Source organism: Thermophagus sp. OGC60D27, assembly GCF_052400625.1.
GTDB lineage: Bacteria > Bacteroidota > Bacteroidia > Bacteroidales > Marinilabiliaceae > Thermophagus.
The window spans coordinates 173,015-222,741 of the sequence record NZ_JBQTGH010000002.1; the positions used below are offsets into that span (position 1 = coordinate 173,015).

The 49,727-nt window shown below is 41.2% G+C and carries 43 protein-coding genes; 15 read left to right on the top strand and 28 right to left on the bottom strand.

Annotated features, from left to right (window positions below):
• Positions 1–242: 242 nt before the first annotated feature.
• A complete protein-coding gene (locus tag ACT29H_RS02890) occupies positions 243–467 on the top strand; it encodes a hypothetical protein (protein ID WP_444820089.1) in 225 nt (74 codons plus the stop codon).
• 267 nt (positions 468–734) lie between these two features.
• On the opposite strand, the gene ACT29H_RS02895 is transcribed toward ACT29H_RS02890, so the two are convergent.
• The 4 genes from ACT29H_RS02895 to ACT29H_RS02910 all read right to left on the bottom strand — a co-directional run bounded on the left by ACT29H_RS02895 (position 735) and on the right by ACT29H_RS02910 (position 7,244).
• Entirely contained in the window at positions 735–3,581 is a 2,847-nt protein-coding gene (locus tag ACT29H_RS02895) for an outer membrane beta-barrel protein (protein WP_444820090.1), read from the bottom strand.
• A gap of 571 nt (positions 3,582–4,152) precedes the next feature.
• Positions 4,153–4,878 carry a LytR/AlgR family response regulator transcription factor gene (locus tag ACT29H_RS02900; protein ID WP_444820091.1) on the bottom strand — a complete coding sequence of 242 codons (726 nt, stop codon included), beginning with the start codon at positions 4,876–4,878 and terminating at the stop codon, positions 4,153–4,155.
• On the bottom strand, positions 4,878–6,053 hold the full coding sequence (locus ACT29H_RS02905; protein WP_444820092.1) for a sensor histidine kinase: 1,176 nt from the start codon (positions 6,051–6,053) through the stop codon (positions 4,878–4,880). The genes ACT29H_RS02900 and ACT29H_RS02905 overlap by 1 nt, the downstream gene beginning before the upstream one ends.
• A gap of 138 nt (positions 6,054–6,191) precedes the next feature.
• On the bottom strand, positions 6,192–7,244 hold the full coding sequence (locus ACT29H_RS02910; RefSeq protein ID WP_444820093.1) for a Kelch repeat-containing protein: 1,053 nt from the start codon (positions 7,242–7,244) through the stop codon (positions 6,192–6,194).
• A 302-nt stretch (positions 7,245–7,546) separates the two neighbouring features.
• Between ACT29H_RS02910 and ACT29H_RS02915 the strand changes: the two genes are divergently transcribed.
• Together ACT29H_RS02915 and ACT29H_RS02920 are read left to right on the top strand one after the other, a co-directional pair.
• Positions 7,547–8,896, top strand: a complete 1,350-nt coding sequence (locus ACT29H_RS02915) for a DUF4270 family protein (protein ID WP_444820094.1) — start codon at positions 7,547–7,549, stop codon at positions 8,894–8,896.
• A gap of 143 nt (positions 8,897–9,039) precedes the next feature.
• Positions 9,040–10,284: a hypothetical protein gene (locus ACT29H_RS02920; RefSeq protein ID WP_444820095.1), complete on the top strand. Its 1,245-nt coding sequence runs from the start codon at positions 9,040–9,042 to the stop codon at positions 10,282–10,284.
• A gap of 175 nt (positions 10,285–10,459) precedes the next feature.
• Here the strand turns inward: ACT29H_RS02920 and ACT29H_RS02925 are convergent, their stop codons facing one another.
• The 11 genes from ACT29H_RS02925 to ACT29H_RS02975 form a co-directional block, all read right to left on the bottom strand.
• Positions 10,460–11,314: an AAC(3) family N-acetyltransferase gene (locus ACT29H_RS02925; RefSeq protein ID WP_444820096.1), complete on the bottom strand. Its 855-nt coding sequence runs from the start codon at positions 11,312–11,314 to the stop codon at positions 10,460–10,462.
• An 88-nt stretch (positions 11,315–11,402) separates the two neighbouring features.
• Positions 11,403–12,320, bottom strand: a complete 918-nt coding sequence (locus ACT29H_RS02930; RefSeq protein ID WP_444820097.1) for an HpcH/HpaI aldolase/citrate lyase family protein — start codon at positions 12,318–12,320, stop codon at positions 11,403–11,405.
• A 3-nt stretch (positions 12,321–12,323) separates the two neighbouring features.
• Positions 12,324–12,797: a MaoC family dehydratase gene (locus ACT29H_RS02935; protein WP_444820098.1), complete on the bottom strand. Its 474-nt coding sequence runs from the start codon at positions 12,795–12,797 to the stop codon at positions 12,324–12,326.
• Between the two features lie 230 nt (positions 12,798–13,027).
• Entirely contained in the window at positions 13,028–14,035 is a 1,008-nt protein-coding gene (locus ACT29H_RS02940; protein ID WP_444820099.1) for a beta-ketoacyl-ACP synthase III, read from the bottom strand.
• Positions 14,036–14,332: 297 nt separating this feature from the next.
• Positions 14,333–14,518, bottom strand: a complete 186-nt coding sequence (rpmF, locus tag ACT29H_RS02945; protein WP_444820100.1) for a 50S ribosomal protein L32 — start codon at positions 14,516–14,518, stop codon at positions 14,333–14,335.
• A 12-nt stretch (positions 14,519–14,530) separates the two neighbouring features.
• A complete protein-coding gene (locus ACT29H_RS02950) occupies positions 14,531–15,106 on the bottom strand; it encodes a YceD family protein (protein ID WP_444820101.1) in 576 nt (191 codons plus the stop codon).
• Between the two features lie 93 nt (positions 15,107–15,199).
• On the bottom strand, positions 15,200–16,375 hold the full coding sequence (locus ACT29H_RS02955; protein ID WP_444820102.1) for an ATP-binding protein: 1,176 nt from the start codon (positions 16,373–16,375) through the stop codon (positions 15,200–15,202).
• A 103-nt stretch (positions 16,376–16,478) separates the two neighbouring features.
• Complete coding sequence (gene rsgA, locus ACT29H_RS02960) at positions 16,479–17,405, bottom strand: ribosome small subunit-dependent GTPase A (protein ID WP_444820103.1); 927 nt, start codon at positions 17,403–17,405, stop codon at positions 16,479–16,481.
• Positions 17,406–17,543: 138 nt separating this feature from the next.
• Positions 17,544–18,221: a class I SAM-dependent methyltransferase gene (locus ACT29H_RS02965; RefSeq protein ID WP_444820104.1), complete on the bottom strand. Its 678-nt coding sequence runs from the start codon at positions 18,219–18,221 to the stop codon at positions 17,544–17,546.
• Between the two features lie 3 nt (positions 18,222–18,224).
• Positions 18,225–18,680 carry a DUF4268 domain-containing protein gene (locus ACT29H_RS02970; RefSeq protein WP_444820105.1) on the bottom strand — a complete coding sequence of 152 codons (456 nt, stop codon included), beginning with the start codon at positions 18,678–18,680 and terminating at the stop codon, positions 18,225–18,227.
• Positions 18,681–18,818: 138 nt separating this feature from the next.
• Positions 18,819–18,995, bottom strand: a complete 177-nt coding sequence (locus ACT29H_RS02975) for a hypothetical protein (RefSeq protein ID WP_444820106.1) — start codon at positions 18,993–18,995, stop codon at positions 18,819–18,821.
• 250 nt (positions 18,996–19,245) lie between these two features.
• Between ACT29H_RS02975 and ccsA the strand changes: the two genes are divergently transcribed.
• Both ccsA and amrS read left to right on the top strand, forming a co-directional pair.
• Positions 19,246–21,969, top strand: coding sequence for a cytochrome c biogenesis protein CcsA (gene ccsA / locus ACT29H_RS02980; protein WP_444820107.1), 2,724 nt, complete (start codon positions 19,246–19,248; stop codon positions 21,967–21,969).
• A gap of 173 nt (positions 21,970–22,142) precedes the next feature.
• On the top strand, positions 22,143–23,153 hold the full coding sequence (amrS, locus tag ACT29H_RS02985; protein WP_444820108.1) for an AmmeMemoRadiSam system radical SAM enzyme: 1,011 nt from the start codon (positions 22,143–22,145) through the stop codon (positions 23,151–23,153).
• Between the two features lie 31 nt (positions 23,154–23,184).
• Here amrS and ACT29H_RS02990 read toward each other — a convergent pair whose 3' ends face one another.
• Positions 23,185–26,034 (bottom strand): lamin tail domain-containing protein, encoded by a 2,850-nt coding sequence (locus tag ACT29H_RS02990; protein ID WP_444820109.1) that lies wholly within the window; start codon positions 26,032–26,034, stop codon positions 23,185–23,187.
• A gap of 363 nt (positions 26,035–26,397) precedes the next feature.
• On the opposite strand from ACT29H_RS02990, the gene ACT29H_RS02995 reads away from it, so the two are divergent.
• Both ACT29H_RS02995 and ACT29H_RS03000 read left to right on the top strand, forming a co-directional pair.
• Positions 26,398–27,408: an aspartate-semialdehyde dehydrogenase gene (locus ACT29H_RS02995; protein WP_444820110.1), complete on the top strand. Its 1,011-nt coding sequence runs from the start codon at positions 26,398–26,400 to the stop codon at positions 27,406–27,408.
• 22 nt (positions 27,409–27,430) lie between these two features.
• Positions 27,431–27,628 (top strand): hypothetical protein, encoded by a 198-nt coding sequence (locus ACT29H_RS03000; RefSeq protein WP_444820111.1) that lies wholly within the window; start codon positions 27,431–27,433, stop codon positions 27,626–27,628.
• Here ACT29H_RS03000 and ACT29H_RS03005 read toward each other — a convergent pair.
• From ACT29H_RS03005 to ACT29H_RS03015, 3 genes are all read right to left on the bottom strand, one after another.
• Entirely contained in the window at positions 27,622–28,341 is a 720-nt protein-coding gene (locus ACT29H_RS03005; protein ID WP_444820112.1) for a response regulator transcription factor, read from the bottom strand. The genes ACT29H_RS03000 and ACT29H_RS03005 overlap by 7 nt on opposite strands.
• Positions 28,342–28,556: 215 nt before the next feature.
• Positions 28,557–29,264, bottom strand: a complete 708-nt coding sequence (tsaB, locus tag ACT29H_RS03010) for a tRNA (adenosine(37)-N6)-threonylcarbamoyltransferase complex dimerization subunit type 1 TsaB (RefSeq protein ID WP_444820113.1) — start codon at positions 29,262–29,264, stop codon at positions 28,557–28,559.
• Positions 29,265–29,546: 282 nt separating this feature from the next.
• Entirely contained in the window at positions 29,547–31,505 is a 1,959-nt protein-coding gene (locus ACT29H_RS03015; protein WP_444820114.1) for an ATP-binding protein, read from the bottom strand.
• A gap of 250 nt (positions 31,506–31,755) precedes the next feature.
• Between ACT29H_RS03015 and ACT29H_RS03020 the strand changes: the two genes are divergently transcribed.
• Together ACT29H_RS03020 and trpS are read left to right on the top strand one after the other, a co-directional pair.
• Positions 31,756–32,466 (top strand): hypothetical protein, encoded by a 711-nt coding sequence (locus ACT29H_RS03020; protein WP_444820115.1) that lies wholly within the window; start codon positions 31,756–31,758, stop codon positions 32,464–32,466.
• 241 nt (positions 32,467–32,707) lie between these two features.
• Positions 32,708–33,697 carry a tryptophan--tRNA ligase gene (trpS, locus tag ACT29H_RS03025; RefSeq protein WP_444820116.1) on the top strand — a complete coding sequence of 330 codons (990 nt, stop codon included), beginning with the start codon at positions 32,708–32,710 and terminating at the stop codon, positions 33,695–33,697.
• Positions 33,698–33,785: 88 nt separating this feature from the next.
• Here trpS and ACT29H_RS03030 read toward each other — a convergent pair whose 3' ends face one another.
• Together ACT29H_RS03030 and ACT29H_RS03035 are read right to left on the bottom strand one after the other, a co-directional pair.
• A complete protein-coding gene (locus ACT29H_RS03030; protein WP_444820117.1) occupies positions 33,786–34,535 on the bottom strand; it encodes a LytR/AlgR family response regulator transcription factor in 750 nt (249 codons plus the stop codon).
• A 22-nt stretch (positions 34,536–34,557) separates the two neighbouring features.
• Positions 34,558–36,558 carry a tetratricopeptide repeat-containing sensor histidine kinase gene (locus tag ACT29H_RS03035; RefSeq protein WP_444820118.1) on the bottom strand — a complete coding sequence of 667 codons (2,001 nt, stop codon included), beginning with the start codon at positions 36,556–36,558 and terminating at the stop codon, positions 34,558–34,560.
• Positions 36,559–36,802: 244 nt separating this feature from the next.
• On the opposite strand from ACT29H_RS03035, the gene dusB reads away from it, so the two are divergent.
• Positions 36,803–37,819, top strand: a complete 1,017-nt coding sequence (gene dusB, locus ACT29H_RS03040) for a tRNA dihydrouridine synthase DusB (RefSeq protein ID WP_444820119.1) — start codon at positions 36,803–36,805, stop codon at positions 37,817–37,819.
• On the opposite strand, the gene ACT29H_RS03045 is transcribed toward dusB, so the two are convergent.
• The 7 genes from ACT29H_RS03045 to ACT29H_RS03075 form a co-directional block, all read right to left on the bottom strand.
• Positions 37,795–39,033: an ABC transporter permease gene (locus ACT29H_RS03045; RefSeq protein ID WP_444820120.1), complete on the bottom strand. Its 1,239-nt coding sequence runs from the start codon at positions 39,031–39,033 to the stop codon at positions 37,795–37,797. The two genes, dusB and ACT29H_RS03045, sit on opposite strands and share 25 nt — an antisense overlap.
• Positions 39,030–39,860 (bottom strand): class I SAM-dependent methyltransferase, encoded by an 831-nt coding sequence (locus ACT29H_RS03050; RefSeq protein ID WP_444820121.1) that lies wholly within the window; start codon positions 39,858–39,860, stop codon positions 39,030–39,032. The genes ACT29H_RS03045 and ACT29H_RS03050 overlap by 4 nt, the downstream gene beginning before the upstream one ends.
• Before the next feature lie 32 nt (positions 39,861–39,892).
• Positions 39,893–40,231, bottom strand: a complete 339-nt coding sequence (gene rbfA / locus ACT29H_RS03055; protein ID WP_444820122.1) for a 30S ribosome-binding factor RbfA — start codon at positions 40,229–40,231, stop codon at positions 39,893–39,895.
• Between the two features lie 29 nt (positions 40,232–40,260).
• Positions 40,261–41,310, bottom strand: a complete 1,050-nt coding sequence (locus tag ACT29H_RS03060; protein ID WP_444820123.1) for a glycosyltransferase — start codon at positions 41,308–41,310, stop codon at positions 40,261–40,263.
• A 178-nt stretch (positions 41,311–41,488) separates the two neighbouring features.
• Positions 41,489–42,205 carry a DUF6261 family protein gene (locus ACT29H_RS03065; RefSeq protein ID WP_444820124.1) on the bottom strand — a complete coding sequence of 239 codons (717 nt, stop codon included), beginning with the start codon at positions 42,203–42,205 and terminating at the stop codon, positions 41,489–41,491.
• 115 nt (positions 42,206–42,320) lie between these two features.
• The gene (gene dgt, locus ACT29H_RS03070; protein ID WP_444820125.1) at positions 42,321–43,649 is read right to left on the bottom strand and encodes a dGTP triphosphohydrolase; all 1,329 of its coding nucleotides are present in this window, start codon (positions 43,647–43,649) and stop codon (positions 42,321–42,323) included.
• A 10-nt stretch (positions 43,650–43,659) separates the two neighbouring features.
• Positions 43,660–44,388, bottom strand: coding sequence for a M48 family metallopeptidase (locus tag ACT29H_RS03075; protein WP_444820126.1), 729 nt, complete (start codon positions 44,386–44,388; stop codon positions 43,660–43,662).
• 319 nt (positions 44,389–44,707) lie between these two features.
• Between ACT29H_RS03075 and ACT29H_RS03080 the strand changes: the two genes are divergently transcribed.
• From ACT29H_RS03080 to ACT29H_RS03100, 5 genes are all read left to right on the top strand, one after another.
• Positions 44,708–45,436, top strand: coding sequence for an ABC transporter ATP-binding protein (locus ACT29H_RS03080; RefSeq protein ID WP_444820127.1), 729 nt, complete (start codon positions 44,708–44,710; stop codon positions 45,434–45,436).
• A gap of 67 nt (positions 45,437–45,503) precedes the next feature.
• Entirely contained in the window at positions 45,504–46,754 is a 1,251-nt protein-coding gene (locus tag ACT29H_RS03085; protein WP_444820128.1) for an ABC transporter permease, read from the top strand.
• 58 nt (positions 46,755–46,812) lie between these two features.
• Positions 46,813–48,093 carry an ABC transporter permease gene (locus ACT29H_RS03090; protein ID WP_444820129.1) on the top strand — a complete coding sequence of 427 codons (1,281 nt, stop codon included), beginning with the start codon at positions 46,813–46,815 and terminating at the stop codon, positions 48,091–48,093.
• A gap of 88 nt (positions 48,094–48,181) precedes the next feature.
• On the top strand, positions 48,182–49,261 hold the full coding sequence (locus tag ACT29H_RS03095; RefSeq protein WP_444820130.1) for an efflux RND transporter periplasmic adaptor subunit: 1,080 nt from the start codon (positions 48,182–48,184) through the stop codon (positions 49,259–49,261).
• Between the two features lie 116 nt (positions 49,262–49,377).
• Positions 49,378–49,727, top strand: a 350-nt coding sequence (locus ACT29H_RS03100; RefSeq protein WP_444820131.1) for a TolC family protein, incomplete at its 3' end; no start/stop codon positions are given.

Here is a 49,727-nt window from a genome sequence, read left to right on the forward strand (position 1 = left end):
TATAATTTGAATGCTAAACTACATCTCCCCTCCACCAATCCACCCCTTTTTCATCAAACGGCAGCATACCTCCTACCAACCGGGCTTTTCTATCTATATTCCAGATCTCTAAAAGGGCCCCCATTACCCCACATTAACATCTCATTAACATAGAATGAAATTTCAATAACCTATCTTTGTTAAGAATCATTCTAAACATGTTTGGAGCTTGAAAAATTTATTAACCTAAAAACAATAGTACTATGAAACGTAAATTGGCACTATCCTTTCTTTTGGTATTTACATTGGCTATTGCAGCACCTGTAATGTCTGACGCAGCCATTCAGGAACCCGAAAAAACTGAAAAGAAAGCTTGCGATAAGAAAAAAACCTGCTGCGACAAAGAGCAAAAAGCTTGTGATAAAAAAGCAGAGAAAAAAGAATGTTCCAAAGAGTGTAAAAAAGAAGCCAAAGACGAAAAGAAATAAACATCTGATCGCTCTGAAATCTAAAAAGGGCTGTCCAGAGTTTACGGACAGCCCTTTTTATTTGCACCCCAATTCAAAGCTCAAATCATCGACACATTAGTGATCTATCCAACCTGTTAAAGCAGCCTTTTCCCTTTCTAATAAAGAGACTTCACAGATCCTAAAAAAATAAATAATTGAGCATCCCCCGCAATCCCGACGATGGACATATCCGCTTCACGATATTGATTGAAGAATTCCACCCAACTTCAGGAAAGGCCCTGTTACTTAAAATCTTTCTCCGGGAAATGATCGGTCACCGGGTGGCCCATCCATTAGGTCGTGGCGTCGGGGGCGCTCGGGGCGTCCCATCCTTTGACCGAAAAAGTCTCTGAAACTCCATGTAAAAGTGACCATCGCATATCGCTGCACAATAAGAGAACGGCTCTGTTCTTCATAGGTCTCGGTTATACTTCGGGAAATGCTTTGATTTTCATCCAACACGTCGTAAACGCCTATCTTTAATTCGCCCGACCGGTCCTTGAAAATTTTCTTGCCAAAAGAGGCATTTAAAAGGGTGTAGTTGGGATCAATCGATTCGGACAGCCCCACATACCACAAATGATTTAATGTTGAATTAATGACCCATTCGTCGCCAAACACCCAGTTGAGTTTACATCCGGAGGTCTGCGTATAGTATTCGGCTTCCTGCGATTCCAATGAGGAATTAATCTTATCCCATCCCCCATTCCAAAACATTGTAAAATCTATGTTTTCGCTAATATTGCTGGACAACTGAACCCCTTGCTTAAACGACCAGGTCTCTTTTTCTGTAGTTACAGTATTTACCATTCCCGGCAGTTTATTATAGCCAATATCCGTATTCAATGACAAATTACTACTTAACCACTGGATGGGTAATCCCAAATTAGCAATCACCTTCAGGTCCCAGTATCCATCCATGTTTTCAGGGATGGTTAACTGAGCTCCCTCGGCCAGGCGATATTGATCAGGTACCGCTTCCGGATCGGTATAAGTATGATTAATAATATAGTCATTGCCGTTTTCCACAAAGAAGATTAAGGCCCAGTTTCGGCCGGAGGCAGCATCTACATTGGTGTATCGCACCATTCCGTTGTGAATGGTTTGTTGTAATAAATCGGGATTCCCGGTGGAGAGGAATAAAGGCTCACTGTCATCGACCACATCCTGAAGCTGATTGGCCGTAGGTTCCTTTGTGTTGGCGCTATACATCAACATAAGGTTTTTTCCTTCGGCGGGTTTCCAGTTAAGCCGCACCCTGGGACGAAGACTCGTAAACGACTTCTCCAGGTCGTAAACATCCGGATATTCACCGGTGGATTTCAGATTGGATGTTTCTCCGGCCAGAGACACCACAAAGTTGAGCAACCGATTCCCATATCGGTAACCTACTTCTGAAGAGTAGGTTTCAAAAGTATTGTTGAAAACGTTAGAAAGTTCGGGATCAAGCGACGAGCGATACTGACCATTTGAAAACACCCACTTCTCATTTTCCGAATCAGAAAGTGAGCCGCGAAAGGATAGCATTAACTGGCTGTTTTCCCCCAGCGGTTCGGTGTAAACAACCCTGCTATTGATGCTATTGGTGGTATTGTCGGTTTTTCGGTCCAAATCAGAAACAGTTAAACCATCCAGGCCGGTTTGGTTGGTAAGTTGATTTTGTTCCCCCTCCTGCTTATTATAACTGTTGTTTACAGATAAAGATATGGTACGTCCGTCCCGATTAAATTTATGCCGATAGATGAGCGCACTTCCAAATCTAAAACCATCACTCTCCTGGTCCAAATCAGTTTCCAATGAGTTCACCAAGTCACCGGCATTTAAGGTTGTACTGGCGCTTGAACTGTAACTATCATTGTTTTGAATGCTAACCTGTGGCAGGAAAATCAATGAATTTCTATCGTCGAACTCATAAATGAGCCGCATATTCAGCCGGTTATTATAATTTTTAAAGCCTGACCGGCTATTCTCGGTATAATACTTCAATGAATCGGCCCCATATAAAAAATCACGCCATGTATCGGTTTCATTCTCATTGTCAATATAATTAAAAAAATAGCTGGCACTAACGGTTAATTTTTCTCCTATTTTGTCTTGATAGTTAACCCCCAAGGCGTTGGTATGATTGATTCCACCGCCCGAACCCAGGTGAATAGACTGATCGAGAGGTCCCCTCAAACCACCGATGGAAGGTCCCCCGTTGCCACGGCCGCGGCCACCTCCACCGCCGGACATGGCTCCTAGCATGTCTTCTCTGGTGAAACTCTGTCGATTTACGTTATTAAACGAAGCCAAAACAGAAACGCGTTGATCGCCGTTAAACTTATTATACATTCCACCGGCTTCATAATAACCATCGGTTCCGTATCCGGCAAAAGTCTTCCCAAATTTGCCATTCCGTCGCGAGGGTTTGGTAATCACATTCATCGTCTTTTCACTGTTGCCATCGTCAAAGCCGGAAAATTCAGCCTGATCGCTTAATTTGTCAAACACCTGAATTTTCTCAATAATTTCGGCCGGCAAGTTTTTCAGAGCAATAGTGGGGTCACTTCCAAAAAACTCGTTGCCGTCGACCAACACCTTTTTAATCTCTTCACCATGCGCCTTGACGGTTCCATCCTCTACGACAATTCCCGGCATCTTGGTCACCAAATCCTCGATACTGGCATCCTGATGAGTTTTAAAAGATTCCGCCCTGAATTCAACAGTATCGCCACTAACCTTCACGGGAGGTGCCCATTCTTTAACCATCACTTCCTTTAGGTTATAAGCCTCAGGCACCATATGAATGGTAGCTTGCTGATGGGAAGAGGATATATTAAAAATTCCCCCTTCGGTTTTATACCCTATAAAAGAAATGCGGTACTGATAACTTCCCGGTTCGGATAGAACCGCCTTATAAATTCCCTTGCTGTCGGTGATGCCCAAAAACCGATGGGTGGGATTATCGCTTTTCTGGATAATCACATTGGCTTGAGACAGAGCCTTTCCACTAACAGAATCCACGACCTGAACCTCTGCCATATATCCTTTATTTTGTGACATTGCTTCCATCCCAATAAAGAGCAAAGCAATAATTAACAACTGTTTCATCCGTATAAAATTTACTTAAGTTATTGGTTGGATGGAACTCGCAAGAGCCGGAGTTGATAGTTTTTCGTTGCCTCTTCGGCCCATAGGCCTAATCGTCTAACTGCTTCATGGCTATAATCCGTTCCACGGCACTTTATATATTCCACAAAACAAACCTATTAAACCCTTTATGGGAATAGAATTATTTTCATCCATCACCTCAATTCCTTCAACATTCGAGGCGTTTCATTCTATATTGTTTAGGAAGGCCTGATGTGGAGAATAATGGCGTTCAGGTGCAATAACGCCATTTGACGATATGGTCTTAAATATTATTGGTCGAATGAGGATGGATAATTGAGTCAAATCGTTTAAATGCCTTTAAGCATTGAATTCAAATCCCATCAGGCTTTGAATCCTTATGCCTCTTAGCATTAAATCCAAATCCCTTAAGGCATTGAAATTGGCAGAACTTGATCTATCCGATAAAAATGATCTGGTACAACGGACCAACGTATGGAATAAGCTTAACGCTTATAATTAGATAAGAGCGCATTCATTCTATGATGCGGGAAGAAGAAAGTGCTTGGGGTCAAAGGTTGAAGAGACTTTTTCTGACTTCGTCGCGATAGGACTGTCCGATGGGGACCACTTTATCGGTATGATGCATTTGGAGTTGATTTCCATACAAAGCCTTCACCTGTCGGCGATTAACAATATAGGATTTATGCACCCGAATAAACTCATCGGTTGGCAGCGTTTCGATCAGATTTTTCAGCGAATCGAGCGACACCAGTTTTTGATCAATGCAATGATAGGCCACATACTCCCGAAGGCTTTCGATGAACAAGATATGGGAAACATCCACCCGGTAAGATTTATGGTCAGCTTTTACAATAATGTATTCCGGCTCGGCGCTTTTTGCTTGCGCAGAGGCATTGTCACCGGCAGGTTTCGAAAGCAAACGGTCACCGGCCTTCTGCACCGATTGCACAAATCGCTCAAAAGAGAACGGCTTCAACAGATAATCGATCACATCCAGCTCATAACCTTCCAGCGCATATTGGGGATAAGCAGAAGTGATAACAACAAGGATATTTTTTAAATGAAACGCTTTGAGGAAATCCATTCCTGATATTTCAGGCATTTGGATATCCAGGAAGGCCAGATCTATTGGCCCACTCTGAAGTAAAGGTAACGCTTCGAGGGGTGATTTAAAGGTTCCAGCCAGCTCCAGATGCGGAAATTTTGAAATATAATCTTTCAAAAGTGATCGGGCAGGAAATTCATCATCAATAATAACACATCGGATCGTCATCAGGTATCTATTTCCAGTTGAACTTCAAAAACATCCGGTTTGTCGGCAATATTTAACCGGTATTTTCCTTTATATAGGAAAGAAAGTCGCTTTTTCACATTTTCTATTCCAATGCCTTTGGATTGATCTTTGGATACATGCCCTCTCGGTTTCGTATTTAAAATGAAAAAAGAGAGACAACCATCTTGATCCTGCAACCTCATCACGATACGCCCTTTTTTCGTGTTATCGATATTTCCATGTTTAAAGGCATTTTCCACGAAGGGAAAGATAAGCATGGGTTCGATGCGTCTATCCCGATCAATTTGAGTGAAATCAATTTCCAGATTTGGTTCCTCTTCCAGCTTTATTTTTTGAAACTCCACATAGTCGAGGATATAATCCACTTCCCTTCCGATAGGAATTTTCTTGTCATCGGTTTCATACAAGATGTACCTCAACATGGAAGAGAGTTTGAGTATAAGCTTCGAAGTGTTGGGATTTCCCTGTTGAGACAATGAATAGATATTATTAAGTGCATTAAACAGAAAATGAGGATTCATCTGAGATTTCAGAAATTTCATCTCGGTCTCCAGATTCTGGTTGGTTAAGGAGAGTTGTTCCTTTTCCTTACGCTTGGCCTCCAAAAAGATCCAAAACAAAGTACTTAAGAAAAACATTCCCAGAAAGGGGAGCGCACCAAAAATGACCCGACGTGGGAAGAGTTCTCCCTTGGGCCGTGGATCACGGCTGCGGCGGCTTAATTCAATGTTTCTCCCTTCAAAAGAAAGGCTATCCCCTGGCATTTCCAAAACGGGATGCGGTGGTGTTTCATTGGGCACCCATACCTTACGCACCCTCAATTGCTCCCAAGTTTCAGGTTTGATGGGATCGGTGATATGATAAATAAACGAGAGGAAACTTAAAAAAACAACCAAGGAAACAATATAACCCTTCAATTTATTTCTCCCCATCAAAAGAGGAAGAAGAATTAAAATATTGACATAAAATATCAGAGAATTAATCCCCAACGTCCGAATGGTAAGAATAATGGCCGTTTGGGTATCAAAAAAAATGGCAGGCCCATAAAAAAACACAATGGAATAGCCCACCCAAAGAAGGATATGCCACCGGCCAAGTCTTTGCCATTCCCTGCCAATTACAGCTAAAAATTCTTTCCAACCTCTTTTTGTCATTCTTCAAAAATAAAACTTATCCGGTGATATATCCTCTAAAAAATGGTATTTGTTCAAAATCCCCGTAGGGAAATGTAGGATCAAAGCCATTTCCAAATTGAGGAGATCTGATCTGAAATGAAGCGATCACACTTAAAATTAATCGTTATCATCCTGTTCCTCGTCAGGATAAAAGGTCCAAACGTCGTCGAAGTAGTATCCCGAGCTGTTCCCGGTTGCCACAAAAGCCTGATTATTGATGGAAAATGCCACGGCATCGGTTCGGGAAGCTCCTTCAAAGTTGGATTTCTCTTCCCAAAGGTCTGTGGAGGGATCATATTCCCAGGTACGATTTCCTGCATAACCGGTTCCGCCGGTGGTGATATAAGCCAATCCATTGAGGGTAAAGGCAACCCCTTTGGAACCTACGATGCTGTAATCATCATCATAACTTTCATCATCATTGGTACCACTGGTAATTTCCTTTAATTCGGTCCAGACATCGGTGTCGGGATCATAAACCCAGGCATCGGTAACATAATCACTGTTGTCAACACCCGTAAAAACATATCCTTTTCCATTTAAAACAAAGGCCACTGCATCCCGTCGTTTAGAGCCTCCAATACTGGTTTTTTGAGTCCATTGCCCGCTAGCCGGATCATATTGATAAAAGTCCTTCAGGCGGTTTCCGTCGTATCCGGATCCCACATATCCTTTATCATTGATACCAAAAGCCACGGCAGCATATCTTCCCGAACCGGGGAAATCAGGGATTCTAGTCCAGCTTCCATTCTCCCCCTCGCTGGGATCGAACTCCCAAAAGTCTTTTAACTTATTCTCATCATCGTCAAATCCGGTTCCCACATATCCTTTTCCGTCGGCGGCAAAAGCCACGGCACCATTCCGAGCAGGGGCTTCATCGGGCAAAGAGGCCATCTCTTTCCAGGTATCGTATTGGGGGTCGTACCGCCAAAAATCCCTAAGACGTTCATCCTCTTCACCATTATACCCGGTGCCCACGTAGGCATAATCCCCAATTACAAAAACGACGGCATCGGTTCGGGGCAACCCTTCGAAAGCACCCAGTTCAACCCAATTACCCCATAATTCATCATCATCGTCGTCGTCACAACCATTTAATGTGACCAAAATGGCCAAAAGAGACAGCCAAAATAACCCTGTTATCTTCCTACTTACATTTTTTGTTTCCATTTTTTTCGTTTCAATTATTTGTTGATCTGAAAAAGCAAATAAAGTGGCCTTGGCCGCCAAATGCATTTTTTTTCAATCAACACCTCATTTTGGTATCACAACACAACGATTTTATCTGCCAACGAAAAAAGCAGCTTTTCATAGAAATAAATAGATGGTTGGCTGAATCTCACGATCCTTTTGTTGAAAAAAAAATTCCTTCCCGTGTCTCTTATCTACATTCGTGACCTAATCGGTGGGAACAGATTTTAGAACAAAATTTCCCATAACCATAAAAACTTATTTCATTTTATTCAACAGCAATGATGCAACAAATTCGCCTCATCGATAAAGACATACAGCCTTTCTTAAGCATAATACTTCTGTTGACCTTGGTCCCCCTCACACCATCCTGCTCGGAGGGGGACCTTTCTATTGGTGACGGATTTGTGACTACGGATACCTATACAGCCATAGTGGACACCTTCAGTTTACAACTCTCCACCATAAAAATGGATTCGGTGGAAACATCATCAACCGGAGTCGCCATAACCGGTTACACTTCAGACGAATATAGCGCCACAAAAGCGGCATCCTTCTTTCAAGTAATTAATGACGCCAATTCCATAAACGACAAAGAACAGTTCGACTCAATCTGTCTTATTTTGAGCCATAACGGTTTTTACAGGGGGGATACATCGTCATTATTTACCATCAATGTCCACCGCTTAGAAGAAGAGATTGAAACCAATGATTCATGGACCTTATGCAATTATGACTCCTTTAAATACTCGGAAACTCCGCTTGCCACCTATCGTTACACTCCCGAACCCAATGATGAACGAACCATCTCTATAAGACTTGATGATGAGCTGGGAAAGACCTTGATGGACACCCTGCAAAACGATGTCAATCTGACCACCTCCGAGTTTACCGACTGGTTTAAGGGGTTGGCACTGATTCCGGATACAACCTCCAACAATTTAATCTTGGGTTTTGAGGCAGGGACCGATAGTATCTACCTAAGACTTTACACCCATCGAATAGATCTGGAAAAAGTTGAAAACCATTTTGACTTTCCGCTAAGCGAGACCTCATTGCAATTCAATCACATCAAAAGTTACCCGGTCAATTCGGCATTAGAAAACCTCGATTCATACAAGAAGAAACTCAAAACACAAAACCTTAACAACACTGCGATTCAGGAAGCCGGAACCGGCTATTTTACAAGGATAGATATCCCCGGCATATCATCCATGAAAGCATTACAACAAAAGGGAAGAATTGTGAAAGCCAACCTGACCATAGGCATCGATGCCGCCACTTTTGAGTACCAAGAGCCTCCGGAAACCATTTATCTTCTGGAAGCCGACAAGATTAATCAGGTGGCAGGATATGTTATCAATAGCAGTGATTATTCAGTAACGGGTACCCTCACCACCAGCTCGGCACTTTACGAAAGAGATTGGTACTATACATTCGATATAACCTACTTCCTTAATGCCTTGGTTGATGAAGAGATAACATCGGATGGAACAGGGATATTAATAGCCTATTCCGAAGAGGATCTTCAGGGTAGCTGTTACAAAATGTTGTTTGACGGATATGACAGTGCCGAATCAAAGACCAGATTAAACGTTTTTTATTATTACTACGATATAGAAGATGAATAGGGCAGACCTAAAAAGAGAAAGATTAGTACAATACAAATTTGAATAAAAATAGTTTATCTAAATCCTTCATCAGGAGAAACACACTCGAAAAAATCAACCAGCCGGTTTCATCTAAACAACAAACCCTTGGATATTCCTAAAACATGAAGCAATCATTTCTAATACTATCATCCCTTCTTTGTCTCTGGCCATTAGCGGTAAAAAGCCAGAACAGCACTTCATCGCCTTATTCTGTCTATGGATTTGGGGTATTGGAATCGACCACCAACACCATTAACAGCGGGATGGGAGGAAGTGGCGTGGCATTGCCATCAGAAGGGTATTTGAACTATCAGAACCCGGCATCCTTGAGTACTCTGGATAGTCTTTCATTCTATTTTAACATTCAGGCTAAAGGGATCGTCAACAATTATTCCTTATCGGGCAAAGAACAATCCAATTTCGACTCAAATATAGATGCTTTTTCCTTTGGATTCAGGGTAGCTCCTTTTTGGGGTCTTAGTTTTGGATTATATCCATTTTCCAGCGTGGGATACACCATAGAGCAGGAAAACGACATTTTGGGCTCTTCCATGACCTATCCGGTCACCCTCGAAGGAAGTGGCGGGCTATCCCGTTTTTCGATGTCCAATGGCTTCCAATTGTCCAAAAACTTCTCCGTCGGGTTGGATGCCTCCTTCATTTGGGGTTCTACTGATATCACTGAAACGGCCGACTATTCAGACCTGGGCCAAAACAATATCATCAATACCCGGAAATGGTATTTCAATAATCTCTTTTTGAAATATGGTTTTCAATATCAGGGAAGATGGAAGCATGGGACTCTTTTTGCCGGTGCTTCCTGGCAACCAGAGACCAACCTATATGCCACATTCAACCAAACCATTGAGAATGAATCGGAAACATCTTACTACGAAGAAGATGCTGCCGCAGATGATGTCATCCTTCCCGGCATTTATAGCCTTGGCGTTGCCAGATCCTGGGATAAAGGATGGACCTTATCGGCCGACTATTCCTTTTCTCAGTGGTCGGTTCTTAACGATTATTCAACACTCAAAGGTTCCTTTTCGGATGCCTATACTGTTAATGCCGGCATCGCCTATTCGCACCCAAAAAACAAGTCCAAACTGATCAACCGGATGGAGTGGCGAGCAGGAATGTTCTATTCGGATGGCTACCTAAAGGTAAAAGGACAAAAAATTGGGGAAAAAGGTATCACCGCCGGGCTTTCTCTCCCATTAAACAGAACCGGAAACATCCTCCATATTTCCTACGCTTATTCGCTCAAAGGTACCGGTCAGGCCGGACTTATTCGAGAACAATACCACACCATCAAAATCGGCTTTTCAATGGCTGAACGATGGTTCTCAAAAAATATGTTTTATTAGGATTCCGGCCCCTTGGAACAGTCCTCTAATCATGTTCCACAAAGAACAAGCTCCTATTAAATCTGATATCTGAATGGAGAATGACGATCCAATGGTCACGGAACCATATCGGCCACCGAGGAAACGTACTGAAAGGTAGAAGAAGTGGCGAAAGCGCTTGATGGTTATGGCCCCACTACTTTTTTTTTCTTTTTCTTTTAATCAACTGAAGCAACGAATAATATTTAACTTTCAGATAACTACCGGTAGAATGTTCCCACCGCAACCGACAATCTTTACATGCCGGATCATCACAGAAAAAGAAAGAAGGATCCTCTTTTAATTTTTCCATTTCAACTGCTAGGGTCCCGGCCATATCGGTCAGTACAGCATCGGCATTGCCGACTTTTATCCATTTCAAACAGCCTGCTTGCTCGTATAAGGGAATAAATTTGGGAAAGCCTCTTCCGCATCCTCCGTTCCAGTTAACTTTGAACAACTTAACATTGCCATCATCGTCCATATAGTTAACTCCTCTTGGAGGATTTTTCTTGGTAAGTCCACTCTTTTCAATCGCCACATGAGTGGTTCCCACTCCAATGGTTTTTCGTCCTATGGACAAATTGAGAGCGCCCATTTTGGTCATTCTTTCCAATACGTCATAGCCCCCGCTTTGCGGGGTGTGACGATCCATCAATTCATGGGCCAGCTTCCCGATGGCCGTAAACCGTTGGATGGGATGTTTGCTTCGAACACTATTCGGATGGCTAATCATCACATTGGCGAGAGCCCCCGCATACGAAGGGGATTTGGGAGTACTTAATTTTGCCGCATGCTCACGATTAAGAGGTAATGGGTAGGAAGTGACAAAAGAATCGATGACCAACGTTCCATTCGGTCCCACGGTTTCAAGTAAGGCATCCAGCAGGGTCCGGGCACCTCCTTCTATTTTTCCGATAGCTCTGACCGATACTTTTAAATGAAGCAAGGCTCCTGCCGGAATACCCGCTTTTTTTAGGTCAAACACCAAATCTTCTTTTGTCCACATCATTTCTTACAATAATATCAGTTTTAAAGGATGACAGTAATTGAAACGGCGGTATAAAAATATGCACCAACCCTTGCCATGCTTTTTTCAGCTAACCCTTTTTCACAAAGGTTTCAAAAGCTTCAATCTTTTTCATTCTTGCCAATAATTTTCTTGCTTTGGAAACGGTTGGCGGCGAAATAAACATTCCCTTTTTAACAGATATTCCACGGTCGGCCTTATTGGTCTCCTCCGCTAAGGCAATAATCTCACGTGCTCTCTCCAGCTCATTCATGGTGGGGGTATATGCCTTTTTTACCAGTTCGATCTCTTTGGGCGACATCACCAACATGCCTTCGAATCCCAATTCTTTCGCCTGGGCAATATGTCTTTTCAGACCTTCCACATCTCCGATATTGACATAAGGAGTATCTATCGGCACAACGCCGGCTGCCCTTGCAGCCATGCTAATCATATGTCTTGGGGCCAAAATAGAGCGTCCTGCCTCGCCATGTTCACCTTCAATTTCGGCCAAAAAATCCTCGCTTCCGAACAGCAACGCTACAACCCTATTCGATGCGGTCGCAATACTGTAGGCATTCAATACCGCCTCAGGCGTTTCTAGTAAAGCAATAATCTTAAAATGGCCGTTCACCATACCCAGATTTTTTTCTTTTAGGGTTAGCTGAGCATCAAAAACCTCCATATCCTTAGCATTGCAGGCTTTGGGATAGACAAAGCCATAGAGGCGCGGGTCGGCCACAGTATCCAGATCTTTTAAGGTATCCCCTGTTTCCATGGGATTGATACGGACAAATACGGGGCGTTGATCAATGAGATCAGAATTCAATACCCGGGTAATGGAGGCTCTTGCTTCCTCTTTTTTAGAGGCAGGCACCGCATCTTCGAGGTCCAACACAACAACATCGGCATCAGACGAAAAAGCTTTTTCCAAATAATGGGTGTTATGGCCCGAAGTAAACAACAGGGTACGGGCAACCAGTTCGCCTTCAAATCTTGGAAAATTCATAATCTACTTCTTTTTTGGTATCAACACTTCTCGCATAAAAGAAAGCACTTTTTCTCCTTTTTGATTGGTTACTGAAGTTTTCACTTTTACCACCCCTCGGTCGGGTTTGGAACGGGAGGCACGAACAGATAAAACCTCTGATTCCGCATATATAGTATCTCCAATGAAAACAGGGCCCAGATGTAATATCTCAGAATAGTTGAGATTGGCGATTGCTCTTCCGCTAATATCTCTGACAGTTAGGCCCACCGCCAGAGAAAACACAAGAGTTCCCACAACCAGGACCTGTCCGTGGGTAGCTCCCTGAGCATAATGTTGATCCAAATGAACCGGATGATGGTTCATGGTGAGCAGAGAGAAGAGGTTATTGTCCGACTCGGTAATGGTCTTCCCTGGCCAATGCCGAATAATCATTCCTTCCCGAAAATCTTCTAAAAATCTTCCAAAATCACTTTCTATGGTATTCTCTAACTTCATTGGTATCTCTTTTGGAATTAAAAATAGAAAGAATCTCATAAATGGGACCCTATCTGTCAGCTTTTTTGGATAGATATCTAAAAAAAGATCCTCCCTAAGGAGAACGCCGATATTTCATCCTGACCGTCATCACCGGCCAAGGAACTTCACAGACATAATATGGGGTTATAAATAGAAGCCCGGTGCCAAAAAAGCAACCGGGCCCATTAATTTCCATCCGTTTATTTCAATTATGCCTTATCACCATCATACCCCCACTTAAGGTAGATGGCGCCCCATGTAAATCCGGCGCCGAAAGTTGCCAGAATCAGGTTATTGCCCTTTCTCAACTGGTTCTCCCATTCCCATAAACAAAGGGGCAAGGTAGCAGCAGTAGTATTTCCATACCTCTCTATATTGATCATCACTTTACTCTTGTCGAGTCCCATCCTCTGGGCAGTTCCTTCAATGATCCGCATATTGGCCTGATGAGGGACCAGCCAGTCCAGATTTTCAGAAGTAATATTGTTACGTTCCATCACCTCCACAGCCACATCTGCCATTTTGGATACCGCATGCTTAAAGACATGACGTCCTTCCTGATAGATGTAATGTTCCCGGTTATCGATGGTTTCATGCGTAGGGGGCTTAACCGATCCGCCGGCTTTCTGATGCAGATAAACGCGACCAAAACCGTCACTTTTTAGCACACTATCAACAACCCCAACATTTTCGGTGGATGGTTCCAGCAATACAGCACCTGCTCCATCGCCAAACAAGACACAAGTAGTTCGGTCAGTATAATCTGTAATTGAAGACATCTTATCAGCACCAACAACAATTACTTTTTTCCGGGCACCGGTTTCAACAAATTTGGCCGCAGTATCTAAAGCGTACAGAAAGCCGGAACATCCGGCGTTAATATCAAAGCTGTGCGCATTCCGAATATCACATTTATCCGAAATGATATTCGCCGTCGCAGGAAAAACATGGTCGGGTGTAACCGTTGCACAAATAAGAAGATCAATCTCATCGGGTGAAGTGCCGGATTTCTGCAAAACCTGTTTTACTGCTTCAGCACCCATATCGGACGAACCTTTTCCTTCTCCTTTTAGGATTCTCCGTTCATGAATTCCTACCCGTGTGGTGATCCATTCATCCGAGGTATCAACCATTTTACTGAGTTCTTCATTGCTAAGAACATAGTCGGGGACATATCCGCCGACTGCGGTTATTACTGCATTTAATTTTTCCATCATTACAGACTGGATTAAATGGCCAAAGCAGCGCCGGAATAGTTTAAAATTCCGCCATTCAGCTCTGACATGAAAAACAAACCGGCCTGAGAATTCAAGCCTTAAAAAAAAAATGCCCCTCATGACTTATAACACAGGGGCTACTTTACAATTTTTTTAAACCGCTTCTGGTAATAGCGTAAAAAAATAAGACCAGGAATTGTTGAGTGGTTCTATTTTTCCGGAGACACAACATCCTTTAAGGAATGAAAATCCCCAAAATAACTCAACACTCCTAACAAACATTGACACAATTTGCAATTATGCGGTCACTTCCTTTTCTACAGCCAATTTCCCTCTGTAATGACCACACTCCTGACAAACAGTGTGCAGTTTAATCGTTGCTCCACAATTGGAACAAACACCCAGAGCGGGAGCAGTGGCTTTGTAATGGGTACGTCTCTTATCTCTTCTGGTCTTCGATGTTTTTCGTTTTGGATGTGCCATTTTTAACCTCTTTTACTTGTTATTTTTATTGATCAATTTCTTTAACTCATTCCATCGTGGATCAATCTGATCCCCGCTATTTTCTTCTTGATGAAAATTATCTTCCTCTACAACATAGTCATTAAGACAGTCCAACATTTCTGGATCACAACCCGGTGTTCCATCGTCCTTGTCCGGATGCACATGTCGAACCGGAATGCTTACCACAATATATTCGTACATATATCGAGCGATGTTGAGCTTGTGATCTTCATGGGGCAGAACGATGATGTCCTCATCCGGCTCATCGTAGGTCTCACCAAATTTCACAAATAAAGTCCCTTCATAAAAAATCGGGACCTGCATCAGCTCCAAACACCTGTCACACTGAGATCCAACAAAGCCATCAATACGGAAGGTCAGTTCCAAGAAACTTTGATGTTTGGTAAGCTCAACCGTTGCTGCCAGCTCTCCAGTTTCGATCTGCGGCTGCTCAAATAATTCAAAAAAAGGATCTTTCAGCTCGTACTCAAAAACGTGCTTCCCCGCCTTAAGCCCTTTAAAGGCAATATCATAATCGCTGAATTTCTTCTTTCTCTCTGCTGCCATACGTAAAAACTTCGCAAAGGTATAAAATATTCAGTGTGTGAGAAAAGGAATTCAATAAAAAGTTTTTGCCACCCCATCCACAACGATTCTATGTCAACACTCTCTCTTCCCATTATATGCCATTAGGATTCGAAAAGTAGTACCTTTCCCCGGAGCCGACTCTTTGACGAAGATCCGTCCATGATGATACTCTTCCACAATTCGCCGCACCAATGTAAGGCCAAGTCCCCAACCTCGCTTCTTGGTCGTATATCCCGGTTTAAAAATAGTTTTATGATCTTTTCGGGGAATGCCTTTTCCGGTATCGGAGATATCAAGATAAACCTTTTGGTGCCAAATTCCCCAGCGAAACGAAATGATTCCTTTGCCCTGCATAGCATCTGCCGCATTCTTACATAAATTTTCTATGACCCACTCAAACAACGGACGATTTGCCATTATCTCAAAATCAGACTTGCCACTTTCATCCATAATCTCAAATTGAACCCCCGAAGAAATGCGATGCTCAAGATAGGTAATAACGCTTTTCAACATGTCTGCTACATTCATGCGCACCATATGTGGCGATGACCCAATTTTAGAGAATCGATCGGTAATGATCTGAAGGCGTTGAACATCATAGCGCATCTCTTCAACTAACGATTTATCTTCAATTTTTTCGGGAAGCACCTCAATCCATCCCAGCAAAGAAGAGGTAGGTGTCCCTAGCTGATGAGCCGTTTCTTTAGCCATTCCCACCCATACTTGATCTTGCTCCCATCGACGGGACACACTGAATGTCCAGTAAGCCAAGCTCACAAACAATATCACGACCAAAAGCTGAACCACCGGAAACCAGCGCAATTTGGTCAACATTGTGGAATCTGCATAATACAAAAACTGGCGATCCTCGTCACCCAGATCAAGAATTATTGGCCCACGCCCATAAATCTTCATCTTATTAAGTTCTCGTTGCAAATAGGCTTTTTCCTCTTTAGGCGGAAGATCTAAATTACGATAAAAATAGATTGTGTCATTTTCGTCGGCAATGATCAAGGGGACGGTAGTATTGTTCTGTATAATTTCAAATACCAGTTCCAGAGATTGCTCATCTAAATCAGGACGGGCGAATTGACGATTGGCTTTGGCCCAAAGTTCCATTTTTCGGGACTCCTGATCTCTCAGCTGGGAGGTTAGTCTACTGGTATAGTAAAGTGAAGCCGAACCAATCATTAATGCTCCGGCCATCAAAAAAAATTTCCACCATTTTTTTCTACTATACAATTCCATAACAGGATATATAAATCCCCGGCCAAAGGGCGAATTAACTCACAAAGTTCTAGCCACCAGAAGGAATGAAGCATTTTTCCTTATCCTGGGAAATAGACATAAATCATCTAAATTTCTCGTCCCGATTGAGAAAAATACTTACATAGCTATTGTAGCGAGTAGAGGCAATTTCTCCCTTTTCAACGGCATCTTTAACAGCACAACCAGGTTCATGAAGATGGGTACAATTATAATATCGACATTGAGAGGTGTATTTAAAAATTTCCCTAAAGAAGTGAGCCAATTCTTCTTTTTCTATATTAAACAATCCAAACCCTCGTATTCCGGGGGTATCGATAATATATCCCCCAAACCCCAGAGGATGCATTTCTGTAAAAGTGGTAGTGTGTCGTCCCGTTTTATGCGCCTCCGAAATTTTGGCCGTTTTTAAATTGAGAGAAGGTTCTACCCGATTGACAAGAGTACTTTTGCCAACGCCCGAATGTCCGGCCAACAGAGAAATTTTATCCTTCAACAGCTTTTTTACCGCATCAAAATCCCGATCCTGTTTGGCCGAGGTGGTCAGCACATTATATCCAATATTTTTATAGATCTTGATCGTTTCCATCAACTGATCTTTGTGGTAATGGTCATAACGATCAAGTTTATTGAAAATAATCGTGGTGGGAATGTCGTATGCCTCTGTAGTTGCAAGGAACCGATCAATAAAGACGGGTGTAGTAACCGGATAATTAATGGTCGCTACCAAAATAGCCTGATCAATATTAGCTGCCAGAATTTGTGTCTGCCGCGACAGGTTGGATGCTCGTCGGACAATAAAATTGCGTCGTTCCAGAATTTCTTTTATTACTCCAACCTGCATTTGTGGATCCAAAGAATACTTTACCCGATCTCCAACAGCAACAGGGTTCGTACTCTTAAGATCGTCCAAACGAAAACGTCCTTTTATTTTACACGACACTGGTTCTCCATCATCCGGTTGGACGAGATACCAGCTTCCTGTAGATTTTATGACAAGTCCTTCTTTCAAATAGTCCGATTTAAACACAAAACATTCAACAAATCATCAGACTCTTGGTTTCTGCCTGATTTTAGCAATCTAACTTATTGGAAATAACCGGAACAACCTCCGGGAAATTTTCCGTCCAAAAATACGGATTTATCAAATTTAATCACAAGAAAGTTTCCATTTATTTTGTTTTTCAGCCATTTTCTTTAAAATAATAACCCGGTCTCCATCATCCCACAACGGGGAAAAATTCCATTCCCGGCAGATATACTGAAAAGTATCCAAATGGGAAAAAATCACATGGGTATGGTCACGTATATAACTCCACTTTTCAAAATTCTCAGATCCCGAATGAAACCAGGTCATTATCGTCAGCAATCCGTCTAGCCTCAACAGATCACTAATGCGATTGATCTCAGACCTTGGATGGTGAAAATGCTCAAACGCTTCGGTACAGAAGATAAAATCAAAAGTACCTTGAGGCAACGAAGGCCAAAAAAGAGGGTCATAATTTTCACAATCCAACCCCTTATTTTTCAAGATCTGTGACAATACCGGTTCCGGTCCGCAGCCATAGTCCAACCCTCTCATTCCGGGTTTTAGCCAGACAAGAGAAGGAAGAACAGCTCTTTCAAGAAACCGGACATAACCAGATGCTTCTATTGAATTATTATGTTGAAGATATCTATTTATTTCTTCCTTTTTTGAAGGCAAATTGTCCTGATGAACATAGATCAGATGGCATTGGCCACATTTATAAAAAGTCCTTTCCCGAAATTCAGCTATAGGCTGGGTCGCATCACAAATTGAATTACACAACGGGCAGACTTGTCTCATCCTTTAAGAATACTTTAAATAGTCTTTAACTTCCAAGAAGGCTTTTTCGAGTCGAATCATTTTATCGATCATGAATTTGTGAATCTCCGGCCAGGTTTCTTTAATATAAATATCTCCGGGACGTTCCACAAAAATGCGGCACACTTCACGACCGTTATCTTTGGTATAAGCAAAATCCCATATCAATGGTTCGCCAAAATGTTCTTCGAAAAGCGTTTTGGCCGCTTCCAATTTTTCATAGAGAGCCAAACGTTTCGTCTCATCTTTTATATTAATCTCCAATGCAACGATGATCTTTTCCCTGCCAACATCAAATCGCAAATCAAGTCCTTTGATTCCGGTATTGTCCAAAACCCATGATCGTTTCCTTCCTTTTTGGCCCGGCAATCTTCTCGTACGGTTGGAAAGCTTTTGCCAAAACTCAAGACGCAATGCTTTGGCTTCTTCTTTTGAAAACATATTCGAATCAGAATAGAATTAAATATAACAGTCTACCGCTGCAGCTATTTTATCTCAAAAATCACGACAAGTTCCAGATTCGGTAAAATCTTTGGGGAAAGAAATATTTACCCGGCTATGTTTATGGCCGTTCCGTCTTTACTCTTCTTTTTCCTTCTCGTCTTTGCTTGTTGTTAGCAATAGGTACAACAAATAAATGATTCCCGTTCCCATCAGGCCAATGGCAATACGCTCCATAACAATTGAGCCACCATGAATCATTCCAAATCCTGCAACCACAAACAAAACTGCAATTATGCCCAATTTAGTTTTCATAGTAAGGTCTAATATTTAGTTGTCAATGGGGCCACAATTTCGGACCTCCCTGTACATTAATTGACAAAGATAGTAAAAACCTATGGCTTAATAATTTTCCCTAAATTCTAAAAGCAGAGCTAATTTTAACAATGGCATGCCATTAATTTTCCTCCTCTGATGACAAAATTCTATTAAAGTCATTATTTTAGCCACTCAAAGCATACTTGTCAGGTTAACCGCCCAACATTAAATTAATTTGAAAACAATTATGGAACGGATTGTCAAACTTCTCACTTCCCGGCAACTAATGGGTGTTCTTTTCTTCATTTTGGCAACAGTTCTGGCCGTGGCCACTTTCCTCGAAAACGACTTTGGTTACCGGGCGGCCAGAGCTATGGTTTACAACACTTGGTGGTTCGAGCTCATATTCGTCCTGATGGGAATTAATATGTTTGGCAATCTCTTCAACTTTAATCTTTGGCGGTGGGAAAAAGCACCCGTATTACTCTTCCATTGCGCCTTCTTTATCATTATTGCAGGAGCTGCGATCACCCGATATACCGGCTATGAAGGGAAAATGCACATCCGCGAAGGAAAATCTTCAGAAACCATTCTTACTGTTAATGAATACGTATCGGTGGAAATCAACGACCGATCCGGAACAAAGATGTTACACAAACCGGTGTTTCTTTCTGCCAAAACGCCAAAGCAATATTCGGAGAGTATAAAAATCAACGGGAAAAAGTACTGTCTTAAAAGTACCTCCTATATACCTCATTCTGCAATGGCCGCACCATCCGAACAACAAGCCGGGCAAATACCGGATGTGATCACTTTTATCCTCTCCGACGGGAAACAATCCCAAACCATACATGTGGCCGGTCGACCAGGTGAAATTGGAAAACCAAAGTCAGTAGTCCTAAATAACGGAACCATTCAAATTCGCTACGGAGCCCTCCCTCTGGAGCTCCCTTTTGCTCTACACCTCAACAAATTTGAGCTGGAACGCTATCCGGGATCAGAAAGTCCTTCCTCCTATGCCAGTGAGGTCACCGTTATTGACCCCCAAAACCAGATAAAAAAAGATTACCGCATCTTCATGAATAACATTCTAAATTACAGAGGTTTCCGATTTTATCAATCGTCCTATGATCCGGATGAAAAAGGAACCATTCTTTCTGTTAACCATGACTTTGCCGGAACCTTTGTCACCTATCTGGGGTATATACTATTAAGCATCAGCATGATCTGGTCTCTATTTGCACCTCACACTCGATTCCGCCAATTGCTGAGAAAAACCAACAATCTTTACAAACAAAAAACATATTGGATCGCCCTGCTTATCTTGGTGTCTGCTTTACCTGCATTTGGGAACGAGATGCCTCCCCGCCCTGACTCGAAAGTGGCAACAGCTGTCGGAAAACTATGGGTTCAAGACAAAGGAGGAAGAATAAAACCACTCAACACATTACATCAGGACATCATGATTAAGCTGGTCAAACATAATTCTTTCAATGGTTTTAGTCCGGACCAAATGTTATTGGGAATCCTCATCTATCCGGACAAATGGGGGAAGGTACCGATCATCACCGTTAAACACCCGCAACTAAAAAAACTATTGGGCATTAAAGGTCGAAAAGCTTCATTCAATGATTTTTTTTCATCCGACCAGATATACAAAATTCATCAACATGTAAATGCCGCCTACAGGAAAAATCCTGCAGAAAGAAATAAGCTGGAACAGGAATTGATAAAAGTGGACGAACAAGTCAATGTCTTTTATCTGGCTAAATCAGCAAGCCTGCTCCGAATATTTCCTGTGAACAACAATCCTGATGAACCGTGGTTGTCTCCTACAGCCCATTTGTCAAACCTGACAAATGGAAACAGTCTGATTGCAAAACAGATGATATCGTCCATTATTGAATCGGTCAGAAACGACAATAACAATGAAGCGATCAAATTAGTGCATGACCTAAAAACATGGCAAAGCCAAAAAGCCGGTCATCTAATTCCCTCTGATACCAAGATGAGAGCGGAGCTTCTTTACAACAAATTGAACATCTTTATGTGGCTGGCCACATTCTTCTTTGTGCTGGGCGTTATTCTCGTTACATTCCATATTACCGTACTGATATACCCTTCCCTTATGAAAAAGTGGATTAAGGACCTCTCAATAACATTGATTATGGCTGGCTTTACGTATCATTCATTGGGGCTTGCCCTCCGGTGGTATGTATCAGGTCATGCCCCTTGGTCCAACGGATATGAATCGATGCTATTAATCGCATGGGTATTATTGCTGGCAGGTTTGCTGTTTAGTCGCCATTCCCCCCTAGTGTTGTCAGTTACGGCCCTCTTCGCCGGAATTGTACTAATGGTTTCACACCTGAGCTGGATGAACCCCGAAATAACCAACCTGGTCCCAGTCCTGAAATCCTATTGGCTCACCCTGCATGTAGCAGTGATTATTGGCGGCTATGGTTTTCTGACTCTCGGGGCATTGCTTGGTTTCATGAATCTTTTCCTTACTGCCCTTCAATCCCGTACCACCAGAAAGCGCATAAAAGCAACCATTACCGAATTAACAGCCATCAATGAAATGTCATTGATTGTTGGGTTATATCTAATGACCATCGGATCCTTTCTTGGCGGAATCTGGGCCAATGAATCATGGGGCCGTTACTGGGGGTGGGATCCGAAAGAAACTTGGTCACTCATCACCATTCTGATCTATGCTTTTGTAATACATATGCGTCTTATACCTGGTCTTCGTGGAACTCTGGCTTTTAACACAGCTTCTCTACTAGCCTTTGCATCGGTTATTATGACTTACCTCGGGGTCAACTATTACCTCACAGGGATGCATTCATATGCTTCAGGTGATGCCTTACCAATTCCCACCGCGGTATACTATTCGGTGGTTGTAGTTACTGTAATGATCATTTTTGCTTTTAGAAAAGAGTCGGCATTTAATCACGAAATAAAATAAGACGCCTTATTCTTATTACATGAGTTTGACAAAGACCGAACGTTAATCGTAATTTTAGATGACTTTTAGTTGAAAAAAGAACCGATTAGAACAGCCACTTAATATTTCCGGCTCATCTTTTTTCATGCCTCAATCAAGCCATAGGCAAGATGAGATGTGTTATCGTTTGTATCATGAAAGAAGCTCTTTTGTATCATAAATCGGATAAAAAAAGTGTAAAGTGTCATCTTTGCGCCCATCGCTGCACAATAACACCTGGGAATACAGGGATTTGCAAAGTACGGAAAAATATTGACGGCACTCTTTTCTCCTTGGTTTATGGACGTTCAATCGCCAATCATATTGACCCCATTGAAAAAAAGCCACTGTATCATTTTTATCCCGGATCAAAAACATTATCTATTGGGACTTCCGGGTGCAATTTTCAATGCTCTTTTTGTCAAAATTGTGAAATTTCACAGGTCGGAGATGAGCAATTTGTCAATCAGGGGTCGTTGGCAACTCCGGAAGAAATTGTAAAAGAAGCGCTACAGGCTGGCTGCAAAAGCATTGCCTACACTTACAATGAACCCACCATATTTTATGAATACGCCTATGATATTGCCGAAATAGCCCGACAACAAGGAATAAAAAACATATTTGTCTCCAATGGATTTATGACAGAAGAGATGCTTGACCAGATCATTCCCCGGCTTGATGCCATCAACATTGACCTTAAAGCCTTTAAAAACGAGACATATCAACACCTGACGGGAGGTCGCCTCCATCCTGTATTGGAATCATTACAGAAAATTGCCGCAAGCGGGATCTGGCTGGAAGTAACCACTCTTATCATTCCAGGCATAAATGACAGCCCTCAAGAATTACAAAACATGGCCAAATTTATTGCTCAAGAGCTTGGCACAAATATTCCCTGGCATATTAGCAGGTTTTTCCCTGCTTATAAGCTAAAAGATATCCCCCCCACACCTATGGAAACTTTATTCATGGCCCACGAAACAGGGCTAAAAGCAGGTCTAAACTATATTTACCTAGGTAATATTCCGAATGGTGAATATCAGAACACCAGATGTCCCAAATGCAAGGCCTTATTAATTGAACGAATAGGATATCGAATCATTTCCTCCCATTTAGAAAATAGACTTTGTCCTAATTGTAAAACCCCGATTGCAATCACCCTATAAATTCTTAATTGTCAACAATTACAAAAACCAATCATTTACTACTGGTCCCCAGAACAAAACTATCTTTATATTCTCGAACGTTTCCGGACAGATCATAGATTTTGCACCAGACGATATAAATTCCTGGTGATGCTAAAGAATGGTCATCGGAGATACCATCCCATGTGATCCTGCCGGAGGTACTTAAGGTTCGATTATTGACCAGAAGTTTTACCTGCCGACCTTCTGCATCAAAAATTATAAATGTGCCTTTAGTCACTGGACTTTCAACGGAATATGAAATAACTAACAGGTCATCCATACCATCCATGTCAGGAGTAAAAATTTCCGGAGATATTTGAAACAATTGTTTTGTTGCTTTCCTGGCATCACTAACAAACTGAGAATTAATGGCCGTGGGGGTTCCATATCCTGTAATTGACGATGCCGAATGCCATGACTCTCCTCTATTGGTATCCACATCGTATGCGATGCGTTCAAGCGCTACACCCTTGGTTTCAGTTAGTAGCTCAAAATGCATTTTAGGAGAATAATCAAAACGATCTATCACCTCTCCATTGAGCTGAGTCAAAAACACAGTTCCGCCATCTGCCAGAAAATTGGGGAAATTGTACAGATCTATTAAATAATCCTCGTTTTCACAGAAAAAATTACTTTTCACCCAGGTTGCATCTTCTGTAAAGCACAAGTGTCTCCCCGGAAGAAACCAGCGTAACCGGTCTGATAGAGGAATCAGCTCTTCAGGTCCATCACCATCGCCATTTCTTGCCAAACAAATACTGTTAAGAGCCGCAATATGATCCGAGCGATTGTACAATTCCACATAGTCAGAGCCATCAACAGGAGGATCAAACAACAACTCATTGATTACTATATCCAAGCTATCTATTGAACCCGGAAGCCCGAAAAAAAGAGATGAAAGCCCAGAATATTTATTCCCTGCCAAATCAGTAATTTCGGAAGGAATCACCAACTCTTCAACCTTATGAGGGATTAATCGATTCTTAAATTCAATTTTAACCTCCTCAAAATATACTGAGTCTAAAACAATCCCGGCAATTGTGGAACTTGAGGACAAAAGATGAAAATCGGAGACTTTGAAACTGCTGCTATCCAATTGTTCAGAAAACTTCAGCATTAAAACCGTATCTCCTACAAGCCAGGCATCCTCTAGAGAGGGTGACGTCATATCGGGGTTAAAACCTGCGACGGAGTTAGGCTCGCCGGGCGTACCCCCTTTCTCGTTGTCGGAGTAGGCCCAGTTGAAAATGTCGCCTGAAAGATTATCGGGATCGATCACTTCCATTGACCATCCTCCCTTTTGCTTAAACTCTTTTCCCTCCAATGTCTCAGGATAACGGAATGCTGCCACAACCTTCCCCGACGGGCTAAATAATGCCAGCTCACCCCCTGAATTGGTCAGCGCATTCCACTTGTCCGGAACCACCAACCCGGGGAAATAAAACTCGTCACTTTGGGAAAGCACAACATACTCACCTGGATAAAGCATGTAAGCATCTAAAACGACCCTTTTTCCGTTCACACTCAATATCATATTCTTCAAATTAACAGGCAATTCCGATCTATTATATAATTCAATGTATTCAACCTCCGGCAACAATACAGATGGAATGGGATCATGCATTATTTCAGAAAAAACAAGGTCAAAAGGAGATGCCTCGTGATAATAAAGTGAGTAAGGGCCACTGGGTATCACATCACCATTGGACAATTCCAGTTCTTCAATAAAACAGATCACCTCCACAGCATCCTTAATGGGATGGTTTAGCCGGAGATGATAATCTCCTTTTCCCAGATCGACAACCTCTTCAACCTGAATATCGGCATCTTTAAAATTAAAATGATGCGACTGCAGTAATCCACTGGGTAAGATCTGATTAAAAGAAATAAAAAGATCAAAATAACTCTCAACAAAGAAGTTGGTGACTTTCGGTGAAATATAAGAAAACGAAAGAATGGTATCCTCCATACACAGCCCGCCGTTGTTACACCAGCCCGAAATAATCAGCTGTCCTTCTTCCTTGTCCGGAAGCATTTCGGTTAACGCAACTTTTACAGAAGAAGAATCTTGCTCATAAAAGACATCTTCAACCTTAGGCAATTCAAACCCCACCCCATAAATTTGAGGGGTAGAAGCAAATTGTGAAACCTTATCCGAAAACTCAATGAGCAGATTATGGCCATTTATGACCTGAAGAGAGGTGATTTGAAGTGGCAATAAACGGTTAAAGGGTTCTCCATTTACAACAATTTGTCGAACTACAAATTTATCCGATCTGGTTTTTGTGTAGTGGCAACTAAGCCCGAACCAGAGTGCCCGAAATCCAAAGCTGCTAAAAGTCTCTCCCTGCGCCAACCAGCCATCTCCGATATTTGCCTCCATTGTCCAATCCCCCCCCTTTGTTCGGGATACTCGGACTGTCAAGTCCACAGAACTCATATCCAATAATTTTTCAGTCCCTTCAATCAGCAGTCGATCTTCACCATTTGATCGCTCCCAAAGAGAAATATTATCCTTAGAGGTACCAATCACCAAGTAAAAACCATTTTCAAAACTATCTGCCCCATCTGTAGCCAAATAGATTTTCATATAATTATTTGATGAAGGGTTAAAGTCAAGGGACACACCTATTTCCCATTCGGCATCCTCAAGCGATTCTGAAGGATAAAAAAGGAAGGCCTCCCCGGCTTCTTCAGGCGCATTCAATTGAAGCGTACCTTCAACGGAATTCTTCACAAAAAGTGTAGTATCACCTATCCAACCTTCCGGATAAGTATCAAAAATAACAGAAGAAAAAGCGGTGGAACTTAAATGATACAATCCCACAAAAAATAAAAAGTAATAAACAACTACTCTCATTTGATTAGGGTTTATTACTAAAAACTATTAATTTTGTAACAATTGAAAAGTACAGACCTTAGTTCAAGGTCTAAAGAGTAAAAAAAGGGTGTCTAATACACCATTAGAAATGTTGGATCTGTTAAAAGTTTCAATCCGAAATTGTATTGCCGGGTCTTTTACAATTTGTATCCAACGCCGGTTACAAATTAAATAAATATTTTCAAAAAAATAAAGGAGTCACCTACCTAGGGCGGGGACTCGCCACCTGATAAGTTCTTGGTTCATAACATTACCTCCAAAATATTAGGTGGGAAATAGGGAAAATAACAAATCAAGTATACGAGTTCCATAGTACCATTAACAAAGAATAATTAAAAACTTATGAAAATTGCGATTGTAGGAGCCAGTGGAGCTGTAGGACAGGAATTTTTAAACATTCTGGGAAAAAGAGATTTTCCCATGGATGAGCTCGTGCTTTTCGGATCCTCCCGAAGTGCCGGTAAGAAATTCCCTTTCAGGGGCAAAGAACTGGAAGTTAAAGAGCTTCGTCACAATGACGATTTTAAGGATATTGACATTGCACTGACCAGTGCTGGTGCAAGCACCTCTAAAGAGTATGCCGAAACGATCACCAAATATGGTGCTATCATGATCGACAATTCAAGTGCCTTCCGGATGGATGACGATGTACCGTTGGTGGTACCCGAAGTCAATGCCTCTGACTGTGCCAATTGTCCACGGAGAATCATTGCCAACCCCAATTGCACGACAATTCAGATGGTGGTGGCACTTAAAGCAATTGAAGATGTTTCTCATATTCGTCGAGTACATGTTGCAACCTATCAGGCAGCGAGTGGGGCAGGCGCAACGGGCATGGCCGAATTGGAAGAGCAGTTCCGTCAGATTGTAAAGGGTGAAAAACCGACGGTTCAGAAATTTGTTCACCAACTGGCCATGAACATTATTCCTCAGGTGGATGTATTTACGGATAATGGATATACTAAAGAGGAAATGAAGATGTTCAATGAGACCCGAAAAATAATGCATTCTGATGTAGAGGTAAGTGCCATGTGTGTCAGAATTCCTATCTTAAGGGCTCATTCCGAAGCCATTTGGGTAGAAACCGAACGGACGGTTACTGTTGAGGAGGCAAGAGACGCCTTCGCCCGAACAAACGGAATAAAAATACTAGACGATCCGGAGCACCACGAATATCCCATGCCATTGTATTTGTCGGGAAAAGACGAAGTTTATGTGGGGCGAATCCGGGCTGACCTGGCCAATCCAAATGGTCTAACATTTTGGGTTGTAGCTGATCAAATTCGGAAAGGGGCTGCCATGAACGCAGTTCAGATTGCAGAATATATGATCAGAGAGGGATTGGTACAATAACCCTTTTTTTATCTAAATTATAATGAAACGAGCATGCCAAACCATCGATTGGATCATGCTCGTTTCATTTTCTTGGATTGATACCGTCGCAGCCATACTATCGCGATTAATGATTAAGTTCTGTGAAACCATTATTCTCATCATTAAAAATTTCCCCGTAAACGCTAAAAGTCAGCATCGCTCTCTGATCAATGGTAAAAATCCCCTCCAAAATTACTGATCTACCGGATCATTGCTCTCATCCTTCAGAACATACCCAATTGTAGGAATATTTTCAATTTTTATTCGGGGGTCGCTTTTCAGATAACGTCTTAACTTACTGATAAAAACATCCAGACTCCGTCCGTGGAAATAATCTACATCCCCCCATAGCTGCTTCAATATTTCATCGCGTTTCACCAACTGATTTTTTCGACCACAAAGCATTCGCAACACTTCGCATTCGCGACGGGTGAGCCGCTGCACCCTGCCACTGCGCTTCAATAGCTGATGATTGAAATCAAATGAAAAGCCCCCCAAAGAAAAAACCAGATTGATTTCTGCTAAAGAAGCAGACAGTTGCATTCGACGTTTTATCGCCCGAATTCTCCAGACCAACTCTTCTGAATCAAAAGGTTTCACCAGATAGTCATCAATTCCCAAATCAAAAGCTTTTCGTTTATCCTCTTTCCGGCTCAGACTACTTATAATAATAATAGGAATGGATTGATCCCTTCTTCTAATCCTCTGAGCAAGTGTATATCCATCAATGCCTGGCAAAACAATATCAAAAATACAGAAATTGAATTGACCATTGCAAAAGGTCTCAAAACCCTGATTGCCTTCATCGCAATATTCCACACGATGTCCTGACGTGCTTAACAACTCTTTTAATTCTGATCCCAAAGAGGGATCTTCTTCCACCAGCAGAATATTTAGCAAAGGATACTTCATCAATCCTTTAAACAAGGAATAATGGTGAAGGGTTTAATAATAATTTTTCTGGCAATAGTATAAATGGAATAATGACCGTAATGAAGACACGCCTTTTTCACCCTTTTGTTGCTAAATTATTTCTTTTTCAGCGCAAAAAATCAAACCACCAATACTTTAGCCTATTCTAAAGTTAACACCCTAAATTAAGCTTGCCCCTTCAATGATCAGTCATCTCAAAGGACTTTCCTCTTGGGAGTGGTAGCAATAAAGTCTTTCAAATAAAAAGGTTCAAAATAGGCCACATCTTCAAATCGTCTACGTAGCCAGGAATCATTCGCCATGGTTGCCATGTTGCGGGCCAAAGGACCTTCATCGTCCAAAAAAACAGCGTTGCTATGCCCCAAAGAATCCTTACACTTACCAGCGCCATTACCAAAGAAGAATACTTTTCGCTGTTCCAAAATATCCTGATAACTATTTTGATCAATAATATCGGCAGAAGTATTTCTTTGCTGAACCATGTTTTGATCGAACATTGCAGTATAAACTTCCATACGACGTGCATCGATCATTGGGCAGTACCAAGGATCAGATTCTGAATCATCTACCACACGCTGCTGAACTACCGGCCAGGCCAATATAGCAAGGGATGAAACAGCGATCAAAGGCTTATCCATAGCAAAGCAGATACCTTTAGCTGTAGATACACCAATCCGCAGGCCGGTGTATGATCCAGGACCAGAACTAACTGCCACAGCATCAATATCACTAATATCAGGAATAACAGCAGAATCATTAAACAAATCCTGAATGAGCAACGTGAGTTGAGTGGCGTGTGAATTCCCTTCATTATTCTGCCGTGCGGCAATAACTTCTCCGTCTTTTACCAATGCTGTTGAGCAAACTGAGGTAGAGGTTTCGATACAAAGTATATACGCCATCTGAATTATTTTCCGCAAAAATAACTAAAGCCCCTAAAGATTAAAATTTAAGCCTCATCAATTTTAAAAGAAATCGATGCAAGGCTGAAACGACTGATGCTTCTATTTACTACCAATCGTGAATAACTACAGTCGAAAAAAATACTTAATAAAGAAATGCCTTACTATCTTTCTAAATTCAAGAACAAAAAATCCAAAAATAATACTACACACGTTAATTTTGGCGATCGCATAAAAATGTACCTTATTGATTTAAATAAGCAACAAGTTGGTTTATATCATCTATTTCTGCGTTACAGGAATGGTGAAAAAGAAAGAAGCTCCATGTCCGGGAGTCGATTCCACCCAAATTCTACCTCCCATTAATTCAACAAGACTTTTACTAATAGAAAGCCCAAGACCAGTACCTTTTTTTTGTGAAGCTCCGGTAGTCGGAACCTGGCCAAAACGCTCGAATATAATATGGTGATGAGCAGGCTCAATACCGATTCCATCATCGATGACAAAAAATCTAATAAAATCACCCATCGGCTCAAACCCGAATTCAATAAATCCTCCCTGTTGAGTAAATTTAAAGGCATTACCAATCAAATTGTTAAATATCTGTGTTATTCTTCCTCCATCGGCCACGACAAAATGCTCCTCATCAGGTAAGCGATATTGAAGATTGACGGATTTTTGTTTCGCTTCAATACTAAAGAATCTGGCCAGATCGACGACTAACCGGTTCAGATTAATTCTGTCGGGGAGCAAATGAATCTGTCTCGTTTCAAGTTGGGAGATTTCAAGCACGTCATCGATTATAGAAAGCAATTGGTGACCACTGCTAACAATGGTATTTATGTAACTCTCCTTTTCTTCCTTTTGGAGATTTTCGTTCCTGAGCAATTCCGAAAAACCAATAATCCCATTCATCGGAGTACGGATTTCGTGGCTCAAATTGGCCAAAAACGCAGATTTCAGACGATCACTCTCTTCGGCTTGTTCTTTTGCTTTAATTAATTCTTGTTCAACTTTTCGCTCGTAAGTAACATTGCGTATAATGACCATAACCCTCTCTTCATCCACAAATACCATACGGGCCTCAAAAATTCCACTACCATTATTATCAGACAATTCATACTCATAAGTTTCGACACTTTTGTGTGCCATCACTTGGTTTATCTTGTCAAGAGTAAGGGTTGCAATCTGTGGGGGTAATACTTTTTCAACTGGCTGATCAACAAATGCTTCGGGTGGAACATACAATGAACTGACGCTCTCTGCATGGTAATCCTTTATGATCCCCTGTTTATCGAAAACAAGTATAAGGTCCGGAATTACTGAGAGCAAACCGGTCAGTCTGGCTTGATTGTATTGGGCAACCTCTACGGCTTCGCGAAGGTTATCAATCAGCTCTTTCTGATGTGTCACGTCGGCTAAGGTCCCAAACACCTTATAAGGCTTCCCGTTTTTAAAAACCATTATTCCACATGACCTGTAATATTTTAATTTTCGTTCTTTAGAATATACCCGGAATTCATCTTTCCACTCTTCTTTTTTAGCAAGTTTTTCTTTCCAGAAATGCAGGATACGTTCCCTATCATCAAGATAAACCATATCAATAAACTCACTAAAATTACGCGGTGCAGGATTGAACTTCTCGAACACCTCTTCTCGTCCATACCATTTCATGACATCGGAAAAGGGATCCCACTCAAAAATAATATCACTGGCATGTGTTGCAACAATCCGGAAACGCTCTTCACTTTCGCGAAGCATTTCTTCTGCTTTTTTCCGGTCGGTAATGTCCCGTCCCAGAACAACAATACCTTTTCTATTTCCCGATTTATCGAATACAGGGTTTTTAATAATATCATAAACCCGATACGCGCCATTGACCAACGGGATGATCTCCTCCGACATAACCGTATCTTTCTTTCTCCACGCCTCCCGATCTGTCTCCATACATTGATCAAAGACCTCGGCAAGTTCAGGCACCATTTCCTTTAATTGCTCGTCACTCTTCATTAAAAAATTCTTACCCTCTAAGCGAAAAAGTTTCTTGGAAGATTCATTGGCTTCAATCCATCGTCCTTTTGCATCTTTAAAACAAATAATATCAGGGGTAGCATTAATGAGTACCTGAAAGCGCTCCCTATTCTCCACCAAATCACGAAGAGTACGTATACGATCGGAATAGTTCCAAGTCAGCCCAAGGCTCCATGCTATTTTTCGGGAAATTTTATTAATCCGAACCATTTCTAAAACAGTTTCTCCACAATACCCTGTCGGATTAAATCCAACAATTAAACAGAAGCTAAAATTAATCAAATAAGAGATCAATATTGTACCTACTTTTCTCAAATTTGAGGAAAGGCGCCAATATTTTGGTCAAACGTAAAAGACTCCTGCCCAAATACGATATCGACAATTTCCATTTTCGGCACAAAAATTGATGTTAAAAAAAATTAAATTCCAAAATTTCAACCAACCTTAAAAGTTATTAATTATGAAAAACCTATCCTTTCTTCTTACTTTATTAGGAATAATTATTTCTCTTAATTCATGTAATGATGAAGAAACAGCCTTCAGTGCTTATGGCGACGTTGTCGTTTTTAGTCGCTACTCGGAATCCGGCCCCATCGAATTTGCAACAGCCTATTATGTTTATGGGAACAAATCCATGCAGGATGTCATTGTAACAACACCCAACGGGAATCAAAAAGCGTTGAATCCCTATGAAGGATATTCTTCCACCTTCCTTATAGAGCCTGCAGACGAAGATTACTCGACAGTTCCTCCTACACCCGGGACCTACAAATTCCAAATACGAACCAGCAGCAATGAAACAGATTCGATATCAGATATTTTAACTAGCAGCAGTTTTGTATCCCCTGTTAACATTAGTGATTTCAGCCTCGAAAACAACACTCTGTCAGCAGAATGGAGCGAACCATCCAACGCAGAAGCCTATCGGGTTCGTGTACTTAAATTAACCGATGATTCTGAAATCGTATATTATGCTTCCAACTTATTCTCGAGCACATCATTTGAACTCAATTATGCAAGTAACTATGTCAAGTATCAGGGAAATCTGCCTGAGGAAGGAGAAGAGTTAATCTTTGAGGTGTTGGCATATCAATTTGAAGAAGACTTTGTTGGAGATCTCTACAATATCGAATCTATAAGCTCTGCCCGCTCCCAAATCACCTGGAACTGACACGCATGACGTTAAAAATACAATAAGTCATTCCTCAGATAAAGGATCTCTCAAAATTTCAATATAGAATTCAAATTTTTTTAGTACAAAACTAAACCCAGGAATTTCAAAACTAAACAAATTCTGTTTTGACAATTTCTGGGTTTTAAGCTCCCGGCTATTCTCTACATTGTATTACACCTTATTTTTACTATTTTTGTTTCCGTTTTAGAAGAATAGATTTCAGATTAGAAAAGACGATATGGAAACTGTAGTAAGTGGGATTCGACCAACAGGAAATCTCCATTTGGGGAATTATTTTGGTGCTTTAAAGAACTTCCTGAAAATGCAGGAAAATTATAATTGCTTCTTTTTTATTGCCGATTATCATTCATTGACGACGCATCCGCATCCCAATGACTTGCATGGAAATGTCAAACAAGTATTGGCCGAATACCTTGCTTCAGGTCTTGATCCGGAAAAAGCAACTATTTACATTCAAAGCGACTTACCGGAAGTAGCAGAGCTTACTCTTTTGCTTAATATGAATGCCTATCTTGGAGAGTTGGAACGAACCACCTCATTCAAAGATAAAGCTAGAAAACAACCTGACAACATCAATGCAGGTTTGCTGACCTATCCTGTACTTATGGCTTCCGATATTCTTATTCACCAGGCTGCCAAAGTTCCTGTCGGAAAAGATCAGGAACAACATTTGGAAATGACCCGGAAATTTGCAAACCGATTTAACCGCATTTATGAAGTAGACTATTTCACCATTCCACAACCCTTTAATTTTGGTGAATCTCTAATCAAAATTCCAGGGCTTGACGGTTCAGGGAAAATGGGCAAATCGGAAGGAAATGGTATCTTTTTGGCAGATGAACCAGGAGCAATCCGGAAAAAAGTTATGAAAGCTGTCACAGACAGTGGTCCAACCATTCCCAATTCTCCCATTAGTGAACCCATTCAAAACCTCTTTACCATCATGGAAGTGGTATCGAAGCCTGAAGTATTACATCAATTCAAGGAGGATTATGCCAACTGCTCTATCAGATATGGCGATTTAAAGAAAAAACTGGCAGAAGACATAATTGCTTTTACTACTCCAATACGTGAAAAAATCAATGCGATCTCAAAGGATAATGCATATTTAAGGAAAGTGGCAGATCAAGGGCGCGAAAAAGCTCATGAGAGTGCTTCTAAGACCATCAAGGAAGTTCGAGAAATCATTGGGTTTAAGCCGTTTTAACCGGCAAAAATAATGACAAATTTGCCAGCGAAGTTTCATTTACTAAAAATTGTGGTATAACAATTTCGGAATTTGGATGCAGGTTAAATTATTCAATCTGTAAAAACCGTTGCTTAATAAGGTGACATTTCCGAGGATCTATTGGCAATTCTGCATCATAACCTTTTATCAAGATACTGGAAGATTCTTCATTCACTCTTTCTATCTTACTAAGGTTGACTACATACAGAGGATGACAACGAAAAAAACCATACTTTGCGAACATTTGTTCATAATGACGCAAAGGGCGTGACACAAAAAATTCATCTCCCTTTCCCGCATGAACTACACATCCTCCTGCCACAGCTTCACCAAAAAGGATGGAATTAAGAGGCACTGCCCGGCTAGAATTATCGGTAGGGAATACCACCATCCGAGCCGAAGCCGGCAAATTAGTATTGGACAATAATATTTCCATTCTGGATTGATAATCGCTTTCATCCATGGCATCATTAGCTTTATCTATGGCAAAAACCAATTCGGAAAGATCAAAAGGTTTTAATACATAACTGGCCGCTGAAAACCGAACTGCTTCAACAAGAAAATCTTCTTGCCCGGACAAAAAAACCACTTTAAAATCAAAAATTTCTACTTTTCGGAGAAGATCAAAGGCAGTTCCGTCTGGTAACCCGATATCAAGAAGAACCAAATCGGGAGAATGAGCTTTAATAGAAGCCTGGGCTTCAGCAACAGTTGTTACCCCCTGCAACAGGTGAAAATCTGGAAAATGTTGCAAGATCACCTTCCTGATAATTTTCTGCATAAGAGGCTCATCTTCAACAATTAATATTTTTCTCATAATTTATGATTCTATTCTGGATCTAAATCTTTTCTGTAATGATCTTTTTTTGAAAATTTTTCTGCTGCTTTTTGGGGTGATTCTCAACTTCAACTACCGGGAGAGTAATCCGAACCAAAGTCCCCCGATCAAAAGGATTAATCTGCTTCTTATCCATTATTACCAGATCCGTGCTTTTGCCCGAATCTCTTCTTAACATATCTAGTCTTTCCCGCGTTATTTTAATCGCCATAGACTCATGACCTTTTTCCTTTTCGCTGGCTTTCTTGGAAGCATCAATTCCAATTCCGTTATCACCAACCTCAACAATCATCTTTTCTCCCTCCCGAATGAACTTCACCGATATATAGCCATCAGTTCCGGAAGGTCTTATGCCATGCTCTATGGCATTTTCTATAAAAGGTTGGGTCAACATGGGAGGCACCATTACTTTAGCGTCATCCAGGGTCTCATCTACATTTAGGATATAATCGAATGCTTCAGAAAAACGTAATCGCTGAAGCTCCAGATAATAACCTAAAATTTCGGTTTCCTCTTTCAACGATATGTAATCATGGGTAGAGCTCCTCAAGACCAATCGCATTAATCTGGCAAAATCAGTTAAAAAACGGGAGGATTTTTCAATATCATGCTCAAGGATATAGACCTGAATAGCACTAAGAGCATTGAAAATAAAGTGAGGGTTCATCTGTGAGCGAAGCAGCCGCTGTTGGTGCCTAACATTTTTATACCGGTGTCTCAGTTGTGATTGTCGAACCAACATGATTATTGCAAACGAGACTGCCCCTACCAGAATCAATGCAAGGGTCAAAAAGAATCGTTGTCGATCAAGTTCCGCTTTTTGTTGAAGGGTCTGTTTATTCAATTCGTCAATGCGCTTCCGCTGCCTTTCGGATTCAAAAACTGCCTCCTGAGTAGCCAGATGATTTATGTTTTTCTCATTTATAATGCTATCATTATAGATGGCAGACATCTTAAAATAGTCTAGTGCTGCGGAATATTGCCCCCTCATCTCACACAATTCCGATAAAAGCTGGGTTGTTTCCTCCATCTGAAACAATGACCCTATTTCTCTGGCCACATTTAGCCCCTTAATTAAATGACTCTCTGCCAAATCCATATCCCCTATCTGAATATACGTCTCTCCAATTTTGGTATGACTAATCGCTACTTGCATCAAATCGCCCAGATCTTCATTCAGATGTAATGCTTTTTCTAAATATTCCAGGGCTTTAAACGGCCTTCCCTGCTGCAAATAAGCTCCCCCTATGCTATTAAAACAGATCGATTGCCCAACTTCGCTTCCGATTTGATAATTATAATCAAGAGATGAAAAAAAATGAAACAATGCGGAGTCGACATGTCCCAATTTTAATAACGATTCTCCTAAATTGTTATGGTTAATGGCTAGGCCCAATTTGTTATTCAGCCTCTGGGCTAGATCTAACGAACGCTTGAAATATTCCATTGAAGTAACGAACCGATTCAAATTGAAATTAACATTTCCAATACTATTATAGGCCGCACTAATCAATAAGGAATCACCCGTTTCTTTTGCCAGCGTAAGAGCCTTTACATGCATTTCCAATGCGGTGGGATTATCATCTATCCGTCTATACACCACCCCTAACTGATTATAGACTTCCCCCAACAGTTGTTTATCTCCGTTTTTGGTCGCCAAAGCAAGAGCCTTCTGATGATATTTCATGGCATTCCCATACTGTGCCAGATTACGATATCGTTTCCCCAGAAGATTATAGATTCTAGCTAATTGATTATTATTCTCATTTTTACTGGCAATATCCATGGCTTCGGAAAGATAATCATCAGGAACATCCACATGCAATCCACCGCGTCCATAAACGCTCATGGACCGCTCTATTAACCGTTCAACTATAACAGAATCGGTCCCCACCAAATCTAAATCCTCTCCTCTTACTATGCCGCTTTCCTTGACAATCTCATTTCGACATGATATAAGTAGAAAAAAAAGAAGGATTAACAATCCCGGCCTTTTCTGCATAAGATTTTTTTTTGAAATGACAATAATTAAGCTCTATTCCTTTACAGTTTAATAAAAGCTTCCTGTTTAAATTGCGTTTTATTTAAATAACCAATTCTTCAATATTATTCTCGGAACGCATCCGAAGAATAGAAAGGAGCACAAAGCAGTAGATGCAGACAAATTTTATTTCTGGAAAGTTAAAGAATTTTTGGTCCTATTTGCCAGACCTGCATTGATTTTTTTGATGAAGGCTTATCTTTGCATGCTAAAAGTTACGGTGGTGAAGATAGGTAATATTGAACTAAGGAACGAGGCACTCCTGTTAGCCCCAATGGAGGATGTGACCGATAAAATTTTCAGGCGTCTTTGCAAAAACTATGGTGCAGACTTAATGTATACAGAGTTTGTTTCGGCCGATGCCCTTATTCGGGAGGTCGATAAAACGCTGAAAAAAATGGAGATTAATGATGATGAGCGACCTACCGGAATTCAGATTTATGGAAAAGATGAAGAGGCCATGGTGGAGGCTGCACGTATTGCAGAAGAAGCAAATCCCGATTTGATTGATATTAATTTTGGTTGTCCGGTAAAAAAAATTGCATCCAAAGGGGCTGGAGCAGGTTTGCTTCGCGATATTCCCAAAATGATTTCCATAACCCGTTCCGTTGTAAAAGCAGTTAAAAAACCTGTAACAGTAAAAACCAGGCTTGGATGGGATGAATCCTCCAAAAATATTGTCGAAATTGCTGAACAACTTCAAGATACAGGAATTCAAGCACTCACCATTCATGGGCGAACCAGATCACAAATGTATTCGGGGGAAGCTGACTGGACCCTCATAGGTCAGGTTAAAAACAATCCCAGAATGACCATTCCAATTATTGGAAACGGTGATATTACCAATCCCATAAAAGCCCGACAATATTTCGACAAATTTGGGGTCGATGCATTAATGATTGGAAGAGGGGCCATCGGTCGCCCTTGGATATTCAAAGAAGTCAGACATTTTTTTGAAACAGGTGAATTATTGCCATCTCTGTCTATTTCTGATCATGTTGAAATTATCAAAGAATTTGTTCACCAGTTAGTAGGTTGGCTGGGAGAAAGAAAAGGTATATTACATTCAAGAAGGCATTTGGCTGTCACCTTTAAAGGACTGGATCATTTCCGACCTCTTCGAATCAAAATGCTCCGAACCGAAAGTATTGAAGAGCTCGATTCAGTGCTGAATGAAATCAAAGAAAAATGGGCAAATCATTCATCTCCCCGTCCAGAATAATAACCTTTGACTATAACCCTTACGGGATACCAGGCTGCCACTAGGCCTATCAGGGAAACACTAACACATACCAAAACAAGATCAGTCCATTGTAGTTCTACAGGATAAGCATTGACAATAAATGTTCCGTGATCACTAAATCGGATCAACCCAAATTGTTGTTGAAGCCAAACCAAAAAAGTACCCAATAAACCACCGATTATTACACCTACCAATGATATCATCCATCCCTCAGTCAGGAATATTTTATTGATTAAAGATCGACCTGCGCCCATGCTTCTCAAGGTGCCAATACTCTCCTTCTTCTCATAAATAAGCAGAGACAAAGTACCAATAACATTAAAAAATGCTATAACCAGAATAAACAATAGGATAAGGTAGGCCATTAGCTTCTCCACCTGCATCAATTTATAAAAAGTTGCATGTTGCTCGTGCCTATCTAGCACAAGAAAATCATTTCCCACAAGTTGCTGCAAAGCGGCCTTAACCCTATCTATTTCATATTCTGGTTTAATGGAAATCCCTAATGAAGACACCATTTGGTCACCATAATCAAAAAGTCGACGTGCTTGGTCAATATTAATAATAAGATATTTTGAATCATATTCAAGTTGTCGCACGGCAAAAATTCCAGAAGGATTAAGATACTCTTTATTAAAAGAAAGATCGGGGCGCATCATATCTATTTTCCCCTTACGTCTTGGTGCGTACATCACCAAAGGCTTAATGAAGTTTAGACGAAGCCCCAATTGATCGCTCAACGCATAACCTACCACACCGTAATTTTGGTTTTGATATCTAAGCTGATACTTCCCCTCTATAATGATGGTATCAATACCGGAAACACCGACAAAATTGTCGTCAACTCCCATTACGGTGGCAGGCACCTGACGTTTATCGGAACGTAGCAAGGCCTGATCCTCCAAAGCACAAGAAACCAGATCAACCCCATTCCTGGTCTTCAACTCTTCAAAAGGGATTGAATCAAGAGAAAATACCTTGCCATCTACCGGAACGACTTTCAATGAAGGATCAAATGAGCCATAGAGAGAGCCTATCAATCCGTGAAGACCATTAAATACCGACAGTACTACCACCAGTGACATTGACCCTACTAAAACGCCTGAAACAGAAATCATCGATATTACGTTGATGATGTTCTGTGACTTTTTAGCAAACAAGTATCGTAATGCAATTCGTATTGCCAGCTTCATTGATTTGCCTTTGATTTATATGCTTTTACCAAAAGTCCCGTTCCGGCCGAATGATTCGTTCTTACATCAATGAAATTCAAAACATAACAAAATGGCCACACCACCATATAGTAAAGCGGAAGAAACAGAAAGAACAATTTACTCTTATTAAGGATCATTATCGGATATTTCATAGACCATTTCCATGATATATGTCCTGGCTTACCATAAGTATATCTCGCCTTAATCCGATCAAACCCTGCTAACGAAAGCTTTCGGGTTATATCTTCAATGCTGTATCCATCTCTAACGTGTTCATCAATAAAACCATTGACCTCATCCCCATGTTCATGCGCATCTGACCCTCCTTTATCCGAGGGTGTCGAAATCAGCAGCATACCACCGGAGACGAGACTCTCATAAAAATTCCGGAACACCTTTTGATCCTCTTCAATATGTTCCATCACATCGACCGACAAAATAAGATTATACTTCGATGTTTCAACAAATTGGGTTAAATCAGCCATTTTGAATTTAACCTGACGCCCTTTACCCAGAATCTTAAAAAAACGATTACAATCCTCTACCTGTTCTTCTTTCACATCAACCCCGGTTATGCTAAAGTCGCCACCCAAACGTGACATGAACCAGGTGTATTGCCCAAAACCCGAGCCCGCATCAAGAATTTCCGCTTCATCGCCTTGTTTCTCTGCCCACTCTCGTAATTCTCTTCTTATAAACCAAGACCGAAGTAGCAACAAATTCAACAACCGATAAAACAAAAGACGTAAAAAAGGGGTGGCATTAAAGATTCGGCCCAAAGACCGTTTTATGGGGTCGTATTGCATATCATCATAAATTAGAAATCGACTATGGCATTTTATTCAGTCAAAAGTCGATCAATCTTTTCAATATAATCCAAACTGTCATCAATATAAAACTCGAGATCGGGAATTACACGCAGCTGCTTTCCAACCCGCTTGCCCAAAAGATACCGGAGATGTGATTTCTTTTCTACAATATTGTTGTAAACTTCATCCTTTTTTTCGCCGGGAAATATACTCAAATAAATCCTGGCAATGCTCAAATCAGCTGTTACCCGAACCACGGTAACAGAGACCATCGCCCTCAAAAGCAAATCTTTTGCCTCGCGCTGAAACATTTCACCCGTCTCTTTTTGAATTAGACGTCCTATTTTCTTCTGTCTGGTAGAATCCATATGGCCACTCATTAATTTAATGCACGAATTTAGACAAAATTATGCAAAAAAGCCTCCATCTCACTCACCATCGTCTCCATACTGAACATTGACTGAACTCTACATTTACCTCTTTTCCCAATTTCTCTAAGTTCATTCTCCGGCATGTCCATAATACATTGTAGTTTCCCCGCCACTTCAGCAGCGGTTCTTTCCACCAGGAATCCGTTTTCCCCATCCTGAATAACTTCAGCAGCCCCGCCCGCACAGGTAGTTAATGAGGGGACTCCATGAGACATCGCTTCGATCAATGCATTGGAAATGCCTTCATTCGCAGACAAAAGACAAAATAGCTTGGCACGTTTCAGCCAGCAAGTAGGATCGCTAAATCCATGAAAAGAGACTATGTCTTCCAAACCTCTTTCCTGAACAATCTTTTTTAGGGAAGACTCATAGGCCCCTATCCCAAGAATATGCACCTGAAGATTTTTTAGTTTATCTGTCGGCAATAGAGAAAGTCCTTCTATTAAAATATGATGCCCTTTACGCCGGGTGAGCATCCCTGTGGTAACAATGGTAAAGAAACCATCATCCCCCATTCTTTCATCATTATGGTTTACTTTGGGAATTCCATTGTAGATCACTTCTATCGGATGGTTTCTCATCCAGGGATATTGACTCAATCCTTCTTTAATACGAACGGCATTAACGATAATACCATTATTTAAGGATTTATAGACCAATCGATGCCAAAACGGCAAGCTCATTTTGCGGGTAATCCCCAAACGAATAATATGTTTCGTTCCCGAAGACTTTGCTACAAGGCCTGCCAAGAAATATTCTTTCTTCTTTGTTGATATTATAATATCAATGTTGCGCTCACTAATAATTTGGGAAATAATTTCCTTTGTTTTCAAATCAAAAACAGAACGAAAGGGGGCCCAAAATGCAGGCAAGTCTTTCCCAAATTTATCATATAACGCTCGGGTCTTCCCCAAAAAATAAACATTGTGCTTATCCTGCAATCCCTGCATGGCCATTGAGACCCACTTTTCATTTCCGCCCCATGTTTTCGCCGAACAAATAAATAATATATTCATAAACCCGTATTTCCTGTAAAACAAGACAAACTTTGTAAAGCGCCGGGAGCAAAAATAAAATCAAGATTTGAAGACCCCCCCCAAAAAGAAGAATAAAATGAAAAGTTTTAGTTAGAGAAGATAAAAATTTGTGGTATCCCCAAAAAAAAGATTTAAATATAAACCATTAACAGGAAGATCAGGACATTTGTGGCATAAATGTATTTGAAAGGAGACTCTGTTTTTTAGGAGAAACTAATTTTCTGACAACCTGATTTAAATTAAAAATTACACTTCCCAGTTCCTCGTCGGGTGCCGATTGATAAAGACGGTCAACAATACAGAATAGAGAGCGCAATGAATCCTCAAGCATAGGCCTGGTTTCCCTTACAGAGATATCTTTTAGTGCACTCATCTTTTTTTCGTCACTGATAGCCTCAAAATCAGCCTGAGCTTTCAACAGTTCTTCGAACCATTCCTGAGCGCCAAGGCTTTCAATAAGGCTCATATATTTTTCTTCCAGCTCGCGAATTAATGCCGGCAAACACTTGGTTTTCTCTTGGTACCCATCCAAGCGAGGAGACCATACATGCTTCTGCAAAACGGACAATAATTGGGTCGCCGAAACTGTTTTTTCACTGGATAAACGATGGCAGGAAGCCTCCACGAATCGATAAAAGGCGATATACGCCTCGTCCCGTTTACTGGCCTGAAGGGTTTTCCTTTCCATCAAATGGCCAATCACATGACGCTGAAACGTTTCCTCAAAAGACCTCAGACTTCCACGAACACCTTCAACAAAAGGACTTAACGTCGACTTGTAGATATGGCTATGATCAAATAAGTGAAGGGCTATGTTTGCCAGATCATAAAGATCAAATGATTTTAATTGTGACAAATTTAAAGCGTTGAGCATCTCAAAAACGGGTTTAGGAAATTAAATTTCATTTTCTATAACAAAATTTTACGTACTCATCCTCTCATAGTTTCATTCTTAAGAGAATAATTTTTAATAAGATCCTTTCCACCCTCTAATTTTTGCCCCCTAATCGAGTTCCCTGAATTTTCCGATAAAGATCAAGAGCATATACATCGGTCATTCCTGAAATAAAATCCAATACCGTCTGAATGCGAAGATGAACAGGGGCATCACCAGAAACCCTGTATTGTTTAGGAATAAACGGCAGTAATAAACCGGAATAATAATGTTCAGGATGCAAAACAGCTTCAATAAATTCTTCAAGCAATGTACCCAATATTTTAAACCCTGCAATTTCGATTTCTACAACCGAAGGATGCCTGTAAATTTTCTCAAAACCCACTTTAGAACATTGCCGCATAGCCTCATTCAAAGGCTCCTCAAGCCGGTCGGTCAAAGATCCGTGGAATGTACCGTTAAGGATCTTATCGTGATGTTGAATAAAAATATCCGAACAGGCATTAACAAGCTTGCCAATAACACCAGCCCTTAAATAGGCTATTTGTTCATTAATATCAGTAACCTCCCGGCAGACTTCATTAATTCGACTCAACTGTTCTTTATTTTTCTGAGGATCATAAAAGGCCCGTAACAGGCGACGCGTCTCGTCTGTAGATAAGATTCCAAGCTTGTGGGCATCCTCAATATCCATAACCTGATAACAAATATCATCGGCAGCTTCCACCAAATAAACCAGTGGGTGACGAGCAAAAACACCAGGTTTCAATTCCTTAATCCCCAATTCATTTACAACATCCAGAAATATTTCCTTTTCAGATTGAAAAAAACCATATTTCTTTAAGTTATTATTTCCTGATGAATACGGATATTTCACTATAGAAGCAACAGTGGTGTAGGTAAGGGCAAATCCTCCGTTACGACGTCCTGTAAATTTATGAGTCAAAACCCTCAAGGCATTGGCATTTCCTTCGAAATCGATAAAGTCATTCCACACATCATGGGAATCAATCAATGTTTTCAGATTTTGACCTTTTCCGTACCTGAAGAAATCCGAAATGGCTTTCTCTCCAGAATGCCCAAAAGGCGGATTCCCCATGTCATGTGCCAGACATGCCGCCGCGACCACCGCTCCAAGTTCACCTGCAAGCGGAAGTGACTCACCATAAATCTTGTTCAAAAATCGGGCTACATTATTGCCCAATGAACGCCCCACACTAGCAACTTCCAAACTATGTGTCAGACGGTTGTGCACAAAAACACTCCCCGGCAACGGGAAAACCTGCGTTTTATCCTGCATACGCCGAAAAGGTGATGAAAAAATAAGCCTGTCATAATCGCGCTGAAACTGTGTGCGGTCATGATGCCGAGGGTGCGTTGACTGGCCGGTACGTTTGGTTGACAGTAGGCGTTTCCAATCCATATCAATGGTTTCAATAGATAGTTGTTCTATATTGCTTCATCTCTGCCGCCAATATTTTGGCTTTTCCTCCTGTTACCTGGTTTAATAAATGCCAGAATCGAGGACCGTGATTTTTCTCTACCGTATGGCAGAGTTCATGAAGGATTACATAATCGATCAAATGCTCGGGCAATCTCATCAACTGCAAATTGAGATTAATATTGTTGATAGATGAACAACTGCCCCATCTGGATTTAAGGTTCTTTACAAAAATACGGTTGTATGAAAAATGGAACTGACTGGCAAAAAATCTAACTTTTGCCGGTAGTTCTATTTTGGCTTCAATACGCATGGCTTCCTCAATACCTTCTCTTATGGCATTTTGAACCAACTCATCAGCCACATGTATGTTGGGTGGATAAAGAATTCTCAGAATACCATGACGCAATGTCATCTTAACCCCAGGATGAACTCCCTTTTCTATTTTCAGTTGAAAATGTCGTGTCCGAAAAGAAGTATTCTCATCAAAAACTGTCTTTTCTTTTTCCCTCTCTTGTATTTTTTCACGGTTTCTAATGATCCAATCTTTTTTCTCTTCGACAAAAGCTAATGCCTTTTGCCGGGGATAGCCCGGAGGAAATAATACCGTAATATCTTCAAACGGTTTGAGACGAATGGAAAGACGCTTACAACGCCGGTTGGATTTAAAAAGAACGGGACCTACCCCATTGATATGAATGAATGATCTATCCTCTGGCATGCCACAAAGTTAAATAAATCTTTTTTCCCTTTACCACCTAAAATAGCTGTAACTTTTTCAACATGAAAAGTGTCTCATATCTGTTCATTTAAGTCGACCATATTTAGATAATTATGCGATACATTGAACAAGCAGGCATCAAATTTCAGCGCCCTTACTGTTCGTTTACGAACACACCGTGTGTCAAAACAAGACATTTTTCTATTAACCACCAAGAGCGACCCACACCCAAATACGGCTGATTATAAGCATATTAAAACTTTTGGCAAATCAATTGATAATAAAACAAACGATATCAATATAAACAAAACCAGACACTATGAGCAACAGTATTATAAAAGTTGAAGGACTCCACAAATCTTACCAGATGGGGAACAACGCCCTTCACGTATTGAAAGGTATTGATCTGGATATACAGGCAGGTGAAATGGTAAGTATCATGGGATCGTCGGGTTCGGGAAAGTCAACACTCCTCAACATTCTGGGCATTCTGGATACCCACGACCGAGGCAATTACTTCCTCGATAATATAAAAATTGAAAAGATGAATGAGACCAGAGCCGCTCGTTTCAGAAATAAATATATTGGATTTATTTTCCAGTCGTTTAACCTCATTTCCTTCAAAAATGCAATGGAGAATGTGGCTCTCCCTCTTTATTATAAAAATATAAGTCGGAAGAAACGAAACATGCAAGCGCTTGAATTACTCGACCGAATGGGGCTAAAAGAGTGGGCAGAACATCTACCTGCAGAACTATCAGGGGGTCAAAAGCAGCGTATTGCCATAGCCAGGGCCCTCATCTCCAACCCCAAAGTAATACTTGCAGATGAACCTACAGGCGCACTGGACACTCAAACATCTTATGAAGTTATGGATATCCTGCAGGAGGTTAACCAGATGGGAATCACCGTTATTATCGTTACCCATGAAAATGACATTGCTCACCGGACACAACGTATTATCCGGCTCAGAGATGGTCTTATCGACGAAAATAAGACCAATGGTAATTATCAGCCCACCAGCAAGGAAATATTTTCTCATAGCTAGTGCAACAGAAAAAAACAGACCTTCCCCACCCCAATCATCCATTCCAAAATAAAACACAAACATAGATATGTTTAACTCCCTGCATGAAATATTTTCAACACTCAGACAAAACAAGCTGAGGGCTATTATGACCGGGTTCAGTGTGGCCTGGGGGATTTTTATGCTGATTCTGCTGCTTGGGTCCGGCAACGGGCTTCAACACGGCATGGAAAATAATTTTAGAGGGGTCGCCAAAAATTCCCTTTGGATCTGGAGCCGACAGACTCAGTTGGCCCATGATGGGTTGCAGGCCGGCCGTCGAATCCAGTTTACCAATGAAGATTACAATTTTCTGGTCAATATGTTTCAGGATGATATATCCAACATCTCTGGTAGATTTCATCTCTGGGGACGCGGAACCGTTACCTATAAAGACAATTACGGAGATTATGATCTGGAAGGAGTACGTCCGGAATTCAAAAATATCCAGATTGTGGATATAAAGCAAGGAAGATATTTGAATGAGATGGACATGAAAGAGTTCCGTAAAGTGGCAATCATATCCATTCCTGTAAAAGAAGCTTTATTCAAAGATGAAGATCCCATAGGTAAATACGTTCGGATCAGCAACGTGCCCTTTATGGTGGTGGGATTATTTGAAAATCCCGAAAGACGAGACGACGAACAAATATACATTCCCGTAAACACAGCACAGAGAGTCTTTAACGGAAGCAACCGACTGAGTGAACTGGCCATTTCAACCAATGCCCTTACAGTGGCAGAAAACAAAAGAATTGAAGAAGCAGTTCGCACCACCCTGATGAAAAGACACAGGGTAGCCCCGGAAGACAAACAGGCCATCGGAAGCTGGAACACCCTTGAACACTTCAAGCAAGCGCAAGGCGTCTTCAGAGGGATTCGATTGTTTGTCTGGGTAATCGGAATCATGACCATCATTGCCGGAATTGTAGGGGTTAGCAACATCATGATTATTCTGGTAAAAGAACGGACCAAAGAGATCGGAATCCGGAAAGCCATCGGCGCAACACCTTGGTCGGTGATCCGACTTGTTCTTGCCGAGTCTGTTTTTATTACCACATTATCAGGCTTTCTGGGACTGGTCTTCGGAATGGGATTATTATCCGCCATATCCATCGTATTGCAAAGTGTTGCAGAACAATCCCCCCAAGTTGAAAAAATATTCTTTAACCCCACTGCCAATGTATCGGTTGTGGTGGCAGCACTGGTTGTCCTGATAATAGCAGGCCTGATAGCCGGTTTTGTACCCGCCAGAAGAGCCGCCGGCATTAAACCCATTGAGGCCTTACACGACGAATAATTAAAGAATGGGTTGTGTCATTACGAAATTTGAAAGTAGTAACTAAAATACAAAAACTGTGTTTGATAGAGATCGCTGGCAAGAAATACTAAATGCCATAAAACAAAATAAGTTCCGCAGTATTCTGACGGCATTCGGAGTCTTCTGGGCCATTTTTATGCTGGTCGTGATGACCGGTTCGGGGAATGCCCTAATAAACGGCATCACTCACGGCTTCAAGGATTTTGCCACCAACAGTGCCTTTCTATGGGCCAACAGAACCACTGTTGCCTACGAAGGTTATGACCGAGGAAGATGGTGGAGTTTAACTAATGCCGACATGAATGCCATAATGGAAGCCATTCCGGAAATTGACGTCTTGTCTCCAAGGTTACAAGGATGGAATCTACGTGAAGGTCAAAATGTAGTAAGGGACGAAAAGGCGGCCGCATTCAATGTTATGGGAGATTATCCCCAATACCGAAAAATTGACCCATGCACCATGCCTCATGGAAGATATATCAATGACGAAGATATTGAACTGAAAAGAAAAGTGTGCATCATCGGCGAAAAAGTATACGAAGTAATGTTTGATGAAGGAGAAGATCCTGTAGGACAATACCTTCGTATAAATGGTGTCTATTTTATGGTGGTAGGTGTTTTCAAATCCAACAATCCCAATATCAACATTGGCAGCAATAAGAAAGAAACCATCTATCTTCCTTTTACCACGATGCAACAAACCTTTAATTACGGCGACGAAGTTCATTTTTTTGGTTTTACTGCCAAGCCGGGAGTCAATGTTCAATCTATTGTCGACAAGATTAAACCCCTCATTAAAAAACATCATAAAATTGCACCGGAAGATGACCAGGCCATTGGTGGCTTTAATGTCCAGAGCGAGTTACAGACCATGGAATATACATTTCTGGGCATCAACATTCTTATCTGGGTTGTAGGAATCGGTACACTGATAGCCGGTGCCGTAGGCGTGAGCAATATCATGTTGGTAATTGTTCGGGAGCGAACCAAAGAGATTGGAATTCAACGCGCCATTGGAGCCAGGCCGGTGTTGGTCATCACCCAGATTCTTACCGAATCGGTTTTTCTGACCACTGTGGCAGGATTTTTAGGTCTGGCCATGGGCACCTTAATCCTTCATATCACAGACGTTGCATTGGAAGCTGCACGTGCCCAGGCACCGCCCGAAGAACAATCTTTTTTCATGAATCCGGAAATCGGACTTCCTATGGCCATTGCCTCCATAATTATTTTGGTGATAGTTGGTCTGTTTGCCGGCCTTATTCCGGCTCTCAAAGCGGTGCGTATAAAACCAATAGAGGCCCTTCGACATGAATAATTCAACCATTCATTGAAACGATAGTAAGCAACATAAACAAAATCTAACAATACAGGCAATGCCACTTGCCTTATAAAACTTGATAACAATGAAAAAGTTTCTCAAAATTTTTATGGTGATTGTTTTAGTAGCTCTTGTAGCATGGGTATTCTTTTACCTTTATAAACAAACCAAAAAGTCACCGGTGGTATATGATACCGAACAGCCACAAATAACCAATATCATTAAAAAAACTGTTGCCACCGGGTCTATAGTTCCCCGCAAAGAGATTCAAATCAAACCGCAGGAGTCGGGCATTATCAACGAAATTTACGTGCAACCCGGTGATATGGTCAAAAGTGGTGACCTAATCGCCAAGATTCAGATCATCCCCGAGATGATTCAGGTCAACGAAGCCGAAACCCGGTTGGAAAAGGCCAGACTTGCCTTTGAAAATGCAAGAATCGAATTCGAAAAAACCAAAGAATTATATCAAAATAATGTTATTTCCGAAACACAGTTTCTCTCCGACAAACTGGTCTTTGAAACAGCTCAGGAAGACCTGAAATCGGCTGAAAACAATCTTCAGTTGATAAAAGAAGGGGTTCTGAAAAAAGCCGGATCTCAGACCAATACTCTTATCCGATCTACTACCTCCGGGATGGTGTTGGATGTCCCCGTCGAGGTGGGAAATTCGGTTATCAAAAGTAACACCTTCAACGACGGAACCACAATTGCCATTGTTGCCGACATGCGGGAAATGGTTTTCGAAGGAATGGTCGATGAAACAGAAGTTGGAAAAATAAAAGAAGGCATGCAGTTATTGCTAACCATTGGAGCTCTGGATGAGGAACAGTTTACCGCCATTCTGGAATTTATCTCTCCTAAAGGAGTCGAAGAAAACGGGGCCATTCAGTTTGAGATTAAAGCTGCCGTGCAACTGCAAGAAGGGAGCTTTATCAGGGCCGGATACAGTGCTACCGCCGACATCGTGCTGGATCGCCGTGACAGCGTTCTTGCCATTAAGGAAAAACTGATAACCTTTAATGATGATTCCACCTATGTGGAGGTTATGACCGAACCGCAGGTCTTTGAAAAACGGCTGATCAAAACAGGACTCTCCGATGGCATTAACATCGAAGTAATTGATGGTCTCAAAGAGGAAGAAGAAATTAAAGTACCCTTATAAATAAAAGATTCTTAGACTTTGAAACCCTTTGATTAGGCTTCGATAAACGCTATAACGCAGAAAATAGTCAGATAATTATTCATTCAAAAAGCAGGAAATCCTTCAAAATATAAATCATGAGAAACAAAACTCTTTTAATATTAACCTTTTTTTCAATGGCCATTATGAGCGCCTCAGCTCAGGAAGCCAGAAAATGGAGTCTGAAGGAATGTATCGATTATGCCAAAGAGAACAATATTTCCATCCGCAAACAGGAATTAAATACTCAGTATCAAAATAATCTTTTTCAACAGAAAAGACTGAACAAACTCCCGTCACTCAACGGTAGTGCCGGCTATCAGCTAAGTTTTGGCCGCGTTCCTGACGAAACGACCTATCAATATGTAGATCAAACCACGCAATTTAGCCGGTTTTCTGTGGGTACTTCGGTACCTCTTTTCCAGGCCTTCATCCTACGTAATGAATT

Bases quoted from the DNA above. Each gene is read 5' to 3' on its own strand.
- ACT29H_RS02890 (WP_444820089.1), top strand. From the start codon at position 243: ATGAAACGTAAATTGGCACTATCCTTTCTTTTGGTATTTACATTGGCT.
- ACT29H_RS02895 (WP_444820090.1), bottom strand. From the start codon at position 3,581: ATGAAACAGTTGTTAATTATTGCTTTGCTCTTTATTGGGATGGAAGCA.
- ACT29H_RS02900 (WP_444820091.1), bottom strand. From the start codon at position 4,878: ATGACGATCCGATGTGTTATTATTGATGATGAATTTCCTGCCCGATCA.
- ACT29H_RS02905 (WP_444820092.1), bottom strand. From the start codon at position 6,053: ATGACAAAAAGAGGTTGGAAAGAATTTTTAGCTGTAATTGGCAGGGAA.
- ACT29H_RS02910 (WP_444820093.1), bottom strand. From the start codon at position 7,244: ATGGAAACAAAAAATGTAAGTAGGAAGATAACAGGGTTATTTTGGCTG.
- ACT29H_RS02915 (WP_444820094.1), top strand. From the start codon at position 7,547: ATGATGCAACAAATTCGCCTCATCGATAAAGACATACAGCCTTTCTTA.
- ACT29H_RS02920 (WP_444820095.1), top strand. From the start codon at position 9,040: ATGAAGCAATCATTTCTAATACTATCATCCCTTCTTTGTCTCTGGCCA.
- ACT29H_RS02925 (WP_444820096.1), bottom strand. From the start codon at position 11,314: ATGATGTGGACAAAAGAAGATTTGGTGTTTGACCTAAAAAAAGCGGGT.
- ACT29H_RS02930 (WP_444820097.1), bottom strand. From the start codon at position 12,320: ATGAATTTTCCAAGATTTGAAGGCGAACTGGTTGCCCGTACCCTGTTG.
- ACT29H_RS02935 (WP_444820098.1), bottom strand. From the start codon at position 12,797: ATGAAGTTAGAGAATACCATAGAAAGTGATTTTGGAAGATTTTTAGAA.
- ACT29H_RS02940 (WP_444820099.1), bottom strand. From the start codon at position 14,035: ATGATGGAAAAATTAAATGCAGTAATAACCGCAGTCGGCGGATATGTC.
- rpmF (WP_444820100.1), bottom strand. From the start codon at position 14,518: ATGGCACATCCAAAACGAAAAACATCGAAGACCAGAAGAGATAAGAGA.
- ACT29H_RS02950 (WP_444820101.1), bottom strand. From the start codon at position 15,106: ATGGCAGCAGAGAGAAAGAAGAAATTCAGCGATTATGATATTGCCTTT.
- ACT29H_RS02955 (WP_444820102.1), bottom strand. From the start codon at position 16,375: ATGGAATTGTATAGTAGAAAAAAATGGTGGAAATTTTTTTTGATGGCC.
- ACT29H_RS02965 (WP_444820104.1), bottom strand. From the start codon at position 18,221: ATGAGACAAGTCTGCCCGTTGTGTAATTCAATTTGTGATGCGACCCAG.
- ACT29H_RS02970 (WP_444820105.1), bottom strand. From the start codon at position 18,680: ATGTTTTCAAAAGAAGAAGCCAAAGCATTGCGTCTTGAGTTTTGGCAA.
- ACT29H_RS02975 (WP_444820106.1), bottom strand. From the start codon at position 18,995: ATGAAAACTAAATTGGGCATAATTGCAGTTTTGTTTGTGGTTGCAGGA.
- ccsA (WP_444820107.1), top strand. From the start codon at position 19,246: ATGGAACGGATTGTCAAACTTCTCACTTCCCGGCAACTAATGGGTGTT.
- amrS (WP_444820108.1), top strand. From the start codon at position 22,143: ATGAAAGAAGCTCTTTTGTATCATAAATCGGATAAAAAAAGTGTAAAG.
- ACT29H_RS02990 (WP_444820109.1), bottom strand. From the start codon at position 26,034: ATGAGAGTAGTTGTTTATTACTTTTTATTTTTTGTGGGATTGTATCAT.
- ACT29H_RS02995 (WP_444820110.1), top strand. From the start codon at position 26,398: ATGAAAATTGCGATTGTAGGAGCCAGTGGAGCTGTAGGACAGGAATTT.
- ACT29H_RS03000 (WP_444820111.1), top strand. From the start codon at position 27,431: ATGAAACGAGCATGCCAAACCATCGATTGGATCATGCTCGTTTCATTT.
- ACT29H_RS03005 (WP_444820112.1), bottom strand. From the start codon at position 28,341: ATGAAGTATCCTTTGCTAAATATTCTGCTGGTGGAAGAAGATCCCTCT.
- tsaB (WP_444820113.1), bottom strand. From the start codon at position 29,264: ATGGCGTATATACTTTGTATCGAAACCTCTACCTCAGTTTGCTCAACA.
- ACT29H_RS03015 (WP_444820114.1), bottom strand. From the start codon at position 31,505: ATGGTTCGGATTAATAAAATTTCCCGAAAAATAGCATGGAGCCTTGGG.
- ACT29H_RS03020 (WP_444820115.1), top strand. From the start codon at position 31,756: ATGAAAAACCTATCCTTTCTTCTTACTTTATTAGGAATAATTATTTCT.
- trpS (WP_444820116.1), top strand. From the start codon at position 32,708: ATGGAAACTGTAGTAAGTGGGATTCGACCAACAGGAAATCTCCATTTG.
- ACT29H_RS03030 (WP_444820117.1), bottom strand. From the start codon at position 34,535: ATGAGAAAAATATTAATTGTTGAAGATGAGCCTCTTATGCAGAAAATT.
- ACT29H_RS03035 (WP_444820118.1), bottom strand. From the start codon at position 36,558: ATGCAGAAAAGGCCGGGATTGTTAATCCTTCTTTTTTTTCTACTTATA.
- dusB (WP_444820119.1), top strand. From the start codon at position 36,803: ATGCTAAAAGTTACGGTGGTGAAGATAGGTAATATTGAACTAAGGAAC.
- ACT29H_RS03045 (WP_444820120.1), bottom strand. From the start codon at position 39,033: ATGAAGCTGGCAATACGAATTGCATTACGATACTTGTTTGCTAAAAAG.
- ACT29H_RS03050 (WP_444820121.1), bottom strand. From the start codon at position 39,860: ATGCAATACGACCCCATAAAACGGTCTTTGGGCCGAATCTTTAATGCC.
- rbfA (WP_444820122.1), bottom strand. From the start codon at position 40,231: ATGGATTCTACCAGACAGAAGAAAATAGGACGTCTAATTCAAAAAGAG.
- ACT29H_RS03060 (WP_444820123.1), bottom strand. From the start codon at position 41,310: ATGAATATATTATTTATTTGTTCGGCGAAAACATGGGGCGGAAATGAA.
- ACT29H_RS03065 (WP_444820124.1), bottom strand. From the start codon at position 42,205: ATGCTCAACGCTTTAAATTTGTCACAATTAAAATCATTTGATCTTTAT.
- dgt (WP_444820125.1), bottom strand. From the start codon at position 43,649: ATGGATTGGAAACGCCTACTGTCAACCAAACGTACCGGCCAGTCAACG.
- ACT29H_RS03075 (WP_444820126.1), bottom strand. From the start codon at position 44,388: ATGCCAGAGGATAGATCATTCATTCATATCAATGGGGTAGGTCCCGTT.
- ACT29H_RS03080 (WP_444820127.1), top strand. From the start codon at position 44,708: ATGAGCAACAGTATTATAAAAGTTGAAGGACTCCACAAATCTTACCAG.
- ACT29H_RS03085 (WP_444820128.1), top strand. From the start codon at position 45,504: ATGTTTAACTCCCTGCATGAAATATTTTCAACACTCAGACAAAACAAG.
- ACT29H_RS03095 (WP_444820130.1), top strand. From the start codon at position 48,182: ATGAAAAAGTTTCTCAAAATTTTTATGGTGATTGTTTTAGTAGCTCTT.